The sequence below is a fragment of the Planotetraspora mira genome (assembly GCF_016863275.1).
Classification (GTDB): Bacteria; Actinomycetota; Actinomycetes; order Streptosporangiales; family Streptosporangiaceae; genus Planotetraspora; species Planotetraspora mira.
This window is the reverse complement of record NZ_BOOO01000042.1, coordinates 111,015-155,246: the sequence shown is the minus strand read 5'-3', so window position 1 is coordinate 155,246 and position 44,232 is coordinate 111,015. Positions and strand designations below refer to the sequence as shown.

Genomic DNA, 44,232 nt, shown 5'->3' with positions numbered 1-44,232 from the left:
CTCGACACCATTTCGATCTTCCGTGCCCGTTACGTGCCCGATCTATCTGGATCTTCCTTGCTCAGCGCCTCCTTGGCGAGCTTCCCCAGCGCGTCGGCGATGGCCCGATCGCGCTCCATAGCGGTGTGCTGGTAGATCAGCGCGGCCCGTGTGGTCGAGTGGCCCATGCGGTTCATCAGCTCTCGCAGAGTCGCACCGGACTGCGAGGCGAAGGTGTTTCCCGTGTGCCGCAGATCATGAAAGTGGAAGCCGCTCAGGTTGGTTGCGCTGATCGCCTTGCTCCATGTCCGGGTGAAGTTCGCGCGCCGGAGCTGGGCACCCTTCGGGCCGATGAACACCAGGCCCTCGTCCCCCTCCCCCGCGTACGTGTTCAGGTGCGTGCGGAGATCAGGAAGGAGGAGTTCGGGCACAGAGACGATGCGCTTGCCGGCCTCCGACTTGCGCGGCCCGATGGTGACCGAGCCGGCGCTTGACTTCGAGCAGGTGGTCGACCGGCTGACGGAAACGGATCCAGGGGTGGCGCAGGCCATCCGGGACTGGCCCCATTTCCCGCCCGGAACTTGCCCGGCATCATGACACCGGGGCTGGGGAGTGTAATGCGCGCGGGCGCGATCGCCGCAAGCGCCGTGACGCAGAAAAGCCCCGGCAGCGGCCGGGGCTATCCTCTGTGACTACTTGAGTCCGGAATCCACTGGGCCTGGGCGGCATCGGCAATCTTCCGGATGGCGTGGCGGACAGTCCCTCACTGGAGGGGTCCGCTCGGCGGATGATTTGCTCCACGTCATCGCGGCAGTGATCCGCCATCATCCGGCGGACGAGGTCCACGAGTGCCAAGGGCTCGGACCCAGACGCCCGCCTATGCTCCGCGGGGACGTTCAGCCTTCAGGCAACGCCTCCAGGCCGTACTTCGCGAAGAGGTCGAGCATGTGCCCTTGGAAGCGTTCTGGGCCCCAGGTCGGGACCTGGACGCCCGGCTCCGGGTCGTCGCCGCCGTCCAAGAACAATCCCTCGGAGCCTCCAGGTGTGTAGAAGAACAGCATCCTGGCTGTGTGGAGTCCGACGTTCTTGAAGCGGTGGCGCACGCCGCGCGGGCAGTGGACCAGGTCACCGACCCCTGCGGTGAACGTCCTATCACCGTCCAGGAACTCAAGTTCTCCCGCAAGCAGGTAGAACGTCTCGTCCTGGTCGGCATGGGTGTGTGCTACCGGGCCGCCGCCTGGCGGAACGGAGGCTTCCACGACACCCAGCGATCCCTTCGTCTGCGCGGCCGTCAGCTTCACCGAATAAACGTCGCCGGAAAACCACTTGGTACGCCCGCCGTTGACGGGTACGTAGATGCCTCCGGGAGTGGTGGCAAGGTCATCCGCTTCTGGGGAGATGTAAAACGTCATGTTCATCCTCTGTGAGTAATCGAAGGAACCGAGTGCTGAAGCAACGGCAGACCGGTGGCGGCCAGCGAAACCCGAACACGGCTCCCAAAACATCACTGGTTCAACGTGAGGCACATATGTGACTGACATGTGTCACCCGCAGCTGGGTGTTGCAGTACGGGCACTACGCGGCCCGGTAGTCCAGCACCACGCCGTAGTCGCCCGACAGCGCGTCGGGCAGGGTGAGTTCGGCGCCCCCAGGCGGCGAGACGGTCAGCTCCGGGAACCGGTCGCCGGGGTTCAGGACGGTCATGAGGGCTCCTCAAGGTCGCACCACACCGAGGTCGCGACCGGCATGGCTGGCAGACAAACGGCGGAAGGGCCCGGCCCCACCCGGACCCCCCGCATCGTTAGCATCCGCCGGACCTCGGTTCTTACCTTGAGATCGCCGAGCTTCGGCTCCGAAGGTCTTACGAGGCGCGAACACCGCACTCAGATGCGCTGTCATGGGCACGGCGCGGCATGGGTGGCCACGCTGGTGCGGACCCATCCGCGACCAGCTGGCCGCTGGGGCCTCCGCGCGCAGCACGCCTGGGTCATCGATGCCCTCCGGGCGAATATCCGGCCGCCTCCGACCCCCTCGGCCAGACACGACGGGGACTAGCCCTTCCCTGCGTGCGGGGGCCTCGTGCATCGGAGACACCGCATGACCGCCGGGCCATTAGCGGGCCATTAACCAGGGTGACGAGGGGGCAACCACGGTCGCTCAGGACCGGTCTCACGCCCGTCACTCGCCGGAGGCGGCCTGTTCCCGCTTGCGGGCGCGGTAGGCGCGCAGGTTTGCGGCGTTGCCGCAGAACCGTACGTCGTGCCAGACGCCGCTGTTGTTGCGTGAACGGTCGTAGAACGCACACTGGCAGCGCTCGTTGCGGCATATCTTCAGTCGCCGCCGCTGGTCGGTCTGCTGGGCCTGGAGGCATTCGATCAGGGCGAGCGATGCGACCCTCCGCCAGCCGGAACCCGAAGGTTCTGCGACGACGGCGCCACGCTCGTCGACCTGCATCGAGACGGACAGAGCGGGAAGAGCGGCCAGTACCTGCGCGGACACGGCCTCGGCGCCGTCGCTCTGATCGGAGAGAAGCCTGCGGAGAGCCCATCTCAGATCCCGCAGCGCCTCGCAGTCACGATCGGTGAGGTCCACAGCAGGAGCGGGCCGACCGGAAGCCGTGCTCCACCGGGCGAGCGCCTCGCTCAGCCACGTCTGCGCGGTGGTGGGGTCGTCGAGCCAGTCAGCATGGCGCGGCCTGCCAGCGGGCGAGGTGTTGAGCAGGTCCTGGACGAACGCTAGACCGCCGGGAGCAGGCTCCAAGGCGTAGCGCTCCGTGGCCGACCACGTCATGGCGTTGTCCTTTCTCCGGGGACACGACATCCCCTGGCGTCACGTAGCACCGACACGGTCCGCGGATCCTAACGGACATGTCCGCACTGCCGACGTGCCCGTCAGGACCTCCCTTGGGGCTGTGGCATACGCCCCGTGTCAGCCTGTTGCGGCGCGCTGGGTCACAGAGCGAGCAGGATGCGGCCGAAGGGGCCGTCCTCGGCCAGGAGGCGCTGCGCCTCGGAAGCCTCCTCCAGCGGGAGGACCTGCGCCACCTTCGGGTGGAGCTCACCCTGCGAGACCAGGTCGAGCAGGGCCGCGTTGGCGGCGTTGACCTGCTGGGGGGTGAACAAGGCGAACCTGAATCCGTGGATGTGGGCGTTCTTCCATATCAGGTCGGTCACGTTGACCTCGGCACGCACTCCAGCCGCGTAACCGATGCTGACGAGGGTGCCGTCCACGGCCAACGAGCCGAGTGCCTCCCCGGTGACCGAACCCCCGACGCCGTCCAGCACGACGTCCACGCCCCTACCTTCGGTCAGCCGCGCCACCCCTTCACGCAGCGACTCGTGCGTGAGGTCGATGACCTCATACCCTGCGGACCGGCCCAGCTCCGCCTTCTCGGTGGTGGTGGCCGTGGTGATGGCCTGCGACGCGCCCAGGACACGGGCGACCTCCACGCCGCCCTGACCGACCGCACCGCCGACGCCCGGCGCCAGTACGCTCCGGCCGCCGCGGAAGCCCGCCAACTCGTTCAGCGCCAGGTAAGCGGTCAGGTAACCGGCGCCGGTGGTCAGTGCGGCGGCGGTCTCGTCGTCGACGCCGTCCGGGATCGGCACCAGATGGGCCGCGTCGACCGCGATGTAGTCGGCCCACGAACCGTCAGTGCTCACCCCGTACCGTCCTCCGCTCAGCACGACACGGTCACCTGCGGCCAGTCCCGAGGCGCCGGGCTCCTCGACCCGCCCCACACCGAAGCCACCCGGCCGGATCGGCAGCGGCTTATGCAGGGCGGGTGCGAGTTTTCCCGAACGCACCGTCTCGTCCAGTGGGTTGACCCCGGCCACCAACATCCTGACGAGCACCTGCCCCTCGGTGGGCACCGGCAGGAGCCTCTCCCGCAACTCCAGTACGTCATAGCTGCCGAACCGGTCGTATTCGATCGCGCGCATGGCTCATTCCTCACCTCGGCCCCGCCGATCGGTCGGACGGCCGATGGCTCATAGCATGAAAGAAGCTTAACCTGGTTGACTGTGTCTACCAAGTGGCGGGGGCGGGCTCCGCCCTCAAGTCGACTTCGCCATAGTCCCAGGTGAACGACCGAATTAGTCCCGCAGGGCTTCGAGCCCAACCGACCCAAATCAACGTAGGTGAAATCTTCACGGCTATGTCTTTTTGAGAGTCGACCGCGAGCTGGGATGCCGCCGTGTCCGGGGCGGGACGCGCCGGCGCTGCTCGGCCGAGTGGACCCACGCCCTAGAGTCGTCCGCATATCTGGTGGTCTGGAGCGGACCGACCTGATCAAGCATCACTCGTTCTCGCCTCAACACGAAGGCCAGAGTCAACAGAGCTGCTCGGGCGTTGCCGTCCGCGAAGGGGTGGAAAAAGCTGACGTCCAGATACGCTCGCGCCGCTCGGGCCGGCAGTGGGACTCGCCTGTCGGCGCTTTCCAATAGGTAACGGGCGAAGTCCGTCTGGGTGTGTGGCGACAAGCCATAGCGCTCCCGACCACCTTTTGCATAGGCGTCGCCATCCCTGAATGGTGCCGTGCTCACGCCAAGAACCAATCGCTGCCATCCAGCGACCAGGCCGAAGGTGAGTGGCGGTTCCTGCGCGGCGTCCGCGTACACCAGGGCAAGTGCGGACAGCAGCCGTTCTGCGCGCTCGGAGTCCCTGCGTCGGACCACGCCGTCGAACCAGGACACGAAGCCATCCACACGCGCTACGAGTGGATCGGCGGCGACCTCCGCTCCGTTGCTTCGACCAGTCCACGTGCTGCCTGACCTGGCGCCAGGCGACCACCGCATCAGTGGTCACGGTACGGCCGATGACCGGTCAACCCGGTGGCTAAGTCCTCTCCCACCGCGTCGACCACTGTCCGGGCCGGCTCGAACCAGCTGTTAAACCGCCCACCAATTGCAACCTGCACAGCCGATTCGGCTTCATCCTTGTCTAGGCCGGACGAAGTGAGAAACCACTCCAACACCTGATGGCAGTGCCTGTACCAGCCGCTTCTGCTCCAGTGCGATCCACCACCCGCGTCACCAGCCGAACCGTCGCCCGATCGAGGTGCCAGCTGCGATCCCGCTCGAACAGCACCTCGGTCGGGCGTGGCTTGGTGAACCGTCCGGTGAACTGCTTGCCGTTGTCGGTGAGCACTTCCTCCGGTGCGCCGAAGACGCTCATCGCCTGCGCGAAGGCCCGGCAGACCGCACGCCCGGACGCGCGGACGACCAGGTGGGCGATGACGATGAACCGGGAATGGTCGTCGATCCCGCTGATGAGCTTCAGCTCTCGCCCGTCGGTCAGGAACACCCCGCCCATGACGTCCAACTGCCAGGGGCGAGGCCCCGGCAAGCCGGTGGTCCTGGCCATCCACCGGAGACGCTAAACCCGGGCACAGGTGCCGGAAATCACGTGAACTTCATAGTCTGCGCGCCGCGGCCTGTTCAGACACGGCGTCCAGGCGTCCCGGGCGCGCAGCAGGTCGACAGTCTGGGAGACGCGATCGTCTGCGGGCGACCGCCTGCGGACGACTATGCGTTCCACGGGATTCGCCTGCCGCCCGCCCCTTCTACGGTCGGTCTCACGATGCCGGCCTTCCGCCCGAGGGCGATGTGGGCCGTCGCGGCGGGTCATCAACAGATCAACGGATGCGGCGGCGACGTCCGCCGCAGTCCTCGCAATACGGACAGGACGTGTGATGAGCGAAAAGGAAACGCCGACCAGGGGCCCCGATGAGGAGCGGACGCTCTCGGAACCGCCCGTCAGCCCGCTGGCCACGGAGGTCCGGGCGCTCATCATGCGCTCCGCGACCCCCGCCATCGCCAACCACAACATCCTGGGGAAGCGTGCTCGAGGAGCAGGCCAAGGCGGTCCGATGGCGCGCCTACTATGAAAAAAATCATCGCGCAGACTCTGCAGGGCGCCGTGCGAGGCGTAACGGACAAGGGTGTCAGCGTTTTCAGGGGCATCCCGTACGCCGCGCCTCTCGACGGCCCCAGGCGCTTCCAGGCACCCCAGCAACCGCAGCCGTGGGACGGTGTCCTCGACGGTACCGCTTTCAGCGCCTCGCCACCGCAGGCCCAGATGCCTCCCTTGCCGGCGCTGTGGCACCCAGGTGACAGTGCCGACTGCCTCACCGTCAATGTCTGGACGCCCGATCCCGGGGGAGGCGGTCTCCCGGTGATGGTCTGGCTTTACGGCGGGGCGTTCATTTTCGGTTCCGCGAGCCAGCCCGAGTTCGACGGCGCGAACCTGGCAGGCTCGGGCGTCGTGCTGGTGACCTTGAACTACCGCACCGGCTTCGAAGGCTTGGGCTGGCTGCCGGACGCGCCGCAGAACCGGGCGCTGCTCGACCAGCTCGCGGCCCTGCGCTGGGTGAAGGAAAACATTGCGCGTTTCGGCGGGGACCCGGGCAATGTGACGATCTTCGGGCAGTCAGCGGGAGGCAGCGCCGTGGCGGCGCTGACGGCCGCCGAGGCCGGACGCGGGCTGTTCAGGCGGGCCATTGGGCAGAGCGTCACGGCGGCTTTCCTGCCTGAGGAACGGGCGCGCGGCACGGCAGAGCGGATCGCGGCGGCGCTCGGCGTGCCGCTCACTTCCGAGTCCTTCACGGGCGTGGCGTCCGAAGCGATCCACGCCGTGCAGTCCAGGGAGGGCGAGGTCACTCCCTACGGACTGGTGGTGGATGGTGATGTGGTGCGTGACCAGCCCTGGCGCGGCCTGCGTGCGGAGGTCGACCTCATGACGGGGTTCGCCCGCGACGAGTACCGGTTCTTCGCCATGGCGATGAACGAGGACCTGTCCGCCGTTGATGTCTCTGGCGCCGCGGCGGCGCACGCTGTGCCTCTCGACGCCTACCGAGCCGCGTACCCTGGCGCTTCCGATGCCGATCTGTACATCCTCATCCAGTCCGACGCGTTCTTCCGCATGCCGTCGACGTGGTGCGCTCAGGAGCACTCCGGCCGCAGCTGGAGCTATGAAGTGGCCTGGCCGACCCCGGTGTTCGGCGGGGCGCTTGGCGCCTGCCACCTGCTCGACGTGCCGCTGACCTTCGGCAACTTCCACGGTCCGATGGCGGCCATGCTCTTCGGTGACTCACTCCCGCCGGAGGCTGTCGGCCTGGCAAAGGAGGTCCGCGCGTCGCTGACGGCCTTCGCCGCCACCGGCGACCCCGGCTGGCCGCAGTACCGGAAGGGTGAGGCGCTCACGCGGATCTGGGACGTGCCCGTCTCAGTAGTGGCCGACCCCGTGGCGGCGTCCCGGGAGATCTGGGCAGACAAGGTGTAAAGCCCTCCCGGGAGCCTGCCGGCCTCGCGCAACTCGCGCACCGCCCAGGTGATCGCGGTGTGGCCCTCCACCCCGGGGCCCCGGGTGCGGGCCAGGTGCTCGATCGTGAACGTCCACCCGGGCCGATCGCACCACAGCGAGCCCAGCAGCCCGCGGGCCCGGTAGGACAGCTGAGCGTCTTGGGCGACGACGCGCGGCAGCTTCGTGAACGGGGTGAGCCGGTTGGTGTCGGCCACAGTGGTCTCCCGGAGGGCTGAGGGGGTCCCTGACGGCGGTAGTAAGTACAGGAGAAGACAGTTAGTGTCTTGCTACGACGCTGACCTGCAGGGATGGCCGTTCGATGACACGCGGCGGCATGCTACGGCCGGTCCGGATCCGGCCGCATAGAACGGGAGAAGACCTAAGCGGCCCGATGAGGTAAGACTCCGCCCGTGACCGCATCGCTGCCCAACCGGGCCACCATGACCGTCGCCGAGACCGCTCTCGTGCTCGGCGTTCACCGCGACACCGCCTATGGGCCTCCCCGGAGGCTGGCAGGCCCCACCACACCCAACCCCGGGCCTGCCAGCCTGACCCCCTGCGGCTCGCGGGCCGGTTCGGGACGCTCGCGGGCCGCAGGGACACCACCCAGCGGAGGCCCGGCACGCCGGGCCCGTGCAGAGCCTCTCTCCCTCCCCGGTGGCGTCGTACGGTAGCCGGCACTCCTCACCGGTCAAGGGCCGCCAAGATCCCCGCCGCGACTGCCCTGCGGGCATCCCTCCGGGCCGCTATCGCGGTCTGACCAGGCATCTTGTCTCTTCTCCCTTGACCGCTTCGTCGCGACTCGGCGACCTACTCCCTTTTGCCATCGGGGAGGGGGAATGGGGGGGACACCCCAAGATCACCGCCCCTCTCTTGATCTTGAGTGAGAGGAAGCCATGACCGCGTGCTGGTGCCCGAACTGCGGAAGTGCCGAGGTCGAGCCGACCGAGACCGAGGCCGGCCCCGCGCAGCGCTGCACCGAGTGCGGGGAGACCATCCACGCCTGACCAGCACCACCCGCGCAGGCCCCGGGCGATCACCGTCCGGGGCCTGTCGACGTCCCGGGCCCGACGAAGAGCCCGATTTCATACCGGCTGATATACCGGCCCCGCTTGACCTGCACCGCAGCATGGACGCCGAGCCGTACGGGCATGTCCGGGCATACACCGTCGAGACTGCCGCCCAGGCTGTCGAGGAGGATGAGAGCGTGACTGCCCAGCCGATCGACCACCACGGCGACGCGCACGACCCGGACGCCATCCTCGCCGCCCTGCCCGAGCGCTACCACGAGGCGTTCCTGGCCGACTACCGCGCCGCGATGCAGGCCGCGATGCACCACACCTGGCAGTGGCAGCAGCTCACGCAGACGCTCCACCTGTGGCACCTGCGATCGGTCGCCTACTCCGCCCCCGGCTACGAGCAGGCCCGGGCCGAGGCCGCCGCCGGCATCGCCGACGTCCCCGCAGAGCAGGTCATCCCCGGATGGGCCGAACTGGTCGCGACCCACGGGCGCACGGCCTGACCACGTGAACTATCAGGTCACCTTCCACGCATCCGCGAGCGCTCAGATCCCCGGACTCCCGGAGGCCGCCTTCCAGGCCCTGGTCGAGGAGTTGCTCATCATCGGCGCCGGGCCGTAACCGGTTGAGGTGGGGGCCCTGATCATCCCGTCCGCCATCGACCCGGGACAAGCCGAGCAGACCAGGGCCAGGGTGGCGAGGCGTGCGCGCCACGCAGGGAAGACCAGCTCACGGGGTGATCGTCGTGCAATTAGCGTGCAATTAGACAGGGTGACGAGGGGTCAACCACGGTCACTCACGACCGCCCTCAAGCCCAGCTCAGCGGCCCTACAAGCCGTAATCCATACACTTCCCAAGCTGACAGCGCGGGTTCGATTTCCGTCACCCGCTCCACACACAAAGGCCCAGGTCAACCGATGGATTCGGAACCTGGGCTTTGATCTTTCTCGGGCTTGTTGATCTCCGCGTGCCAGATTCGTGCCAGATCAGTTGATCTTGGTTCCAATGAGTGGCGGACCATCGTCGTCGTCCTCCGCGCCGAGTCCCTGCCGTACGCCAGGCCCTAAGGTTGCAGCAAGCCGTCTACAAAGTTCAATAGCCCCCTCGACCGTGACAGCATCGCTCACCAGGAGCGCCCTCCATCGATCGGCGCGTGCCGGCCTTCCCACAACACATATTCAATATCATGGAGAAAATTCAATTTCTTCACCCCCGGATGGGACCGATGTGCCAGGTGGGTACTTCGAAATTCGAACAGGTCGTCACGCGAAAATCCTCATTCGCCGTTTTCGGTGTCGTGGTGCCGCTGGTGTTCGCTTTGATGGCGGACCCCGCGGTCCTGGCCGGAGATCTCGTTCACGACCTCGTGGGTGTGCTGCTCTTCCCGCTGATTCTGGGGGCCATGGTGTTCACCATCTGGTTGGTGACGTGGCGCTCGTCGATCCGGGCCACACCTGATGCTCTTTCCGTATATAACGCTCTGCTTGTCCACGAGATACCGTGGAAAGAAATTCGAGAGATCGAACTAGAAGATGGAATCAAGATCGTATTAAAGAGTGGCAAGCGTGTGGGGTCCGTTGCCTACGGTGGCTCGCTCCTGGGTTCGATCACGGGGTATCCGTCATACAAGAAGGCGGTCCAGCGACTCCGCGCCGTGCGCGAGGACTATGGCCAGGATCCCCCCAAGGCCGCTCAGGCAAGTGAGCGCACGTACTTCAGCTTCCCCTGGGCGGCGGCCGCCGCCTGGTACCTCTTCTTCGCGATTCCGGGCTTCATCCATCTCTACTTTTAGTATCCGTGCAATCGACGCGGCGTCTCTCAAAACAAGATCATCTCCGCACGCCTTGTGCTCTGTGAGAACTTTCTGTACGTCTTCAAGGCGGCCCTAACCGGGCCGCACGCGCCGCCGTCACGGCGCACGCCGCCGCCTCCCGCTGGCGCTCCCGGCGGACAGCGCGCAAACAACGCCGGACGGCTGGCGCGGACGAGTCGATGGGCCGCCAGGCGACGGTACATCTCTGATCACAGGGCCGAAGGGCTGAGCTGGAACAGCTGCCAGGTGCCGGCCGCGCGTGGTGGTGCCTCCGGCGGGGGCGCTCCGACTCCGGGATGGAGTTCGAACGTATGTGCGGGTTGTGTGGTGGCTGGGGTGGGGTTCCCATCCCGCCTGCCGTCGACCCAGGCGAGCCCAGCAGCCCGTCTCCGCCGCCGCAAGCCCGGCTGTGACCGTTGGCGTCCGATGACCGGGGAAGGCGTGCGGGTTACCTCCAGCCCCGGAGATAACCGCCCAGGCGTGGGCCTATCTGATCCTGATCAGTACGGCATCTGGTCCGGCATCCTTATTCAGCAGGACCGATAGGCCCCCGGCTGGTGTCGTTCGTTGGGATAGAAGGATGCCCGTACCAGTCGTATCCGTTGGACCAGCCGTCGAACCACTCGGCCAAAGATGGGGCCGTGATCACGATTCCCACCTCGGGTGACTACTCCTCGGGATAGTCCCACCCGTCAGCATCCCAAAGACAGACAGGGTTGCCGGGTTGAGTGAGCGACATGTACCAGTACATCGAGCATCCAGCGGCCACGAGAGGGAACCCCAGTACCTTGCTGACCTCGGGATCTTCTTCGTATCTTTCGAGCGCGTTCGGACCGACCTCGTATGCCCGGTGGCCGTCGGGAGGAAGACCCAGGAGGTCATAGGAGGGGCCGAAGCCGCCGTTGCTCACCTCGGTATAGGCCCTCCGAAGGAGTTCGGGTAGTTCGTGGCCGATGCGCTTCTCGCAGGCCAGCAGGTCCGCGTAGGAGATCGGCGGGTAGGGAGGCTCGTGCGGAGCATCCCTGAAGTACCTGACGGCTTCGGGAGCCCCGGACTCCAAGGCGGCATCCATGAGATGGTCCTGAGGTTCTGAGCCCCAATAGAGCTGGGTCACGCTGCCGCCTTCGCCGGGCGGTTGCCGTGACTGGTAGTGGTGAATGCGGCTTGTGATGTTGTCGCCGTATTCACGTTTGAGCCAGTCCAGTGGGACGTAGACCATGTCGTGCCGACGCGCGGGGTCCCAAGCCCGCCGCCGAATGCGCTGAATTAGGTCATCGTGCGACATGGACGACAGGATGCCAGCGCAGGCTCATTGACACGAAGAACGCCTGCCGTCCAGGCGAGAGTAGCGCTCTCGGCGAACCTTCACGGCGGAGCGGTTCCCTCGCCGACCCTTTCGCTCTGGTTCTCCATCCACCCAAGGGCGGATTGGTGTCTTTGCATGCCAGCCGAGGTGCCTAAGCTGAAGATCAACTCTGAGGCGCGAACGGGGAAACACAGTGATCGATCGTCTGGCGCGTGCCGCGACCACATTCTTGGCGTTACTGGCCCTTGGCGCCTGCTCCACGCCAGCGCCACCCGCAAACCCGCTGCTGAAGGACCCGGCCCAGTGGCCGCTGATCAAGCTGAAGGGTCTAACCGACAACCCGAAGCTACCCGACGATGCGGAGCGAGCCCTGGCACAGATCAAGGTCGGTTCCTACGACATGCAGGCGTGGATTAACTCCTCCGGCCTGTGCGGGCTGTCCAGCTCCGAGTGGAGCGTCCACACCGATGTGAGCATGTACGTCGACCTGACCAAGTCCGAGGGGCACTTGGAGCGGCCAGAGGGATTCTCGGGACCGGTGGAGCCAGCGGCGAGCAGTGCCTACGGCACCAAGGTGTACCTGTTCTGCACCCCCACCAGGATGCTGATCAGGATATCTGGAGAGACGTCGCAGCCTCATGTCTCCGGTGACGCGGTCGCGCAGCTTGTCAATGATGGGCTCAACGCCGTCGTCGGCTCAATGGAAGCTCAGATTGAGTCGCTGCCCCATCCGACCGTGACCCGGGGCGGATAGGGGTTCGGCCGAAACACGGAGCATGTTGACTCGACGCAGAGGGCTCCTGAAGGCCCCCAGTTCCGTTCCAGTTCCGTCCGAGGCCGTAAAACGTCGAAAGTCGATGGGAGACGTTGAGAGGCGTATTGACTGGTCAGGACACTGCTCGACGTGATCGGTGCAGGTGGCGGAGTGGCAGGTGAGAGTTCGACGTGTACTCAGTTATGCGACCGTCTTCCACCCGTTGGCGTCCAATCGCCGTGGAAGGCGCACAGGCGAAGGGACACGTCAAGCCGGGCTTGCGCCTCTGTCGCCGGCGTAGCCGCCGTCGGCCCAGATCAACCGGACCCGGCGGAAGGCTGCAGCCAGATGTTCAAGCGCAGGTTTGGCGCCTCCGCTGGCGTCGAGCTGCCGCGCTGAAAAGTGCGGCCCCGGCGAGCGAGACGACAATTCCCGGATTCGCGTACGACGGGACGAGATCGAGTGTGTATCCGTCGTCCCACCGACACGTGGAGCCGAGCGGAAGCAGGCTGTCATCGCTGGCGACGAAGCGCGGGCCGCCCATCGGGTTGTAGTCCCCTGTCCGTTCATAGGAGCAGGTGGCATACGCCGATTCCAGTCTGAACACGGATAGCAGTCCAACGACGCACAAAGCGGATGCGGCTGTCAGCAGCAGCCGCGACAGCACGGACCAGCCCCACGTGGGTGGACGCGCCGTCCGTTGCAGTCCTCTTCTCGCGGACACGCACAGCGCGACAAACAGAGTGACTGTTGTCACGGAGGCCGCCAGCAGGAGCACCCCGTACCACAGCAACGGCTGACCAGTCCCGATCGCCAGGTATTGCGGCATGGTCATTCTGCCCCCTGACAGACGGTTCTCTTACAGACTGCGCAGTGGCGCATGGTACTTAATGAGAGTGATCACACGCGAGCTGCACCACGACGGGTGATTCCTCGGAACGATGGGCCCCGGCGGACGCACGTGCCCGTTGCGTGCCCGTACGGTCGGCAACCCGCGGGGAATCACAGGGACTCACGGTCACTCGACCCACATATGCCCAGGTCGGCGTTTTCGCAGCTCAGCACGCATGCTGTTGAAAGACTTCCCAAGCTGACAGCGCGGGTTCGATTCCCGTCACCCGCTCCAATAGCAAAGGCCCAGGTCAGAGGATGATTCCCGACCCGGGCCTTGATCTTTGTTGAGGTTGCTTCTCACTCGCGTGCCAGATTCGTGCCAGATCAGTTGATCTTGGTTCCAATGAGTGGCGGATCATCGCGGTCGTCCTTCGCGCCGAGTCCTTGCTTGACGATCTCGCCTATTGGTCTGGTGTTCGGGGGGGAGAAGGGTGCCCAACTTCGGCGCAGCAACTAGCGCCCGCATCCGACTTGGGACGCCCCGTGATCAGCTCACCCGTCTTCATCTCGGACACCGACGCCTCCACTTGACCCTGCGCGCTTCCAGATCGAGGTCCAAACGCCCACGCCACCATCAGCGGGAACTCTTCTTGCCACAGCGCGGCGCCGTGTGACGCGACCCGCTCGCCCATGACGACGTCCGCACCTGCATCGCGCAGCGCGGCCGCCCACCGGTTCGCGTTGTCGAGGAAGAACGGCTCCAGCGTGCCGGCGACGAGGTACACGCGCGGAATCGAACCCGGCATCACGGCAGGCGGTTTGTAACCCGCGCCCGGCGAACCGGAGAAGACCGCACCGTAGATGCCGGGATGCCGGAGCCCAAGGGCGAGCGCGAGCTCGCCACCCGCCGAGACACCGAACACCGCAGTACGTTCGATGGGCAGCGCGACTCCGAAACGCGAGCGCACCCACCGGCGGACGTCCTTGACGAAGAACTTCTCGTGTGCCGCGAACCGTTCCGCATCAAAGACCGGCGAGTACTCATGAAGCCGCGACGTCTCATCGGCCAGCCCATGTACACCGACGATCATCGTGGACGGGGCGCCGGCCGCCTCGAGGAGCCCGCCCCACTGCGAGATCTCCTGACCGTCACCGGCAAAGACGACCACCTCCGGCGTATCCGGCGGGACGTACACCGTCACCTGCCGGCCACCGTCGTAAGCGAGCGTCTCAGTGACGAGCCCTCCCGCTATCGGGCCGGCGCGCGCCGGTTCCGGCGGTGGTTCAGGACCGCCTTCGCCCGCGTCTGCCTGGTCATCCATGTTCGAACCTCATCCTTGGGAGTCGGCGCGGCCTGGCGAGTTGAGCACACGTGCACCGAACGGCGCCCCAGAACGCGCGGCGAGACAAGGCGGCCCGGGTAACACCGAACGCCCGGCCTCCGCTGCTTCCGGTTCTCGTAATTATCTGCTGTCGGGTGACGCTAGCGTGGCGCCGTGGATGTCACTGCCCAGCCCGAAGACCTCCCTGGGACCTTTGTGATCGAGGTCGGCCAAGGACAGGTGGAGCTCTTCGTGACGTTCTGCAACAACCGATCTACGCCCCCAAGGCAGACACGCCTCTACATGGACTGCGACTTCCAGATTGAGTCGGGGGGCCGCTCCGAGCTGACACAGCTGATCTCACACAATCACCCTCTGGCACACCTAGCGGTCCTCAGCAATCTCACTGTCAACGAGAGCCGTGTGACCGCAGCGGGTGAGGTAATTATCCGACTCGGCGATGACGTCGTCTTCACTGTGATCAACCGACCCGCCCCGGATGATCCCCAAAGCCATGGGGAATGGCGCATGACGCAATGGTTTGCCAGCTGAGCATGGGACGGACAGGCCCCCCAGAGTGGCGTGCCCGTTGCGTGCCCGTACGGTCGGCAACCTGCGGGGAATCACGGGGACTCACGGTCACTCGACCGGCATACGCGCAGGTCACCGTTTTGGCAGCTCAGGCCGCATGGTGTTGAAAGACTTCCCAAGCTGACAGCGCGGGTTCGATTCCCGTCACCCACTCCACACACAAAGGCCCAGGTCAGAGGTAGTTTCTCGACCCGGGCCTTGATCTTTTCTGACGCCATTTCGATCTTCCGTGCCTGTTACGTGCCCGATCTATCTGGATCTTCCTTGTTCAGCGCCTCCGTGGCGAGCTTGCCCAGCGCGTCGGCGATGGCCCGGTCGCGCTCCATGGCGGTGTGCTGGTAGATCAGCGCGGCCCGCGTGGTCGAGTGGCCCATGCGGTTCATCAGCTCTCGCAGAGTCGCACCGGACTGCGAGGCGAAGGTGTTCCCGGTGTTGCCGCAGATCATGAAAGTGGAAGCCGCTCAGGTTGGTTGCGCTGATCGCCTTGCTCCATGCCCGGGTGAAGTTCGCCCGCGGGAGCTGGGCGCCCTGCGGCCCGATGAACACCAGGCCGTCTGAGAACCATCGAGACAACCGTTTCAGGCCATCGCGGTGGTTCAGAGGTGGCCACGCGCAGGCCCAAGAACGGGCGCCGCTACAACAACCGACCCTCGGGCTTAAGCGCCCTTGATGAGCTCAGGGCATTCTTTGGCAACGATGCAGGCCAGTTCGGCGCGGGATGCGATGTCGAGTTTGCTGAACGTGTGGCGAAGGTGGGTGGACACCGTGTGGGGCGAGAGGAACATCCGCTCGGCGGCCTGGCGGTTGGTCATCCCTCTGGCGATCAGGCCGGCCACCGCGCGTTCTGTGTCGGTGAGGCTGTCCCATCCGAAGGTCGGCCGCTGGGATTGAGTCCAGTGGCGGCGCCGTACGCCAAGCGCCCGCAGCCGGGCTCGCACCCGGGCCACGTCCCAGAGCGCACCGATACGCTCATAACCGTCGAGCGCCTCATCCAGGCTGTCGACGGCCTTCGCCGCGGCATCGGCGCCGGAAGCGCCGGCCCACAAGACGCCGAGGTCTTCGGCGACCAAGGCGCGTGCCCACGGCTCAGGCTGATCAGCGGCGGAGGCCAGCGCGTCGGGGTCCTGGTGGAAAATGCCGCGGGCGTGGGCGAACGTGATGGCGAAGACGGGGAAGTCCGGGTTGTTTCGGGCCAGGTACTCGGCCGTGTCAACGATGGCCTGCGCATACGGACGGTTCGCCGCGGCCACCGCCAGCCGAGTCATCCAGGCGGCCGTGAGAGGCGTCGTGAGCAGTGTCCAGCGCCGCTCCTCCTCGTCGGTGTAGATGGCGTGGAGGATGTCGATCGCCCGTCCGGGATCACCCTGGGCGTCGGCCACCGCCGCCATCGCCCACCTTTCCCACACCGATCCGAACAACATCTCGGGCGCGGCGGGGATGGACTGGCATCGCTCGATGTGCCCGACCGCTGCGTCGAGATCACCCCGCCGCAGGGCAACGACAGCGAGCATGGACAGCCCGACGCGGATGAACCCGTGCGTGCCCAGCTCTTCGGCGATCATTTTCCCGGCCTGAGCCTCGGCGGCGGCGTCATCAAGTCGACCGACGCCCAGATTCAGCACGGAGCGGAACAGTGCGGGTTGTGCGGCGAGCACGGTCAGCCCGAGATCGTTGATTTCCTCCTCGGCGGCCCGGATAGCGATGTCGGCCGCATCGAACTGACGCATGGCTCTGTAGTGGAGGCTCAGTATCAGGCGCGTATACGGGCGCTGGATGGCTTCAACGGTGCCGCGGTCGGTGATGTGCAAGGCTTCGCGTAGATGCGCGAACGAGTCGGCGATCCGCCCATCGACCATCGCGAACCGAGCGAGCAGCAGGAGAGCTCCGACGACGGCGGCATCGGCGTGCCGCTCACGGTCGGCGAGAACGGCTTCCGCCCGGTGCCGTCCTTTCCGGAAGTCGTTCAGGCAGGTAAGCCCCCAGAACATCGTCCATTCGGCGATGCCGCGAAGGTCCTCTGGGATGTCCTGCTGGGCGAGCAGGCTTTCGGCCTCGGATACCGCATCCGCCGGTCGGCCGCTCAGCAGCAGGATGTGCGCCAGCGCGCATCGCAGGCGAGGAGCGTGCAGAGGCGGGGCCCTGCCGAGTGCGGCACGGGCAAGATCGGCCGCCTCGGACAGCCGTCCGATCACCGTCAGGGCGTCGACCGCTGTGGCGGCGCGACCGAACCAGCCAGGGTCGGCGGAGTCGCTGAGTTCGAGCGCCCGCAGGGCGAGGTCGGCGGCGGTCTGAGGTGAGGACCGCAGCACCTCCCGCGCGGCCTGGTCCAGTCCGAGGAGGGCGGACGTATCACCCCGGCCGGCGCTGTGAATGAGGTGCGCGGCGGCGGGAACAGCCGACCCGCCGCGTTTGAGCAGCATCACTGCTGCGTCGTGGTGCAGGGACCGGCGGACCGGGGTGGGGATGGTCCCGATCACCGCCTGCCACAGCAGATCGTGCCGGAAGGCGAGCTCCTCTCCGGCAGGTTCGATGATGCCCGCCGACATCGCCTCCTCCAGCATCGGCAACAGACCATTGGTCGATTCGCCAAGCATTTCGGCCAGATCCTTCACCGAGAACGAACGGCCTAAGATTCCGGCGCACTGAAGCAGATACCTGGTCCGTGCGGACAACTCCCCCAGGCGTTCCTGCGTAACCGCCTGAGCATGCGGCAGGCACGCCGCCATCCGCGCGTGACCATCGGCGATCTGGAAGACGCCCTCGCCTTTGAGCTTCTCAAGAAGATCGACGAGCAGGAAGGGATTGCCGTCCACGATGCCGGCCAGGGCCAGCACGTCCGGCTCGGGCGCTGCCCCGAGGACGTCGGTGACGACGTCCGCCACTGCCTGCTCGTCCAGCGCCTCCAACGTGATCCGGATCGCGCCATCACGTTCCAGCACGTCGAACAGACAGTCGAGGCGCGGACAGTCACCGCTGCCGCTCGTACGAGACAGCATCCAGACGAGCGGATAGGAGGCGAGATCTCTGGTCATCGACCGCAGCGCCAGCAGAGTTATCGGGTCAGCCCACTGCAGGTCATCCAACGCGAGGAGCATCGGTCCCTGAGCCACCCGCTGCTCCAACGGTCCCTGCAGTTGTTCCACCAGCAGCAACCGCTGATCGGCCGGACCGCAGAGGCTCATGTGACCGCCCGCGGGAAACACGCGGCCCGATTTCCCGAGCGCCGATGTCAGCGGGGCCAGTGGTATCAGCTGGGTCAGTTCGTCCGCCGCGCCCTGGGCGACTCCTAGCCCCGCCCTCGCTGCCGCGGTGGCGGTTATGTCGAGCATGTGACTCTTTCCGACGCCCGACCGGCCCTCAACCAGTAAGACCCCACCCCGGCCGACCTTGGTCGCCTGCAGCAATCCGACGACAAGCTCCCACTCCCGGGCGCGGCCACGCCAACCAGGCCACGATGATCCACAAAAATCGGGCTCACCAGCAGCTTGATGGTCACCATGGGACGAACCGCCCATAAATCCATGAATCACCAGGGTGTCCGCCGTGTCAAGTGCGGGATCATAGGGAGGCCTGCGGTTTGTCCGTCTTCGTGACGTCACCTTCAGGAAGAAAGCCGTGGCCCGCTCGCGAATGCAAGGCCTTTGCCTGGATTTATCCTCCTTGCGCACTTCATCATGCGACATCGTCGTTAGGGCCAATATTTGATCTCAAATGTCCGTCAAAACAGGATCAAGCCCATTCTGAGCTTGCTCCGCCAAAGCGGAGCAAGCTCAGAACATGAAATCCCAGCTCAGGCCCAGTTACGGAGAGCAGTAACAGGTCAGAGAACTACTGGGATCAGAACCCGGCCTACAGGCCGACTCGTCCGCTGTTAAGCCTCAGACCTCGGGTATGTATTCGTCTCCTCCGCCGGCTCAGGCAACAAAGCCGATCGCCACCGCACGGACCAACCTCATGACTGACAGTGTGCCGGGGAAGGGCGATCGCAGTTCACATGTGCCTGCGGAGCTGTAGCCGATCAGTCGATCCGGTCGCTCACCCCAGCACCTTCGGGTCGTCACCCGGGAAGCTCCTGGGCATGCCCGGCACGTCGATGCTGCGCCGGTACACGCCGGCCAGGAATTCCACGGCGCCGACCGGGAACTCCGACCAGTCGCCGTTGGCTCCGCGGACGACCACCGGCCAGGCGTCCGGGTCGGGGGAGTTCATCTTCCAGTAGAAGACGTCCCCCTCATTGGACTCCGCCCAGCACAACAGGCCACCCGGCTCCGGGTAGGGAACGTAGTCCTCGGTGTCGCCTATCTCGTACAGATCCTGGAGGATCTCGGATGAGTACCGGCGCCCGGACGCCCATGACGCCTCGGCCCCGGGCCGCGGAACGGACACGAAGAGGAAATCGTCGACAACCAGCGGCGGGTACGCCTCCGCCAGGGAACGGTAGTCGGAGGGCAGCGCCGTACCCAGGTCCGCTTCAAGGGCCGCCCAGTCCACGCTACGGCGCGCCGGCGCACGCCACTGCGTCATCGACGGAAGCGTGGCCTCCAGCTCTTCGACTCTCAGCATGGTGTCTGCCAATCCATGATGTTCAATCACCTCGCGTACCCGACCGAGGTTAGGGTCTCGGACCCGACTGCGCGTACTGCGATACCTGCCGGGATGTACAGTCACCGCCGATCACCATCACCACGCTCTCTGAGCATCGAGTCAACTGCCCGCCGGAACGGAGGCGCCTCAGTTCCGTTCTGGTTCCGTCCGAGGCCGTAAAACGTCGGAAGTCCGTGGGCGACAGTTGAGACCTGTATTGCCTGGTCAGGGCACTACTCGACGTGACCGGCACAGGTGGAGGAGTGGCAGGCGAGAGTTCGAGCTCCACTGCGGCGCCCTCGACGCCTGCGTGCCCGTTGCGTGCCCGTGCGGTCGGCAACCAGCGGGGAACCACGGGGGCTCGACGAACGCGGCGCGGACTCGGACGGTTCCGCCGTCAAGGCGGCGGCGCGGCGCGCCACCGCACTGCGGCCCGTCGCCCGCCCGCCGTCCGGGCGTGCGACCTGGGGGCCGGTCCCGGCCGGCAGCGGCTCGGGCCGCCCGCCGGACTATCGTCGCCTTCGTATCAGCCACACCACGGCCAACACGACGATGACAAGGAACAGCAACTCTGGCCAGCCTAGACCGAACATGCCTGCGCTCCCTTAGGTCCTGATCGTTGAAGTCAGCGTGTCCGTCCAGCCGAACCCGGTCAAGGTCCTTGTGCCTCCGGCGGGGGCACTCTGGCTCCAGGATGATCGCGGCTCGTCTCAACAGGGGCCGTAGGTGGCCGATATGCCTTGGCCGCTACGGAGATCAAGGGCGGCGCTCCGCGCCGCCTCGCGGTCCTACGCCCGCTCGCCGGCCGGGCATGCGGTCTGGGGGCCGGTCCCGGCCGCCGGCAGCTCGGGCCGTCAGTCGTCTACCGCCCGCCAGAACTCAAGCCAATACCCATCGCCGCTCGTATCCTCCACAGCAGAAACAAACACGTCCCCGCGGACCTCGATAGTGAAAATCTCGTGCTCAGGGCCAAGATCCGCACGGCAATTCGGGCACTCCTCCAGCGTTCCCTGGATCAGAACACGCTCCAGCCCCCGCCGCCCTTCCTTACGCCCACCAGCAGCCCAGTCGATCGGCTCACCCACCTCGTAGTTCGTCAAAGCGAGAGGCCCGAATCGAAACTGCGCCCACCATCGCTCCCGCACACCGCAAGCGGGACACTCGATCGGAGCAGGAAGACGCAGACGGTTGTACATGCCCATGGCAGCCATGCTCACATGGATCACTTAGCCACGGATTCCTACGCCTCCGGCGGAGGCACTTCGGCTCCGGGGTGATCGCCAAGGGCCTGCTCATAGTCACTGGCCGTAGATGGCTGAGGTAGAGGCCTGATCACCCCGCCCGCCATCGACCCGGGACAAGCCGAGCAGACCAAGGCCACCGGGTCCAGGTGGCCTTGGCCCGCTTCCCCTTCGGGCGGGTCGACGGCATATGGAGTGATCAGGCAGGAGAGGAATCTGACGGCCGCACGAGACGCTCCCGGCTGATGCCAAGGCAAGCGATCACTCGCGACCCGTCAGGAGAGAGAAAGAGCTGAAAGTGATACCCGTCGCCGACGCTCCTCGCGTAGCCGACAAGAACACGATCAAGGGCACAGGTTTCGAGCCGAACGACAGCCTCCTCAAAACCGATGGAGGGAGTGTTCAGACGCCGACTCCGCCGTTCGCGACGCCGATAGGTGAAAACTTGGCTATCCGTGCGGACTGGGTCCGGCCATACCTTGAAACCTCCCCCGGATAGAAGAGCATGGCGACACGCGGCGCCGGCGTCCCCGACATAGTCATCCAGGAGTTCGACGAGAGTATCCCGGTCCATGCTGGCCACCTCGAATGCCGACCGTCTAGCTCCTTGAGCGGTGTTGCCTCAATCCCAGTAGTTGAACAGCAACTCGCCAAGGTTTGCAGGCTTCCACGAGCCGATCTCACTGCGTTCCGCCTTATCAAGCTCTGATGTATCGATCAAGCCGATAGGGGTCTCCAACTCGTCCCTGGTCAGGAACCGGAGGGCCCCCGAAGCCCTCAACGCTTCCTCAAGGTCATTACAGCTGTCGATGAAGACCACACCCCCTGTCGGCACCTCGGCGATCGCAATGAACGGTAAGTGCATGTGACCGAGCACCCCGACAGTCAACTCTCCGCACTTCATCACAGCTGTATGGAAGCTTGGCGTGACGCCGGGTGGCGTGATCTCCAGGACTCTGCCGCGCACGAGCCGAGCCGCCTCATAGCAGACTGAGGCGAAGACTTGCGTATCCGTCAATGGCAGCGATTCCGTCCCGCGATCTCGGAACCCCGTCGCACCTCGCGGCAGGCGAATCATGTCGGAATCTCTCTCAATCGCCATCGCCACTCCCGGTCGGCTGCTTCGGACGGTCTCAGCCTAGGGACCAGGTTCCACAAGGCAGAGCCCTCGATGGTGTGAAAGATCATCGTGCAGTTAGACCGGGCGACGAGGGGTCAATCGCGGTCACTCATGACAGCCCTGGCACCCTGCTCAGGCGCCTCACAGGCCGTGATCCATACACTTCCCAAGCTGACAGCGCGGGTTCGATTCCCGTCACCCGCTCCAACCACGAAAGCCCAGGCCAACCGATGGATTCGAGACCTGGGCTTTGATCTTTCTCGGGCTTGTTGATCTCCGTGTGCCATTAGCGGGCCATTAGCTCTTGATCAGCTCACCGGCACCTGCCCGCCGGCCATGCCGTCCCCCTCATCGTCCTCATGTGCCCGATCGTGTCCGTGGCGGTGAAGTAGATCACGGGTGCCGAGGGGTGTAATGCCGCAGCTCAGGCACTGCCCATGCGATCACTGCCACGGTCACCGTGGCAAGTAGCCCACCAGCGCAGATCACCATTCGGAGACCGAAGATCGATGCGGCGGCCCCGTGCAGCAGGTTCGCGATCTGTGGACCCCCGATGAGTACGACGGTGAGCGATCCCTGGATTCGGCCGCGCATGGCGTCGTCGGTGAGTGCCTGAGAGATGGCGTTGCGGAAGGTGCTCAGCACGAAGTTCACCGCACCGCCGAGGACGAGTGTCGCCAGCGCGATCCGCAGTTGTGTGGCCAGTCCGAGGACCACGACGGTGATGCCCCATGCAGCGGCGGCCGCCGCCATGTAGGCACCGTGGCGACGGGCGCGGGTGAATGTGCCCGACAACAGGCCGACCGCGAAAACCCCGGCCGGGTAGGCGGCGTAGAGCAAGCCCAATTCAAGGCCGCCTCCCGCCGCGCCGCCGTAGGTGTGTTGGGCCAGCTCCGGGAACAGTGCAATCGGCATGCCGAAGACCATCGCCGCGAGGTCCACCGCCAGCACCGCCACGAGCAGCCGGCTGGTGGCCAAGTACCGGAATCCGGCCAGCACCTGGCCGATCGTGGAACAACCTTGGCGGTACTGCGCCGCCGCCGGATCGTTCGATGATCCGGTCGGGTGAGAGCGGGGCGGCAGCGACGGCAATTTGACGACGGCCCACACGACAGCCAGCAGCGCGACGGCGTCGAACAGGTACAGCGTGCCCAGCCCGACAATCGGGATCAAGGCGCCGGCCAGCACCGGGCCCAGGATCGACCCCGCGTAGCGGACCAGGGAGCTGAGGCTGTTGGCCGCCGGTAACAACTCGATCGGGACGAGGCGGGGCACCACGGCACCCATCGTGGTCATGATCGCCCCGAAGGTCAGCCCTTGGCACGCCACCAACACCAACAAGACAGGGACCGAGGAACTACCCAGCGCCGCCTGGGCCCACAAGGCCGCGTAGGTCATCGCAAGGCCGCAGTTGGCGGCAAGCAGCAACCTCCGCCGGTCCATGACGTCGGCAAGGGCGCCACCCCATAGCGCCGCCACGACCAGCGCGACGAACGACACCGCGGCGGCGACGCCCACGGCCGCCGACGAGCCGGTCACCGTGAACAGCTGCGTCGGTACAGCGGCCACGCTGAACGAACCGCCCACTGCGCAGACCGCCGAGGCCACCCACAACCGCCGGTAGGCCGTGATGGCCAGCGGGCGGCCGTCAACCGTGTAGGCACCGAGAGACCGGACCCCTGACATGGTCACCGTCCGGTGCCGCCGTCACGGCCGACACCGGTAGCCGGTGTTTCCAGCCTCACCACATCGGCGACCACGCAGGCGATGTTGTCTGGGGCACCTGCGGCATACGCCAGCGCGACCAGCCCGTCGAGCACCTGCTGGGGGCCGCCCGGCCCATTCAGCACCTCGCGCAGCGATCCGGCCGGTACGACGGCGGACAGCCCGTCTGAGCACAACAGGTACCGGTCACCGGCCACGGCCTCGTGTAACGAAAGGTCCGGCCGGGCCCCGCCTGTACCGGTCAGCGCCCTCACCAGCAACGAGCGTTGCGGATGCGAGGCCGCCTCCTCGGCAGTCAGCCGGCCCTCGTCGACCAGCGATTGAACGTAGGTGTGATCCTGGGTGATCTGGAACAGCTCCCCGTCGCGCACCAGGTACGCCCGAGTGTCACCGATATGCACCAGCGCCAGCTGGGACCCCGACCACAGCAGCGCGGTCAACGTGGTGACCGCTCCACCTGACGGTGTCGAGGCAGCGATGTTCTGGATCGCCCGGTCGGCATCACCGACCGCATCGGCTAGCGCACCGAGCAGATCCTCGGCCGGCACGGTCAAGGTTTCCAGCGGCTTGAGCGCGTCGACGGCTGCGGTGCTCGCGCGGTCGCCGCCAGGACCGAGGACCCCGTCAGCCACCGCCAACAACCGGGCGCCGGCATACGCGGTGTCCTCGTTGCTCGTACGGACCAGTCCCAACTCCGACCGAGCGGCGTAACGGATCCCCAGCATGGTCGCGGCGTCTTCCACGGCACTGCCTCTTCCCGAGAGATAGTCGACGAGGAAGGTGGCCAACCGCCCGCGGGCGGCGGTCTCGGCCAGCACCTGCTCCCAGTAGTTGGCGACCTCCTCGGCCGCCGCCGGCGCGGGCAGGGCACACACCCGCCGGATACGGGCGAGCGGCATACCCACCCTCCGCAACCAGGCGATCAACCGGGCCTGCTCCAGCTGCGCCGGGTCGTAGAACCGGTATCCCGACTCGCCGTCCACCGCGGCCGGCCGCAGCAACCCGAGTTCGTCATAGAGCCGCAGCGCCTTGGGCGACAGCCGGGCGGCCCGGGCGAACACCCCGATCGTCAGCAGCTCCCGCACCACTCCTCCTCGTCCCGGCCACCGTGGCCGGTGCCGATGATGCTGCGGCTTCCCCCAAGGGGAAGGTCAACACAGCCCGCAGTCCCGGCCAGACGATGCCACCTCTTCACGGATTTCGGCCCTCGACGCCAACAAGATCCCACGGCACCGAGTGGCCCATGCGGTTCATCAGCTCTCGCAGAGTCGCACCGGATTGCGAGGCGAAGGTGTCCCCCGTGTGCCGCAGACATGAAAATGGAAGCCCGTGAGCTTGGCTGCGCTTCCTCAACATGCGTGATCACCGCGACGTGCCCAGGGGGCGCGGCTCAGACGACGAGGGTGCCGATGTCGGCGGCGACTTGGGCGAGGGCTCGGATGCGCTCGTTCTCGGCCTCGGTACGCCACACCAGGGCAAATGGCAGGGCGTCGATGTCCCGGACGGGCAGGTAGGCGATGTCGGGCCGGTTCCAATAGCGCGTCATGTGGGCGGGGAAGAGGTTGACGAGCTCCCCGGCACTTGCCAGGGCGAGGATCTCCTCGGAGTTGCTCGCCACCGGGCCGCGTTCGATAGGGCGGCCCTTGCTGGTGTGGGACGGGAGGAAGCTGTCGGCCCAGTAGTCCGGCACGCCCATCCGCGGGCCGTCGCTGTGCTGGAAGTCGGCGAGCATCTCCAGTGAGACGGAGGTGCGCCGGGTGAGTTCGTGGTCGGCGGCCACGGCCACCACCCGCGGGTCGGCGAACAGGACCGGACCCACCGTCAAGTCGGGTTCTTCGACCGGCATCCAGCAGATCAGGATGTCAAGATCGCCGCGACGCAACCCGGCGAACGGGTCGATGTAGGGGGCGTGCTGGATCTGCAGCTTCCACTGCGGGTGGCGGGTGCGGAAGGTGTCCCAGTAGGGACGCAGGTCTTGAGCGTTGAGGGGGATCATGCCGACGCGCAGCACGGCGGTGACGCCCTGGGCGGCCAGCTTGGCGCGGCGCATGCCGTCCTGCAGCCCGGAGTAGACGGGCCAGAGGTCGTCGCAGAGCTGCCGGCCGAGCGGTGTCAGCCGGACCGTGCGGCTGGTGCGGTCGAACAGCGGGGCGCCGATCTGGCGTTCCTGTTTCTTGATGGCCTGGGTGATGCGTGCGGGGCTCACGCGCAGCCGTTCGGCGGTCCGCCCGAAATGCAGCTCTTCGGCAAGGGTCAGGAAGATCTCGATGTCGCGAAGTTCCACGACTCTCTCTCGCGTTAACTCGGAGGGTAAATACGGCCCTGCGTAGGTTGCAGTTGTTTCGGGGTGATCGTCGCGTTGATCCTAGTCGCAGCCGAGTTGGGCCACTTCTGTAGTGACGACACCTTCGATGGGCAAACATGGTGACGGCGTCGTTAACGACATCTTGTGCCCCTTGATGCGCGCATGCTCGTCTCCACTAAGGGCGCCGACCCTGCTCCGAAATCAGGTCATGCTCTTGATCGTGTGCAGCCGCGACGAGGTCATCTGTGATCGACGGGCCATTGGCCAGGGCGACGAGGAGTCAAGCTGCGGACCAGGACCGTACCTGCTGGGCGAGAGCAGCCACATGCTCGGGGGGTGTGGTCTTGACGATTCCGTGTCCGAGATTGAACACGAACGGGCCACCACTAAGCGCGTTCAGGATGCGGTCTGTTTCCGCGCGGAGTGCAGGCCCGCCCGCGACCAGGAGTTGGGGGTCGAGGTTGCCCTGCACGCACCGGCCGAGCTCGTGCTGCACCTTCTGCGCGGCCCACTCCACAGGTACTGTCGAGTCGAGCCCGACGCAGTCCACGCCGGTCGCCTCGGCGAAGCCGTTGTAGGCAAGCCCCGCGCCGCGCGGAAAGGCGATGATGGGAACACTCGGATGCTTCGCCTTCAGCGCCGCGACGATGGCGGCAACCGGCGTGACGCACCAACGCCGGAATAGCGGGTCGGGGAGTATTCCGGCCCAGCTCTCGAAGAGTTGGATCGCTTCGGCACCCGCCTGAATCTGACGGTCCAAGAACTCGATGGTGGCCGCCGTGAGCAGGTCGATCAGGGGTTGGAACCCCTCCGGATCGCTCAGCGCCCACTGCTTGACGATGGAGTGCTCTGAGCCGCCGCCGCCGCGCCCTTCGACCATGTAAGTCGCGACCGTCCACGGCGCACCGGCATAGCCGATCAACGTGACCTCGTCAGGCAATGCGCGAGTGAGTTGTCTGACGGTCTCATAGATCGGAGCCAGCTCTTCGTGCAAGCGGGACGCGCTCAAGAACTCGGTGATGTCCGAAGTCGAACGGATCGGGGGCGTGAGGACGGGGCCGTCACCGACCCGGTACTCCAAGGTCTGCCCCAACGCCGCCGCGATCTGGGGAAGATCCGCGAACAGGATCGCGGCATCGAGCGTAAAGCGGCGGAGCGGTTGCAAGGTGACCTCGACCGCATGCTCGGGCGAATTGCACAGCCCCACCATCCCGCCCGCAGCCTCGCGGACGTCGTGGTACTCCGGCAGATAGCGTCCGGCCTGCCGCATGAGCCAGATCGGTGGTCGCTCGGTGCGCTCGCCCGCAAGCGCACGCAACAGCAGCTTCTTCGGCCGCGCCTCACCCACCACGTGATCGACGTCCGGCTCTTCCCGCATATCGACGCCCACGCTCTTCCGTCCTGCTCAGATACGCGAGCCCCAACCAGCCCGATCAGCACACGCACCCCTACAAGTGAAGGCGCGCCACCAGCCTACCTACGCCCACCACCTAGAGCGGTCAGAGCACGGTCGACAGACCGGTGATCGACAACACAGCGACTTGACGCACACCGCCACCGTCACGACCACGCCGGCCCCAGCCGTTGGGCCAGTTCAGAGCGACAAACTGGGCCACAACAGCTTGACGAAATCAGCCAGGACAGAGTTGGGACCTTGCCTCCATAATTCGACCGGTGAAACTCGAAATCGATCCAGAACGCGACATCCAGACAGGAACCTGCGACTGCTGCGGAACCCCCTTCGAGCGCGTGACAGGATTCATCAACAACGAAGGTGGCGCCTACGCCATCTACTACGCCTCCTGCTACCACCACGACGGCATCCACGAAGCCTGGATTGATGTCATCCTCGATGACGCCTGGGATCCCGACGACCCCGTAAGCAAGGCGGGCCCTAACCGCGTCACCATCGGATGCCGAGTCGGCCCTGTCGCAAACGACCCCAACCCCGCCTGCACCCTCGTCCCCGCGGCCTACGTCGCCCCCGACGATCCCTTCTACGGCCACAAGCTGGACCGTGACGAAGCATTCCAGCACCCTTGGCTGTCGGCCTACTGGCACACCATCGACCACATCTTGGAGCACGACACCACCGTCCAACAGCACATCTACGGGGCACCGGCAGGCACTTCCTAACGAAGCCGAGATGCCTCCGGCGGGGGTGCTCAGGCTCCGGGGTGATCGTCAAGGGCCTGTACGGCGCCAGAAGCTCGTTCCTTGCGCCTACTCGCCGTCCGCATCAGCCTCGGGCGAAGGCGTCGTGCTGTCCGCGACGCTACGGGCACGGATGATGCCCCATCCCCCCAGCGCCGCAGCCAAGACCGTGAGCGCGAGCCCAGCCCAGGTGACCGCCTCGCGGAACTCCGTGGTCTGGTAAGTGCTCCAGCTCGACGTGGCGATATCGCCAGTGAAGAGCGCTGCGAGGATGGTCCCGCTGACAGCGATGCCGATCCCGGTGGTGACTTCACTGGCGGTGTCCACCAGCGCCGCTCCGATGGTGGTGCGGTTGGTCGGGAGGCCACGCATCACGTTGGTCCCGGCGACGACACCTACGACGCGCATACCGGCGGCGACGAGCACGAGCGCGATAGCGGCCCACACGTACCCGAAGCGGCCCAGCAGCCCGTAGACCGCGAGCCCGCACACGACAGCTCCGGCGCTGAGCCAGGCGGCCTTGTCCAGACCGACGCGCGTGACCAGCGGACCGATGAGAGCACCGCCAGCGATGAGCACCACGACCTGCGGCAACATTCCGATAGCCGCTTGAGCGGGCGTCCAGCCCCAATCGAGCTGGAGCTGCAGGGTCACGAGGTAGCCGAGGCCGGCGGTCGCAAGGCCGGCGGCGGCCTTGAACGCCAGGCCGCTCGACACGAGTGGGCGAGCGACGAGTTTGAGGTCGAGCAGCGGATAGCAGGCAGAACGCTCGCGGACGACGAACAGCACTGCCATCACGATGGCCGCCGTCGTGGTCAGCCACGGGAGAGGCGATGTGGTCCCCGCGTCGACGAACAACGTCGGTGCGACCAGCGCGAGCACGATCGTGGCCGTGCCGAGCAGGGCACCCGCGCCATCGATCGGGTCGCGGTGCAGCTCGTCCACCCCGTCAGCGGGGATGCCGCGTCGAATGCCGATGAACGCGAGTACGGCGATCGGCACGTTCACCAGCAGCAGCACCTGCCACGGAGCGAACGCGAGCACGAAGCCACCTACCGTGGGCCCGATCGCGAGTCCGACCAGGCCCACGGTCGAGATCAGCGTCGTCGCACGGACGCGGAGCCCGTCTTCGTCGAACAGGCGGAACGCCAAGGCGAGGGAGCCCGGCGTCGTCATCGCGGCCGCGACGCCCATCGCCGCTCGGATCGCGATGAGCTGCTCCGCCGTGGTGACGAACGCAGTCGCCAGACTTGCCACGCCCAGCAGCACCAGCCCGACCAGCATGACCTTGCGGCGGCCAACCCGGTCGGCCAGCGCGCCGAGGGCCAGCATCAGCCCGCCGAACACGACGGCATACACGCCCGTGACCCACTGCAGCACAGTCGTCGACGCCGAAAGCTCGCGACCGATGGTCGGCAATGCGACGTTGAGGATCGAGTTGTCGAGCATCTCGAACAGAAACACCGCTGACAGCCCTGCGAGGGCTACCCCCGCTTCGCGGAGGGATCGCGGCGAACGAGAGGCTTCGGTGGGAGCGGCGGCATTCTCGACAGCCCCATTACGACGGACATTCACTGCGCACTCCTTCGATGTGAAGAAGTGGCGGCTTGTTCGATACCGCGTATGCGCGCGTGGCCCCTACTCCATCAACGGGCGTCGATGGCCAGCAGTGAACACACGTTTCTACTTCCAGTGCCCTGACACTACACACCTCGCGCCGCTCCGCCGCCACAGAGCCTCGCTCAACGCCCGAATCCGACCTGGCCGATGCCACCGCGGCCAGCATCAAGGGCTACGCCGGTCTCGTACTCGATGACGGTCATCCGACGGCTCCTGCCAGACATTCGTAGAAACCGTCGTCTGGCATCAGGCCTCAACGCAATACCGGAACAGGTAGCGATACGGCGCGCAGGCTAGGGTTGCGATCCTCACCGACCCCGGAGGGCCGGTGCTGCTAGAGCTCGCGAGCACTGGTCCCCCAGGTGACGGCGTTTCAATGCGTGGTCCGCAGCCTGACTTGCGCAGTGAGATGACTGTCCTATCTGCAGAAGCCCGCGTCATGGGTGCGGGTAGGTGTCGGTTAGAGGGTCTTGACCTGGCCGCCGTCGAGGGTGAACTCGGCGCCGGTGGTATTGGCCGAGCGGGCAGAGGCGAGGAACAGCACCAGGTCGGCGACCTCGCCTGCCTCGGTGATCCGGCCGGTGCTGATCGCCATGCTCTGCGGCACAACCTTGTCGAGCGCTTGCTGGGCGGTGACTCCGGCGCCGGCGGCGACGGCGTCCGCGAAGCCGCCCGGGTCAGTCCAGAACGGGGTCCGCACGGGGCCTGGCGAGACAGCGTTGACCCGCACGCCGCGCGGCGCGAACTCCTCCGACAGGGTCTTGGTCAGGTTGGCCACCGCCGCCTTCGCCGCGGAGTAGTCGACCACCATCGGGAACGGCAGCCGGGCATTGATACTGGTGATGTTGACGATCACCCCGCCGGTGTCCAGCAGAGCGGGCAGGGCCGCCCTGCTAGTGCGCACGGCACTGAAGAACGTCACGTCGAAGATCCGCGCCCACTCGGCGTCGTCGACGTCGAGGAAACCCGACCGGGCACTGCCGGCGCCAACGTTGTTGACCAGCACATCCAGGCGCCCGTACGTCGACAGCGCGGCGTCGATGAGCCGCTGCGGGGTGCCCGCGTCGGTGATGTCGGCCAGCACCACACTGGCGCCACGCGCAGCCAAGGCGTCGAGTTCAGGGGTGCTCGTGCGGCTGCTCGCCACCACATGCGCACCCTCGTCGAGCAACGCCGCCACGGTGGCCAGGCCGATGCCCTTGCTCGCGCCGGTGACGACCGCGACCTTGCCCTGCAATTCGAGATCCACTACAACTCCCAGTTGTTGACTGATCAGTTCCTAATTCGGGTAGCAAAAAACACTCAGGTGGCAAAAGTCAGTCGAGCGCGCCCACGGCGACCTTGACGGCGTTTTCGAGGAACACTCGATCCGCCCGGGCCTTGCCCATCACCCGCAGACCCTGCAGGAACGTGGTCAGGAACTGGGCCAGCTCCTGCGGCTTCTTGTCCGCTGCGATGTCCCCACGGACTCGGGCCCGCTCCAACGCCCCAGCCAGGGCCGATTCAATCTGGCCCATTGTGCGGGAGGCCTGCTGCACCGTCTCCGGGTGCGCCGAGCGCTCCGTGGCCGCATTGACCAGCAGGCACCCCCGCTCCGGATCGGCCAGGTCGGCCTCCACCAACTCCAGGAGCACCGCCCGGATCGCTGGACGCACCTGCTCCGCCCGGTCCAACATCTCGATCAGCCCCTCCGCGTGGCGCTGGCAGTAACGGCGAAGCGCCATCGCATAGAGCTGCTCCTTGGATCCGAACGCCTTGTACAGGCTGCCCCGGGCGATCCCGAGACCCTCCACGAGATCCTCCGTCGAGGTCGCCTCGAACCCCTGACGCCAGAACAACTCCATCGCGCGGTCCACCGCCGTGTCGATGTCGAACGTCCTTGGCCTACCCATGCGACGACCATACGGGTAAGGAACTGATCAGTCAACAACTGTGAGAGCCGTCACCCGTCGCGAAGTACAGCGACAACCGACAACAGAGCCGACGGCTTGCTCCGTGTGCGGTGCTGGATCCGAGCAGTCACCGGTAGCTAGAGTGAGCAGCCGTGCAGCGACTCGCACTCTTCGACCTGGACAACACGCTCGTGGACCGAGCTGCGGGCTTTCGCTTCTGGGCGCTGGAGTTCTGTGAAGCCCACGGACTTGATCCGAGCGAGGTCCAGTGGATGATCGAGGCCGATGGAGACGGTCTCGTGCCAAAAGAGGCGTTCTTCGCCCAGGTGCGGGATCGGTTCCTGCTGGACGATGCGGTGGCGGCATTGTGGGCGCAGTACCGTGAGCGCCATCCCGTCTTGATCCCCGTATGTCCTGGCGTCCTGTCCGGGCTCACCCAGCTACGACAGACCGGCTGGAAGGTGGGTCTGGTCACCAACGGCTTCGCTGACATGCAGTCCAGCACCATCACCAACAGCGGCGTCTCCCAGAACGTTGACGGCTGGGCGATCTCCGAAGCGGAAGGCGTCCGTAAGCCAGAGCGGCGACTGTTCGAGATCGCAACCGAGCGATGCGGCACCACTTTGACGGCCGGCGGGTGGATGATCGGTGACAGCGTGTCGGCGGATATCGGCGGCGGACAAGCCGCGGGCCTGCGAACCATATGGATCGACCGCGGTCGCCTGTGGCCCGATGCGCTCAGCAAGCCTGACCACATGGTTCCCGATGCTGCGGAGGCGATCACGGTTCTTCTCATGCAGCACGCTTACTAACGCCAACTGTCCAACCTCAGGTGGAGCAAAAAAGGATCAGCCTCCGGCGGAGGCGCTCCGACTCTGGGATGATCGCCCGCTCGTCACCATCTGGGCCCGTAGACGGCTGAGGTAGGAGCCTGTGGGGCTGCTTCTCACTCGCGTGCCAGATTCGCACCAGATCAGTTGATCTTCGTTCCGGTGAGGGGCGGATCGTCGACCCAGGCAAGCCCGGCAGACCGCCTCCGCCGCAAGCCCGGCTGCGACCGTTGGCGTCCAATCACCGTGGAAGGTGCCCCGCGAAGGGACCCGTCAAGCCGGGCTTGCCTCGCCGCCAAATCAGGCGAGCTTATTCACAACGACGAGGTCTTCGTCCGAAAGGACCAGATCGGTCGCTGCCATGTTCTCCTCCAGATGGGCGAGTGAGGAGGTGCCAGGGATGGCCAGAGTCACCGGAGAATGGCCGAGCAGCCAGGCGAGCGCCACCTGAATTCGGGTAGCGCCATACCGGTGGGCGATCTCGTCGAGCGCGGCGAACTGCTCGGTGGAGGGAGCCATGCCAGGCGGGGCCTGCGATAGGTCCAGGCCGGGACGGAGCATTCCAGCGGCGAGCGGGAAGTAGGCGGTGAACGCGATGCCGTCCTCCTCGCACGCGGACAACATGTCGGCGCCGGAGCGGTCGAACAGGTGCAAGCGGTTCTGCACCGCGACCACGGGCGCGATCGCGCGTGCCTCGGCTAGCTGGCCTACCGTTACGCCGCTTAGCCCGAGGTGCCGAATGAGGCCGCGCCGCCGCAGCTCGGCCAAGGCGCCGAAGGACTCCGCGAAGGGCACCTCACCAGGGAACAGCAGCCCATCTCCGCCCATCCGCAGGTAGACCAGATCCAGCCGGTCGCGACCCAGCCGCAGCAGGTTTTCCTCGACCTGGTCACGCAGCCGCTCCGGCTCCGTCGCCGCCTCGAAGCCGTGCCATTCATCGCGGACCACGCCCACCTTGGTAGCGATGACCAGGTTGTCGGGGTAGGGGTGCAGAGCCTCTTTGATCAGGTCGTTGGCCACGTGCGGGCCGTAGAAGTCGCTGGTGTCAATGTGGGTGACGCCCAGCTCCACCGCCCGGCGCAAGACGGCCAGCGCGCTGGCGTGGTCGCGCGGGGGCCCCCACACGCCGGGGCCGGGCAGTTGCATCGCCCCGTAGCCGAGCCGCCCCACGGTCAAGTCGTCCGCCAGGTGCAGAACCTTGTCAGCGGGACCGGTCATTCATCGTCTCCTCGTGTCGGCCACGGACTGGTCGCCGCGGCTGCGGGAGAGGCGGGCCTGGATCGAGGACGTGGTGATCGCGCCGTCTGGATCGCGGTCGAGCTTGCGCCGCCGCACCAGGTCGTGCACGCCCTGGCGGGTGATGCCGAGCATCGCCGCGGCGACTGAGACCGGCACCGTGGTCGCGGCCGGGTGCCCCGCGCGCCGGGCGACGGCCCCGCCCAGTGGCGTGCCCCACCAGGCGGCCGGCGGGTCGAACGGACCATCGCTCGGATACAGCACGCTTACCAGGCGGATCGCCAGGAAAGCAGCTGACCGGTCGTCCTCGCCGAGCAGCACGTCCGCCCAGATTCGACTCTTGACCTCCAGCAGTTCGCGCAGCCGTTGGCCTGCGCCGGACAGCTCGTCCGGGTCGAACAGGATGTCCAGCGCATCCAGCACCCTGCTGCCGATGATCCGGCGGAGGTCCTCCGCCAGGGCGCGGCGCTCGTCCATGCCTGCCCCCTCTCTACTTGACGTTAAGCATCAAGTACTTGTCGATAATCGTCAAGTACCGAACCGGAGGAGGATTCGCACCAGGCCACGGAACGCCATACACCGTTGGAGACGTTCTTGGGCGAGCTCCTGACCGCCGGGTTCGAGCTGGAGCAACTGATCGAACCCCGCCCCGCGGACGCAGCCGGTCTGAGTGATGCTGAACGAGCGTCGATAGATAGCAACCAAGTGCGGTCACACGGTGCGGGCCCGGGGTGACGGTTCGATTCCCGCCACCCGCTCCAACAACGAAAGCCCAGGTCAACCGATGAATTCGGGACCTGGGCTTTGATCTTTCTCGGCTCAGGCGACGTCGACTTCGACAAGATCAAGACGGTTCGCGTGAACGCCATGCCGCAGGAGGGGGCGGCGGCGCCCCTCCACGGCGCGGAATCGCCACCACACTCCGTCCCAAACCTTTGCTTCATCTATCGAAGTTCGATAGATTTCCATCGCAACCCGATAGAAAGGATGGGCTATGGGAAAGCTGGCAGTGCTCGCGCTGCGCGCCGTGCTCGTGGTTGTGCTCACCGGCACCGTGTTCGTACAGGCAGGGATGGTGTGGGCGTTGGCCAGTGGGAGCGACCCGGAGGACGGGTCGCTCCCGCTGACCCCGCTGCGCGTGATCACGATCTTGGGCATGGTGTCGGTCCAGGTCGCCCTGGTCTGCGTATTGCGGCTGGTGACGATGGTGCGACGCGGAACCGTGTTCTCCCACGCCGCCTTCCGGTACGTGGACGTCGTGATCGGCGCGATCGTGGCGGCTGCCCTCGTGTGGTTCGCGGTCACGGCCATCAATGCGCCGGGCCAGCGGGACGACCCGGGCGTCACCGTCATCATGGGCGGGGTCGGCGTGGCCATCCTCGGGGTCGCGCTCATCGTGCTCGTGCTGCGGATGCTGCTCGCCCAGGCCGTCGCGCGCGACGTCGAAGCGGCGCAGATGCAGGCCGAGTTGGATGAGGTGATCTGATGCCGATCGCCGTCGACATCGACGTGATGCTGGCCAGGCGGAAGATGTCCGTGGGCGAGCTCGCGGACCGCGTGGGGATCACACCCGCCAACCTGGCGGTACTCAAGAACGGCCGCGCCAAAGCGGTGCGTTTCGCGACGCTCGCCGCGCTCTGCGAGGTGCTCAAGTGCCAGCCGGGCGACCTGCTGCGCTGGGAGGACGAGGACGCCGCGGGCGAATGACGTGCCCCAGGGTGGGCGTGAAAGCGCCTGGCACCACCGGCCCGTGAAACCGAACCCCATCGCGCCCGGCCGGGATGGCCAAGACCGGTGGCTTGGTTGCCGTAACCGGCTGCGACGTAACCGAACCCGGGCTGCCGTTCTAGGGCGTATACCGAAAGTGCAGGTCACATGCGGCGCGTAGGCTCTTGATCGTGGCTGGTGAGAGTGATCTGCGCAAACTGCTGACCGATATGCGCCCGCAGCTGAATCCGGGCCGTTACGTGTTCACTACCGTCGAGGGTGACGTCCCGCCCGGGGTCACCCCCGTCGTCATGGTCAGCGAAGATGAGGGCACCACGCTGATCGTGCCGCAGCAGGAGGCTGACGCGGCGGGGCTGGCGTATGAGTACGTGACGGGCTGGATCACGCTGCGGGTTCACTCGGCGCTTGAGGCGGTCGGTCTGACTGCTGCCGTGGCGCGGGAACTCGCCGATATCGGGCTGAGCTGCAATGTGGTCGCCGGTTTCTATCACGACCATCTGTTTGTGCCGTACGGACGTGTCGCCGAGGCGGTTGCCGTGCTGGAGGACCTCGCGCGACGATCCGCCTGAGGTGGCGGCTGGAATGCCGGTCACAACCACTCGTTGATGGCCGCGACGAGTACGGCCGCCTCGTAGCGGACCGTGAGCTTGTCGGAGCGTCACGCCGGCGGCCGGGCGAGTTTGGCGGCCACTGCGTCGAGGACCCAGTCCAGGCCGGTCGCGAAGGACGCCTCGGCGTCCACCTCCGTGCCGTCGTGCACCGCCTTGGCCAGCGCCGGGAAGCGGCCCGTGGCCAGCATCTTCCTCAGATGCGGGCCGGAGGCGCGCTGCCAGTCACGCTTGGACAGGCCCGTGGCGCGCTCGGCCCGCAGGTTCGCGATCTCGCGCCTGATCGCGCCAGTGGAGTAGGCGCTGACAGTCTCCACAGCGCGCAGGACGGTGTCGAGATCGGCGAGGCCGTCGAGGGCGGCCAGCGCGGCCTCAGTCACGGCGAGGGCGTTCGGGCCCAGGGTCGGACGGCCGCCGAGCAGGTCGGCCAGCCATTCGTGGCGGAGGGTGGCCTGCCTGGTGCGGTGGGCGCGGATGCGCAGCACCTCCCGCCAGTCGCCGAACTGCTCCTCGGGGAGGATCTCGGCGTGGACCTCGTCCACCATGAGGTCGAACAACTCTTCCTTGGTGGCGATGTATCCGTACAGCCGCATCGGGCCGGCGTCGAGCCGGGCGGCGACCTTGCGCAACGACACCGCCTCCAACCCGCCTTCGTCGGCCAGCGCGATGGCGGCGGCGACGATTCGCTCCCGGTCGAGCGGCACGGGGCGAGTCGGCGGCTCCGGCCGGTCCCACACAGTCATGGTTACATCGTACTGTTGCGATACGCCGTAATAATTAAATACAGTGTATCGGCATGAGACATCGTATCGCTGTAGTCGGGGGTGGCCCCGCCGGCCTCACCTTCGCCTGCGTCCTGCACCGCCACGGTCACCCCGTCACCATCCTCGAGCGCGATCCCGCCCCCGACGCCCGTCCCCCGGGCGGCACGCTCGACCTGCACGAAGGCATGGGCCAGCTCGCGCTGGGCAAAGCGGGGCTGCTGGAGGAGTTCCAGACGCTGTCCCGTCCTGAGGGGCAGGCCATGCGCATCCTGGACACGGACGGGACCGTCCTCCGCGACTGGCAACCCCGTCCGGGTGACCGGGCCAATCCCGAGATCGACCGAGGGCAACTCCGTGACCTGCTACTCGGCCCCCTCGACGTTCAGTGGGGGCGGGGCGTGACGGAGGTGGTGCCGGGAACCCGGGACGGCGTGCTGGTCCGTTTCGCGGACGGGCGGCAGGAGACGTTCGACCTCGTGATCGGCGCGGACGGCGCCTGGTCCCGGGTCCGCCCGGCAATCTCGTCCGCGACGCCGCACTACACCGGCGTCACCTCGGTCGAGACCTCCCTGGACGACGTCGACGCCCGCCACCCCGACCTCGCCCGCCTGATCGGCGACGGTTCCGTTGCCGTGTACGGCGTGAACCGCGCCGTCGTCGCCCAGCGCAACAGCGGCGGCCACGTCAAGGTGTACGCCCAGTTCCGAGCGCCGCTGGACTGGCACACGAACCTGGACCGGCATTTGGGCCTGAACCGGCGCGCAGGCCTGGACGCAGACGTAGACATGGACGCGGGCCTGGACCTGGCCGACGTGGAGGCCGTGCGATCAAGCCTGCTGACTCTGTTCGACGGCTGGGCCGCTCCCGTCCTCGACCTCCTCCGCCACGGCGCCGCTTTCGTCCACCGCCCCCTCTACGTCCTGCCCGTGTCCCACACCTGGGCCCACGTCCCCGGGGTGACGCTACTGGGCGACGCCGCCCACCTGATGCCCCCACTGGGGGTGGGCGCGAACCTCGCGATGCTGGAAGGAGCCGAACTCGCCGAGTCCGTCGCCGCCGCCCCTGGCGATCCGGACGAGGCCGTCCGCGCCTTCGAGGAACAGATGTGGGCACGGGCCGGCAGGTGGGCGAAGATCACAGCGGCCGGTCTGGAACGCCTCGTGAGCCCGGACCCCACCGAAGCCCTCGCCCTCTTCGACGATGTTCAGTCATCCTGACCGCCAAGCGCGAGAGCACCAGAACCAGCAGGTCGCGCGATCTCAGTCCAGGGCGAGACGGCGACGGCGTCAACCTTGTCGTGGGTGATGGCCGGGCAGGTCAGAGCAGTGCCGATCGCTTGTCCGTCTTACGAACATCGCTGTCCGCTGTGAGCATGTCGCGACGAGCACCGGCTTCCTAGTGTCGATGTCGACCACGAAAGTGTCGATATCGATCACGACAGGAAGACGCGATGACCGTGACCACGATCGATCTGCAAACCCTCGCCGGCCACTACGCCGAGCACGGGTACGTTCTGGTGAAGGGCCTGCTGACCAGGGATGAGGCGGCGGCGTACCGCCGGGTGGCCCATGACCTGCTCGGGCGGCAGGACCAAGGCGAGGACCCGACCTGGGGTTCGGCCGCTGCGCTCACGGCCGGTGCGCCGACGCGGCTGCAGCACCTGCATGACGCGCAGTTCTACGCGGCGGCGTTCTCCCGGTTGCTGGTGGATGAGCGGTTCACCTCCGTCGCCGCGGCCGTGCTGGGGGTGCCGAACGTACAGCTGCACCACACCAAACTGTTCGTGAAGCCGCCGGAGAACGGCTCGCCGTTCCCGCTGCACCAGGACCACCCGTTCTTCCCCCACACCCATCATCGGGTCGGCGCCGCGATATTCCACCTGGACGACGCGCCGGAGCTCAAGGGCTGCGTCCGCGTCGTGCCGGGCAGCCACCTCCAGGGTCCGCGGGAGCACGACCCCGAGGATGGCCATCACCTCACCGACGTACCCTTCGAGGCCGCGACGCCGCTGCCTGCGGAGGCGGGGGACGTGCTGTTCTTCTCCTACCTGACCGTTCACGGCTCGGGTGTGAACGTCAGCGACGAGGCCAGGACCACCTGGCTGGTGCAGTTCCGCGACCCGGCCGACCCGCCGGCGATCCAGGCGCACGACTGGTCACTGGGGCAGGGCATGATGCTGTCCGGAGTGGACCCGACAGGCAGGAGACAGGCTTGAGCTTGGCGGACGTGGCCGGTGCCGGTCGGCTGCCCGACCTGACCGGCCTGCTGGACACCTGCCAGGTCGGAGGGTTCAGGGCTGACTTCGTCAGCTGGGGGTTCTACACCAAGCCCGCCTGGCGCAACTACTGGCACCGGCACTCCTTCTACGAGGTTTGCCTGGCCTACACCGGCGCAGGACGGTTCAGTGTCGGTGGGGAACACCATGACGTCGGCACCGGTGAGGTGTTCCTGGCCAGGCCGGGTGATGTGCACGAGATCGAGTCGAGCCGGGAGGACCCGCTCGGCATCGCCTTCTGGGGCTTCACCCTGCGGGGCGGCCGGGAGGCTCCGGGACCGGACGAGCGTGGCTGGTGGTCCGGCCTCACCGACCCCGCCGGTCCCGTGGTGTCGCGCCGTACCGGCTCGCTGGCCGAGGTCGTCACCGCACTCGCGGGGTATGCCGACCCGGTGCGGTCCGGGTACGACGCCGGCCTGGCCGGTCTCGGCGCCGCGCTGGTGGTGGACACCGCCAGGGCGTTCGCGAACGAGGACGACCTGCAGGTCGAGCCGCCTCCCAGGGACCGGCCATCCCAGGTGGTGGCGGCGATGCGACGGCACCTCGCCGACAACCTGTGCCGGCCGGTCAGGGTCAGGGATGTGGCCGCCACCGTCCACCTGTCCGAACGGCACGCCGAGCGGATGTTTCGCGAGCAGACGGGCGCGTCCCTGATGGCGACCCTGCGCAGGATGCGGCTCGAGCTGGCCGCCGCCCTGCTGCTGGACACGGGTCCCACGGTGACGGAGGTGGCCAGGGCCTGCGGCTACCCCGACGTCCGCGCCTTCAGCACGGCTTTCCGCCGCCTGCACGGACACTCACCGCTTGAGCACCGCGCCCGCAGCGGAACCCTGCATCTGTAGCGATCTCCAACGCGGGCCGGCACCTACCAGTTGGTCGTGACTCCGGTCACAGCGTGGCGAGGAATGCGCCCACCGTCGCAGCGAACCCGGCAGGATCGGTCTCGTGCACGGTGTGTCCGGTCGCGAGTTCAGCGAACTCGGTGTTGGGACGGCGCGCTGCCATCGCCTTGGCGTGTTCCGCGGTGAGCGTGTCGCTTCGGGTGCCGTGGATGAGCAGGGCGGGGCAGTCGGTGGCGAGCCAGTCGTCCCAATGGTTGCCGTTGACCTGGCCGACGGAGGTGACCATGTCCTGTGGGCGGAAGGCCAGGCCCCAGCCGTCGGGGTATTCGCGGATGGCGTCGGTCAGGTAGCGGACCGAATCACCGAGTTGTTCGACCAGGGCCGTGCGGGTGGGTGCCCGGTGCGGCCATGTCAGGCAGAAGGACAGGTCATCGTCGATTTCGGTGCCGATGTCCTCGATGATGAGTGCGCTGACCAAGTCGGGGTGGCGTGCGGCGAGCTGATAGGCGTTGACGCCGCCGAGCGAGTGTCCGAGCACCACCACATCGCTCAAGCCGAGGTGGGCGATGAGCGCGGCGGCATCGTTGACGTAGCCTGCGCGGGAGAAGTCCGATCCCCTGTCTGAGAAGCCGTGCCCACGCTGGTCGAGGGCCACGACTCGCCAATCGGGAGCCAATGCGCGCGCCAGGTTGGTGAAGGTGCGGCCCTCGTTGAAGTGGCCGTGCAAGGCGAGCAGAGACCGCCCCGGTCCCCCGAAGTCGAGGTAGGACAGGCGGCGCCCGCCCACTGTCATGGCAGCGCGCGCCGGTTCGGGCTGGGATATCGACATCATGAGGGTCAGCCTTCCACCGCCCGCACCTTGATCTGCCACGCGATGGCCAGGCTCACCAGTCAGTAGGTGATCCGTACCGACTCACGATGAAGGTGGAACCGCAACTCTCGCAGCTTGCCCCGGAGTCGTTCTCCCACGGATCCAGCGCGGCCGCCCAGGCGGCCGGCAGCTCACCCCGATCCCCCATCCGCCGCTTGTTCACCGCGCCGATCTGACCCGGAAAAGACGGACGATCATGTTCCACACCGCCAGCGTCACGCAGCCGGACGCGACGTAGAGCAGGCACACGAACGGTATGAAAAATCCGCCTAACAGCCCTGGCAGGCCGGGTTCGGGCAGCTCATAGGCGTGCCGGTCGTCCCACTGCCCGGAGGGGGTGCAGATCACCTCAGTGGCCTGCGCCCCTTTCGGAGGGTAATGCAGCATCCTGACCACCATGCGGTGCTGAGCGCAGACTTGTTCGGCGGCCCGCTGGTCGCCGGCTTCGACTCCTGTCATCAGCGGCCCCACCACCGCGATCAGCGGGAGCAGTACTACGACCACATTCCGTATGAAGAGGAAGCCGACTTTCTGCCGCGACTGGTGCACAGGGCCGGATGCGTCGTTCATGAGGGTCGGCGAAGCATCATGAGAAAACCCTTCTCGATCATGGGCGCTTTCTGTCGATCGCCCCGCCCGCCTTTCCGTGGCCGGGCCCAACCACACATCCCTCAAGAAGATCAGCTTTATGTCACAATCGGCCCACTCAATCCGCGCAGGAGCTAGCAATTGGGGGCAACGCTACGCCCGGTGGTGGAGCCATCGCTGCCTCAATCCGACCGTGGACTACCCCACAAGAAGCTCTGGCCGGACATCAACACCATGATCAGCTCTCTGCGCGTGGCCTGAACACGATCTTGGTCTTGTCGGGTGTCCTGGGGCGCTGTTAGCGTTACAGGCATGTTCCTCGCCCGTGCCTAAGACGCCGAATCAGCCGCATCGATCGCGTGCGGCACTTCCGCGTCATAGCACTTCGCGGCGCCTCGGATGCGCGCTGCCTTTCTGAGGGACATTCCCCATGTCTTCGCCTTCGCGGCCCCCGTCGTACAGAGCTGTCCTCTCCCATCCCCTGGCCAGGCGCGCCTTTGGTGCCGCGCTGCTGGGCCGTCTGTCCTACGGGACGGTCTTCCTCTCCCTGACGTTGGCGCTCACTGGAACCACCGGTTCCTACGCCCTTGCCGGCGGCGTCATCGCCCTGTTCGGGCTCACCAACTCCCTGCTCTCCCCGCTGCGGGCCGGGCTGATCGACCGCTACGGACCACGCAGGGCTCTACCTCCGATGACCGCCCTTTACGCACTGCTGCTGATCTGCCTGGCCGTCCTCACCTGGCGACCAGGGACCTCCGGGTGGCTGCTGACGGCTCTGGCGATCGCGGCGGGCGGGTGCGCACCCCCGCTGGGGCCCGTCATGCGCACGCTGTGGAGCGATCTCCTGCCCGACCGGCAGTTGCTGCAACGCGCCTACACCCTGGACACCGTCGCCGAGGAACTCCTCTTCATCACCGGGCCGTTGCTGGCCGGGCTGCTGGCCGCACTCGCCACTCCCGCGGCGGGGGTGATCCTGAGCGCCGCCCTGATAACGATCGGAACCTTCGCCCTCGTGTCGTCACCAGCGATACGCGCCGCCCAGTCGCTGCGGGCGGACACCGCCTCGGTCGTCGCTCCGTATGAAGGGCCTGGCGCGGACCCGGCGCCAACGTCACCTCGGCGACCGTGGATGCGCGTCTCAGGCGCGCTGCTTCTGCCCGTCGCGACGTCAGCCGCGGTAGGCCTGTGCCTGGGTGCGCTGAGCCTGCTCATGGTGGTCTTCGCCGAACGGCATCACCAGACCACCGCGGTGGCATGGGTCGAGGCCGCGCTGTCAGCCGGCAGCGCGGTCGCCGGTCTGACCTACGGTGCCGTCTCCTGGCGCGTTTCCGGCCGGGTGCGGCTGCCGGTGCTGGCCGCCGGCCTGGGCCTCGCGCTTGCCGCGGCCGGAGCCTCCCCGAATCTGTACGCCCTGGTCGCGATGACATGCGTCGTCGGCCTGTTCGTGGCCCCCGCCCTGACCACCGCCTACCTGCTCGCCGACGAGTTCGCCAAGCCGGAGAACCGGACCCAGGCGGGCGCGTGGGTCAATACCGCCTTCAACACCGGCGCCTCCATGGGTACGGCGGCCATCGGCCTTCTCGTGGACGGCCTGTCTCTGTCGCTTTGCTTCGTGCTGGCGGCGACCCCGGCCTTGCTGTCGGCCCTCATGGCAGTGGGGCGGCCGGGACGGCCCGCGACGCCTCTTCTGCGCCCGCCGGCAAATCGCCAATCATGAAGCCAGAATCTTCCGGGCCCGAGCGAGGGCTGCCGAGTTGACCTCCTGCACCGCGGTCACCTCAGGCTCGTAATGGATGAGCGCAGCAGTGTAATAGAGATCTTCAAGGCGTTTGCGTGCAGGCCCGTAGCCGATGCTCCTCTCGCATGACGAGTCGGCGACCGCCAGTTTGGCCTCGGCTGCGAAACCGCCGTCGGCGTTCTTGTAGAACTCTCCGGCCTTTGCCCGTGCTGCGATGGGTTCTGCCAGACCCGCATAACCCTGTTTGGCCATGCACGCTGACCACGAGGCGTTCAGGGAGCGCATGGCCGGATCGGCGTTCGCCCGCTTTCTGACCTCAATAGGAAGGTTCCCCGCGAAATTCTCCGACTTGAGCATCTGCTCCAGCGAACCGAAGACTTGCTTCTGCGCCTCCGCCAGGCACCCCTCTGAGGAGGTTTCCACGACGGCGCCGTTAGGCAATGTCACCTGGACCTTCGCTGCCGACGAGGGCCCGAAGTAGGCGTCCCCCCACCTCTGACGCTCGGCATCGGACTGGTCGCGGTAGGGATCCTCACCTCCGGCAACTTCGTTCAGATTGGTCTGAGTCCCGTATCCGTTACTACGTGCCTCCGCGACGCTCAACCCGTAACCCGGGTCGCCCATTGTCGGATTTACGTCCTTCTTCAGCGGTGGCTGCTTAACATATTTCAAGCCCTTGTCTCTCATGCAACGCCACGACAGCTCTTCAATCGCGGACAGCCTGGTGCCGATTCCGGCGAAGAGCCCGTCCATCTGGTCCCGCACATTCGGATAAGGGTTGACAGGGAGTCTCCAGACGGCCGAATGCCGTACCGATTCCGTCGATGTCCTGTCACCATCGGCGGCACATCCGCTTACCGCCATCGAAACGGTCACCGCATTGATTGCGAGAAGGCACCGGCCGACTTGGACGACACGTGGCGTGGTGCGATCGGCCCAGAGGGAGAGTCGCGCCCAGACGTCGAAATTCGGCATAGACAGAACCTAGCGAATCATGAATGGAGAGGCAGGAGCCACGACAAACGCCGCACCCGGCGCAAATGGCTCGCCCCAATTGAGCGACGGCAGGTAGGGTCTCCGTCGTGTTCAAGGCTACTGACGTCATCGAGATCGTCCGGCTGCTCCACGACGGTGGATGCGGGGTCTGGGTCGGCGGGGGCTGGGGCATCGACGCGCTCATCGGCGAGGTCA

Annotated in this window: 45 protein-coding genes and 1 pseudogene (1 of these 46 cut by a window edge); 18 read left to right on the top strand and 28 right to left on the bottom strand. The window is 66.6% G+C overall.

The window, feature by feature from the left end:
* Positions 1-29: 29 nt before the first annotated feature.
* The 7 genes and pseudogenes from Pmi06nite_RS36045 to Pmi06nite_RS42295 all read right to left on the bottom strand — a co-directional run.
* The gene (locus Pmi06nite_RS36045; protein ID WP_203957685.1) at positions 30-530 is read right to left on the bottom strand and encodes a tyrosine-type recombinase/integrase; all 501 of its coding nucleotides are present in this window, start codon (positions 528-530) and stop codon (positions 30-32) included.
* 345 nt (positions 531-875) lie between these two features.
* Positions 876-1,391 carry a cupin domain-containing protein gene (locus Pmi06nite_RS36040; RefSeq protein ID WP_203957684.1) on the bottom strand — a complete coding sequence of 172 codons (516 nt, stop codon included), beginning with the start codon at positions 1,389-1,391 and terminating at the stop codon, positions 876-878.
* Positions 1,392-1,554: 163 nt separating this feature from the next.
* Positions 1,555-1,683, bottom strand: coding sequence for a hypothetical protein (locus tag Pmi06nite_RS42800; protein ID WP_275409640.1), 129 nt, complete (start codon positions 1,681-1,683; stop codon positions 1,555-1,557).
* A 474-nt stretch (positions 1,684-2,157) separates the two neighbouring features.
* Complete coding sequence (locus tag Pmi06nite_RS36035) at positions 2,158-2,769, bottom strand: CGNR zinc finger domain-containing protein (protein WP_203957683.1); 612 nt, start codon at positions 2,767-2,769, stop codon at positions 2,158-2,160.
* A 161-nt stretch (positions 2,770-2,930) separates the two neighbouring features.
* Complete coding sequence (locus Pmi06nite_RS36030) at positions 2,931-3,920, bottom strand: quinone oxidoreductase family protein (RefSeq protein ID WP_203957682.1); 990 nt, start codon at positions 3,918-3,920, stop codon at positions 2,931-2,933.
* 213 nt (positions 3,921-4,133) lie between these two features.
* A complete protein-coding gene (locus Pmi06nite_RS43105; RefSeq protein WP_373317355.1) occupies positions 4,134-4,775 on the bottom strand; it encodes a Fic family protein in 642 nt (213 codons plus the stop codon).
* A gap of 277 nt (positions 4,776-5,052) precedes the next feature.
* Positions 5,053-5,307: pseudogene (locus Pmi06nite_RS42295) on the bottom strand (DDE-type integrase/transposase/recombinase); the annotation flags it as partial.
* Positions 5,308-5,671: 364 nt separating this feature from the next.
* Between Pmi06nite_RS42295 and Pmi06nite_RS36015 the strand changes: the two are divergent.
* The 6 genes from Pmi06nite_RS36015 (at position 5,672) to Pmi06nite_RS35995 (ending at position 10,092) form a co-directional block, all read left to right on the top strand.
* Positions 5,672-5,866, top strand: a complete 195-nt coding sequence (locus Pmi06nite_RS36015) for a hypothetical protein (protein WP_203957679.1) — start codon at positions 5,672-5,674, stop codon at positions 5,864-5,866.
* Positions 5,863-7,260 (top strand): carboxylesterase/lipase family protein, encoded by a 1,398-nt coding sequence (locus Pmi06nite_RS36010; RefSeq protein WP_203957678.1) that lies wholly within the window; start codon positions 5,863-5,865, stop codon positions 7,258-7,260. Before Pmi06nite_RS36015 ends, Pmi06nite_RS36010 begins: the two co-directional genes overlap by 4 nt.
* Positions 7,261-7,691: 431 nt before the next feature.
* Positions 7,692-7,955 carry a hypothetical protein gene (locus Pmi06nite_RS36005; RefSeq protein ID WP_203957677.1) on the top strand — a complete coding sequence of 88 codons (264 nt, stop codon included), beginning with the start codon at positions 7,692-7,694 and terminating at the stop codon, positions 7,953-7,955.
* Between the two features lie 222 nt (positions 7,956-8,177).
* Positions 8,178-8,288, top strand: a complete 111-nt coding sequence (locus Pmi06nite_RS43100) for a zf-TFIIB domain-containing protein (RefSeq protein WP_373317354.1) — start codon at positions 8,178-8,180, stop codon at positions 8,286-8,288.
* Between the two features lie 200 nt (positions 8,289-8,488).
* Positions 8,489-8,803, top strand: a complete 315-nt coding sequence (locus Pmi06nite_RS36000) for a DUF6247 family protein (RefSeq protein ID WP_203957676.1) — start codon at positions 8,489-8,491, stop codon at positions 8,801-8,803.
* Positions 8,804-9,486: 683 nt separating this feature from the next.
* Positions 9,487-10,092, top strand: coding sequence for a PH domain-containing protein (locus Pmi06nite_RS35995; RefSeq protein WP_203957675.1), 606 nt, complete (start codon positions 9,487-9,489; stop codon positions 10,090-10,092).
* A gap of 688 nt (positions 10,093-10,780) precedes the next feature.
* Here Pmi06nite_RS35995 and Pmi06nite_RS35990 read toward each other — a convergent pair.
* Positions 10,781-11,398: an SMI1/KNR4 family protein gene (locus Pmi06nite_RS35990; protein WP_203957674.1), complete on the bottom strand. Its 618-nt coding sequence runs from the start codon at positions 11,396-11,398 to the stop codon at positions 10,781-10,783.
* Positions 11,399-11,612: 214 nt separating this feature from the next.
* On the opposite strand from Pmi06nite_RS35990, the gene Pmi06nite_RS35985 reads away from it, so the two are divergent.
* The gene (locus Pmi06nite_RS35985) at positions 11,613-12,173 is read left to right on the top strand and encodes a hypothetical protein (RefSeq protein WP_203957673.1); all 561 of its coding nucleotides are present in this window, start codon (positions 11,613-11,615) and stop codon (positions 12,171-12,173) included.
* Positions 12,174-12,525: 352 nt separating this feature from the next.
* On the opposite strand, the gene Pmi06nite_RS35980 is transcribed toward Pmi06nite_RS35985, so the two are convergent.
* Together Pmi06nite_RS35980 and Pmi06nite_RS35975 are read right to left on the bottom strand one after the other, a co-directional pair.
* Positions 12,526-13,008 (bottom strand): hypothetical protein, encoded by a 483-nt coding sequence (locus Pmi06nite_RS35980; RefSeq protein WP_203957672.1) that lies wholly within the window; start codon positions 13,006-13,008, stop codon positions 12,526-12,528.
* Positions 13,009-13,468: 460 nt separating this feature from the next.
* Positions 13,469-14,329 (bottom strand): alpha/beta hydrolase, encoded by an 861-nt coding sequence (locus Pmi06nite_RS35975; protein ID WP_203957671.1) that lies wholly within the window; start codon positions 14,327-14,329, stop codon positions 13,469-13,471.
* 174 nt (positions 14,330-14,503) lie between these two features.
* Here Pmi06nite_RS35975 and Pmi06nite_RS35970 point away from each other — a divergent pair, with 174 nt between their 5' ends.
* Positions 14,504-14,881 carry a hypothetical protein gene (locus Pmi06nite_RS35970; protein ID WP_203957670.1) on the top strand — a complete coding sequence of 126 codons (378 nt, stop codon included), beginning with the start codon at positions 14,504-14,506 and terminating at the stop codon, positions 14,879-14,881.
* Between the two features lie 275 nt (positions 14,882-15,156).
* On the opposite strand, the gene Pmi06nite_RS35965 is transcribed toward Pmi06nite_RS35970, so the two are convergent.
* The 9 genes from Pmi06nite_RS35965 to hemE form a co-directional block, all read right to left on the bottom strand.
* On the bottom strand, positions 15,157-15,366 hold the full coding sequence (locus Pmi06nite_RS35965; protein ID WP_203957669.1) for a hypothetical protein: 210 nt from the start codon (positions 15,364-15,366) through the stop codon (positions 15,157-15,159).
* 210 nt (positions 15,367-15,576) lie between these two features.
* A complete protein-coding gene (locus Pmi06nite_RS35960; protein WP_239114436.1) occupies positions 15,577-18,435 on the bottom strand; it encodes a helix-turn-helix transcriptional regulator in 2,859 nt (952 codons plus the stop codon).
* Positions 18,436-18,955: 520 nt separating this feature from the next.
* A complete protein-coding gene (locus tag Pmi06nite_RS35955) occupies positions 18,956-19,483 on the bottom strand; it encodes an SMI1/KNR4 family protein (protein ID WP_203957667.1) in 528 nt (175 codons plus the stop codon).
* Between the two features lie 875 nt (positions 19,484-20,358).
* Positions 20,359-20,706: a hypothetical protein gene (locus tag Pmi06nite_RS35950; protein WP_203957666.1), complete on the bottom strand. Its 348-nt coding sequence runs from the start codon at positions 20,704-20,706 to the stop codon at positions 20,359-20,361.
* 661 nt (positions 20,707-21,367) lie between these two features.
* Entirely contained in the window at positions 21,368-21,712 is a 345-nt protein-coding gene (locus Pmi06nite_RS35945; protein WP_203957665.1) for a hypothetical protein, read from the bottom strand.
* Between the two features lie 546 nt (positions 21,713-22,258).
* Entirely contained in the window at positions 22,259-23,551 is a 1,293-nt protein-coding gene (locus tag Pmi06nite_RS35940; protein ID WP_275409639.1) for an MFS transporter, read from the bottom strand.
* Between the two features lie 2 nt (positions 23,552-23,553).
* Positions 23,554-24,675, bottom strand: coding sequence for a MerR family transcriptional regulator (locus tag Pmi06nite_RS35935; protein WP_203957663.1), 1,122 nt, complete (start codon positions 24,673-24,675; stop codon positions 23,554-23,556).
* Between the two features lie 305 nt (positions 24,676-24,980).
* The gene (locus Pmi06nite_RS35930) at positions 24,981-25,874 is read right to left on the bottom strand and encodes a LysR family transcriptional regulator (RefSeq protein ID WP_203957662.1); all 894 of its coding nucleotides are present in this window, start codon (positions 25,872-25,874) and stop codon (positions 24,981-24,983) included.
* A 301-nt stretch (positions 25,875-26,175) separates the two neighbouring features.
* Positions 26,176-27,285, bottom strand: a complete 1,110-nt coding sequence (gene hemE, locus Pmi06nite_RS35925; RefSeq protein WP_203957661.1) for a uroporphyrinogen decarboxylase — start codon at positions 27,283-27,285, stop codon at positions 26,176-26,178.
* Between the two features lie 284 nt (positions 27,286-27,569).
* On the opposite strand from hemE, the gene Pmi06nite_RS35920 reads away from it, so the two are divergent.
* Positions 27,570-28,031 carry a hypothetical protein gene (locus tag Pmi06nite_RS35920; protein ID WP_203957660.1) on the top strand — a complete coding sequence of 154 codons (462 nt, stop codon included), beginning with the start codon at positions 27,570-27,572 and terminating at the stop codon, positions 28,029-28,031.
* An 87-nt stretch (positions 28,032-28,118) separates the two neighbouring features.
* On the opposite strand, the gene Pmi06nite_RS35915 is transcribed toward Pmi06nite_RS35920, so the two are convergent.
* From Pmi06nite_RS35915 to Pmi06nite_RS35905, 3 genes are all read right to left on the bottom strand, one after another.
* Positions 28,119-29,624, bottom strand: coding sequence for an MFS transporter (locus Pmi06nite_RS35915; protein WP_239114432.1), 1,506 nt, complete (start codon positions 29,622-29,624; stop codon positions 28,119-28,121).
* 505 nt (positions 29,625-30,129) lie between these two features.
* Positions 30,130-30,918 carry an SDR family NAD(P)-dependent oxidoreductase gene (locus Pmi06nite_RS35910; protein WP_203957659.1) on the bottom strand — a complete coding sequence of 263 codons (789 nt, stop codon included), beginning with the start codon at positions 30,916-30,918 and terminating at the stop codon, positions 30,130-30,132.
* A gap of 67 nt (positions 30,919-30,985) precedes the next feature.
* The gene (locus tag Pmi06nite_RS35905) at positions 30,986-31,561 is read right to left on the bottom strand and encodes a TetR/AcrR family transcriptional regulator (RefSeq protein WP_203957658.1); all 576 of its coding nucleotides are present in this window, start codon (positions 31,559-31,561) and stop codon (positions 30,986-30,988) included.
* Between the two features lie 152 nt (positions 31,562-31,713).
* Between Pmi06nite_RS35905 and Pmi06nite_RS35900 the strand changes: the two genes are divergently transcribed.
* Positions 31,714-32,373, top strand: coding sequence for an HAD family hydrolase (locus Pmi06nite_RS35900; RefSeq protein WP_203957657.1), 660 nt, complete (start codon positions 31,714-31,716; stop codon positions 32,371-32,373).
* Positions 32,374-32,691: 318 nt separating this feature from the next.
* Here Pmi06nite_RS35900 and Pmi06nite_RS35895 read toward each other — a convergent pair whose 3' ends face one another.
* Both Pmi06nite_RS35895 and Pmi06nite_RS35890 read right to left on the bottom strand, forming a co-directional pair.
* Positions 32,692-33,609, bottom strand: a complete 918-nt coding sequence (locus Pmi06nite_RS35895; RefSeq protein WP_203957656.1) for an oxidoreductase — start codon at positions 33,607-33,609, stop codon at positions 32,692-32,694.
* Positions 33,610-34,104 carry a hypothetical protein gene (locus tag Pmi06nite_RS35890; protein ID WP_203957655.1) on the bottom strand — a complete coding sequence of 165 codons (495 nt, stop codon included), beginning with the start codon at positions 34,102-34,104 and terminating at the stop codon, positions 33,610-33,612.
* A 517-nt stretch (positions 34,105-34,621) separates the two neighbouring features.
* Between Pmi06nite_RS35890 and Pmi06nite_RS35885 the strand changes: the two genes are divergently transcribed.
* The 3 genes from Pmi06nite_RS35885 (at position 34,622) to Pmi06nite_RS35875 (ending at position 35,924) form a co-directional block, all read left to right on the top strand.
* The gene (locus Pmi06nite_RS35885) at positions 34,622-35,113 is read left to right on the top strand and encodes a DUF2975 domain-containing protein (RefSeq protein WP_203957654.1); all 492 of its coding nucleotides are present in this window, start codon (positions 34,622-34,624) and stop codon (positions 35,111-35,113) included.
* The gene (locus Pmi06nite_RS35880; protein WP_203957653.1) at positions 35,113-35,334 is read left to right on the top strand and encodes a helix-turn-helix domain-containing protein; all 222 of its coding nucleotides are present in this window, start codon (positions 35,113-35,115) and stop codon (positions 35,332-35,334) included. Before Pmi06nite_RS35885 ends, Pmi06nite_RS35880 begins: the two co-directional genes overlap by 1 nt.
* 191 nt (positions 35,335-35,525) lie before the next feature.
* Complete coding sequence (locus Pmi06nite_RS35875) at positions 35,526-35,924, top strand: ACT domain-containing protein (protein WP_203957652.1); 399 nt, start codon at positions 35,526-35,528, stop codon at positions 35,922-35,924.
* An 89-nt stretch (positions 35,925-36,013) separates the two neighbouring features.
* On the opposite strand, the gene Pmi06nite_RS35870 is transcribed toward Pmi06nite_RS35875, so the two are convergent.
* Complete coding sequence (locus Pmi06nite_RS35870) at positions 36,014-36,706, bottom strand: TetR/AcrR family transcriptional regulator (RefSeq protein WP_203957651.1); 693 nt, start codon at positions 36,704-36,706, stop codon at positions 36,014-36,016.
* Between the two features lie 53 nt (positions 36,707-36,759).
* Between Pmi06nite_RS35870 and Pmi06nite_RS35865 the strand changes: the two genes are divergently transcribed.
* From Pmi06nite_RS35865 to Pmi06nite_RS35855, 3 genes are all read left to right on the top strand, one after another.
* Complete coding sequence (locus Pmi06nite_RS35865; RefSeq protein ID WP_203957650.1) at positions 36,760-37,944, top strand: FAD-dependent oxidoreductase; 1,185 nt, start codon at positions 36,760-36,762, stop codon at positions 37,942-37,944.
* A gap of 233 nt (positions 37,945-38,177) precedes the next feature.
* Complete coding sequence (locus Pmi06nite_RS35860) at positions 38,178-38,942, top strand: phytanoyl-CoA dioxygenase family protein (protein WP_203957649.1); 765 nt, start codon at positions 38,178-38,180, stop codon at positions 38,940-38,942.
* Entirely contained in the window at positions 38,939-39,844 is a 906-nt protein-coding gene (locus Pmi06nite_RS35855; protein ID WP_203957648.1) for an AraC family transcriptional regulator, read from the top strand. The genes Pmi06nite_RS35860 and Pmi06nite_RS35855 overlap by 4 nt, the downstream gene beginning before the upstream one ends.
* A gap of 46 nt (positions 39,845-39,890) precedes the next feature.
* Here the strand turns inward: Pmi06nite_RS35855 and Pmi06nite_RS35850 are convergent, their stop codons facing one another.
* Both Pmi06nite_RS35850 and Pmi06nite_RS35845 read right to left on the bottom strand, forming a co-directional pair.
* Positions 39,891-40,676, bottom strand: coding sequence for an alpha/beta fold hydrolase (locus tag Pmi06nite_RS35850; protein WP_203957647.1), 786 nt, complete (start codon positions 40,674-40,676; stop codon positions 39,891-39,893).
* A 198-nt stretch (positions 40,677-40,874) separates the two neighbouring features.
* Positions 40,875-41,285 (bottom strand): hypothetical protein, encoded by a 411-nt coding sequence (locus Pmi06nite_RS35845; protein WP_203957646.1) that lies wholly within the window; start codon positions 41,283-41,285, stop codon positions 40,875-40,877.
* 448 nt (positions 41,286-41,733) lie between these two features.
* On the opposite strand from Pmi06nite_RS35845, the gene Pmi06nite_RS35840 reads away from it, so the two are divergent.
* Positions 41,734-43,020 carry an MFS transporter gene (locus Pmi06nite_RS35840; protein WP_203957645.1) on the top strand — a complete coding sequence of 429 codons (1,287 nt, stop codon included), beginning with the start codon at positions 41,734-41,736 and terminating at the stop codon, positions 43,018-43,020.
* Here the strand turns inward: Pmi06nite_RS35840 and Pmi06nite_RS35835 are convergent.
* Positions 43,015-44,016 (bottom strand): hypothetical protein, encoded by a 1,002-nt coding sequence (locus Pmi06nite_RS35835; protein ID WP_203957644.1) that lies wholly within the window; start codon positions 44,014-44,016, stop codon positions 43,015-43,017. The genes Pmi06nite_RS35840 and Pmi06nite_RS35835 overlap by 6 nt on opposite strands.
* Positions 44,017-44,123: 107 nt before the next feature.
* Here Pmi06nite_RS35835 and Pmi06nite_RS35830 point away from each other — a divergent pair, with 107 nt between their 5' ends.
* On the top strand, positions 44,124-44,232 hold the 5' portion of the coding sequence (locus Pmi06nite_RS35830; protein ID WP_203957643.1) for a nucleotidyltransferase domain-containing protein. 395 nt of this gene lie beyond the right edge of the window; the window shows 109 of its 504 coding nt (coding positions 1-109); the start codon lies at positions 44,124-44,126; its stop codon lies off the right edge, out of view.

What these genes read in the sequence shown, in the direction of transcription:
- Pmi06nite_RS35895 (WP_203957656.1), bottom strand. Translation starts at nt 33,609, where the DNA reads ATGACCGGTCCCGCTGACAAGGTTCTGCACCTGGCGGACGACTTGACC.
- Pmi06nite_RS36030 (WP_203957682.1), bottom strand. Translation starts at nt 3,920, where the DNA reads ATGCGCGCGATCGAATACGACCGGTTCGGCAGCTATGACGTACTGGAG.
- Pmi06nite_RS42800 (WP_275409640.1), bottom strand. Translation starts at nt 1,683, where the DNA reads ATGACCGTCCTGAACCCCGGCGACCGGTTCCCGGAGCTGACCGTCTCG.
- Pmi06nite_RS35865 (WP_203957650.1), top strand. Translation starts at nt 36,760, where the DNA reads ATGAGACATCGTATCGCTGTAGTCGGGGGTGGCCCCGCCGGCCTCACC.
- Pmi06nite_RS35960 (WP_239114436.1), bottom strand. Translation starts at nt 18,435, where the DNA reads ATGGGCGGTTCGTCCCATGGTGACCATCAAGCTGCTGGTGAGCCCGAT.
- Pmi06nite_RS35860 (WP_203957649.1), top strand. Translation starts at nt 38,178, where the DNA reads ATGACCGTGACCACGATCGATCTGCAAACCCTCGCCGGCCACTACGCC.
- Pmi06nite_RS35880 (WP_203957653.1), top strand. Translation starts at nt 35,113, where the DNA reads ATGCCGATCGCCGTCGACATCGACGTGATGCTGGCCAGGCGGAAGATG.
- Pmi06nite_RS35940 (WP_275409639.1), bottom strand. Translation starts at nt 23,551, where the DNA reads ATGTCAGGGGTCCGGTCTCTCGGTGCCTACACGGTTGACGGCCGCCCG.
- Pmi06nite_RS35955 (WP_203957667.1), bottom strand. Translation starts at nt 19,483, where the DNA reads ATGCTGAGAGTCGAAGAGCTGGAGGCCACGCTTCCGTCGATGACGCAG.
- Pmi06nite_RS43100 (WP_373317354.1), top strand. Translation starts at nt 8,178, where the DNA reads ATGACCGCGTGCTGGTGCCCGAACTGCGGAAGTGCCGAGGTCGAGCCG.
- Pmi06nite_RS35975 (WP_203957671.1), bottom strand. Translation starts at nt 14,329, where the DNA reads ATGGATGACCAGGCAGACGCGGGCGAAGGCGGTCCTGAACCACCGCCG.
- Pmi06nite_RS35850 (WP_203957647.1), bottom strand. Translation starts at nt 40,676, where the DNA reads ATGATGTCGATATCCCAGCCCGAACCGGCGCGCGCTGCCATGACAGTG.
- Pmi06nite_RS35840 (WP_203957645.1), top strand. Translation starts at nt 41,734, where the DNA reads ATGTCTTCGCCTTCGCGGCCCCCGTCGTACAGAGCTGTCCTCTCCCAT.
- Pmi06nite_RS35845 (WP_203957646.1), bottom strand. Translation starts at nt 41,285, where the DNA reads ATGAACGACGCATCCGGCCCTGTGCACCAGTCGCGGCAGAAAGTCGGC.
- Pmi06nite_RS35905 (WP_203957658.1), bottom strand. Translation starts at nt 31,561, where the DNA reads ATGGGTAGGCCAAGGACGTTCGACATCGACACGGCGGTGGACCGCGCG.
- Pmi06nite_RS36035 (WP_203957683.1), bottom strand. Translation starts at nt 2,769, where the DNA reads ATGACGTGGTCGGCCACGGAGCGCTACGCCTTGGAGCCTGCTCCCGGC.
- Pmi06nite_RS43105 (WP_373317355.1), bottom strand. Translation starts at nt 4,775, where the DNA reads ATGCGGTGGTCGCCTGGCGCCAGGTCAGGCAGCACGTGGACTGGTCGA.
- Pmi06nite_RS35990 (WP_203957674.1), bottom strand. Translation starts at nt 11,398, where the DNA reads ATGTCGCACGATGACCTAATTCAGCGCATTCGGCGGCGGGCTTGGGAC.
- Pmi06nite_RS35835 (WP_203957644.1), bottom strand. Translation starts at nt 44,016, where the DNA reads ATGCCGAATTTCGACGTCTGGGCGCGACTCTCCCTCTGGGCCGATCGC.
- Pmi06nite_RS35950 (WP_203957666.1), bottom strand. Translation starts at nt 20,706, where the DNA reads ATGGGCATGTACAACCGTCTGCGTCTTCCTGCTCCGATCGAGTGTCCC.
- Pmi06nite_RS35995 (WP_203957675.1), top strand. Translation starts at nt 9,487, where the DNA reads ATGGAGAAAATTCAATTTCTTCACCCCCGGATGGGACCGATGTGCCAG.
- Pmi06nite_RS35885 (WP_203957654.1), top strand. Translation starts at nt 34,622, where the DNA reads ATGGGAAAGCTGGCAGTGCTCGCGCTGCGCGCCGTGCTCGTGGTTGTG.
- Pmi06nite_RS36010 (WP_203957678.1), top strand. Translation starts at nt 5,863, where the DNA reads ATGAAAAAAATCATCGCGCAGACTCTGCAGGGCGCCGTGCGAGGCGTA.
- Pmi06nite_RS35980 (WP_203957672.1), bottom strand. Translation starts at nt 13,008, where the DNA reads ATGACCATGCCGCAATACCTGGCGATCGGGACTGGTCAGCCGTTGCTG.
- Pmi06nite_RS36040 (WP_203957684.1), bottom strand. Translation starts at nt 1,391, where the DNA reads ATGACGTTTTACATCTCCCCAGAAGCGGATGACCTTGCCACCACTCCC.
- Pmi06nite_RS36015 (WP_203957679.1), top strand. Translation starts at nt 5,672, where the DNA reads ATGAGCGAAAAGGAAACGCCGACCAGGGGCCCCGATGAGGAGCGGACG.
- Pmi06nite_RS35890 (WP_203957655.1), bottom strand. Translation starts at nt 34,104, where the DNA reads ATGGACGAGCGCCGCGCCCTGGCGGAGGACCTCCGCCGGATCATCGGC.
- Pmi06nite_RS36045 (WP_203957685.1), bottom strand. Translation starts at nt 530, where the DNA reads ATGGCCTGCGCCACCCCTGGATCCGTTTCCGTCAGCCGGTCGACCACC.
- Pmi06nite_RS35870 (WP_203957651.1), bottom strand. Translation starts at nt 36,706, where the DNA reads ATGACTGTGTGGGACCGGCCGGAGCCGCCGACTCGCCCCGTGCCGCTC.
- Pmi06nite_RS35965 (WP_203957669.1), bottom strand. Translation starts at nt 15,366, where the DNA reads ATGATCTGCGGCAACACCGGGAACACCTTCGCCTCGCAGTCCGGTGCG.